Source organism: Sphingomonas cannabina, assembly GCF_021391395.1.
In the GTDB taxonomy this organism is placed as follows: domain Bacteria; phylum Pseudomonadota; class Alphaproteobacteria; order Sphingomonadales; family Sphingomonadaceae; genus Sphingomonas; species Sphingomonas cannabina.
Genome location: NZ_CP090059.1, coordinates 3858180 through 3912865, shown reverse-complemented (window position 1 = coordinate 3912865; position 54686 = coordinate 3858180). Strand labels below are relative to the sequence as shown.

Here is a 54686-nt window from a genome sequence, read left to right as displayed (position 1 = left end):
GCGGGAGGCTGGAGGATGCCGAAGGCGACAACACGATCGAGGGTGATGTCGAGAATGATCCCGGACCGCAGGGTCAGGTGAACCCCGATCGGGTCGGCGCACCTACGAGTGATTGAGCAACATTTCGTCACAATCCAGCAAGCAATCGGAACGGCAACACCGTTACGCAAGGCTGCATCGGGTCCGATCGACCACCGTCCCTCCCGAGAAGGTCGACGGGTCCCGATGCAGGCGGGAACCTCACACCAACATCCTTGATAAGGATCGGCGATGAAGTTCCACACCAAGACGGCCGCCATCGTGGCGGCGTTGACGATTGCCACATCCGCTGCCGCCCAGGATACCGATCCGCCCAAGCCGATCACCGTCACCGGCAGCGCGGCGATAGTGTCCGACTATCGCTTCCGCGGCGTCTCCCAGAGTGACGAGGAGATCGCGGTGCAGGCCGGGGTCACCGTCTCCCACGAAAGCGGCCTCTATGCCGGCCTCTGGGGTTCCAACCTCGCCGGCTGGGGCACGTTCGGCGGCTCCAACACGGAGCTCGACCTGATCGGCGGCTTCAAGACCCCGATCGGCGGCGGTGCGACGCTCGACGTCGGCCTCACCTGGTACATGTACCCCGGCGGCGCCAGCAAGACCGACTTCGCCGAGCCTTACGTCAAGGTCAGCGGCACGCTCGGCCCGGTCAACGCGCTGGTCGGCGTCGCCTATGCGCCCAAGCAGCAGGCGCTCGGCCGCTGGTATTACAGCGGCGCCGATGCGTCGGCCGGCGTCTACAACGACCCGGGCGACAAGGAGGACAATCTCTATCTGTGGGGCGACGTCAGCTCGGGCGTGCCGGGGACGCCGTTCACGCTGAAGGGGCACCTCGGCTATTCGGACGGCAACCCCGGGCTCGGCCCCAACGGGACCAGCGTGGCGCCGACGGGGAAGTATCTCGACTGGCTGCTGGGGGTTGACGCCGTGGTCGGCCCGCTGACCTTGGGCGTCGCCTATGTCGACACCGACATCAGCAAGAGCGAGTCGGCCTATCTGCTGCCGAACTTCAGCTCGACCAAGGACGGCAGCTCGATCGCGTCGTCGCAGGTGGTGTTCTCGGTCAGCGCTGCCTTTTGACCGGGCGGATGAGCGGGCGGTCTGCGGTCCCCGGACGCTCGCTCATCCGAAGCGATAGGGGACGACCGCGCGCGCATCGGGATCGATGTCGAGCGCGGTGCCGGCGGGCGGGAAGGCCCGCTGGTCGCAGCCCGGGCGCGGGCAGATGCGACAGGAAATGCCGATCGGGGTCGGCGGCTGGCTTTCCAGGCCGTCGGCGTAGATGAAGTCGGCCGCATCGCTCTCCTCGCAGCCGAGCGCGACGGCGTAGCGGCGCGGCGCGCGCGTGTAGCTGCCCGAGGGCTTCACCAGCCCCTTGGCCATCGAGACGTAGCGGGTGCCGTCGGGCATCTCGGCGCGCTGGACGAGGATGCGGTCGGGGATCGCCACCGCCTCGTGCACCACCCACAAGGGGCAGGCGCCGCCGAAGCGGGCGAACTGGAGCCGCGTCGCCGAGTGGCGCTTGGTGATGTTGCCGGCCATGTCGACGCGCAGGAAGAACATCGGGATGCCCGCCGCGCCCGGCCGTTGCAGTGTCGAGAGCCGGTGACACGCCTGTTCGAAGCTGACCCCGAACGCCTGGCGCAGCCGGTCGACGTCGTGACGGAGCGCGCGGGCGGCGTCGCGGAAGGCGGTATAGGGCATCAGCAGCGCGCCCGCGGCATAGTTGGCGAGCCCGATCGCGAGCAGCTGGCGCGACGCTTCGAAGCGCAGGCCCGAGCCGGCGATGGTCTCCGCGATCGCCTCGCGCATCTCGAGCTGGGCGAGCTGGTGGGCGATCAGAAAGGCAGCGCTTTCCGGCGGCAGCGTGCGGTCGATGGCGAGGCGGCGGTCGGCGGGATCGTAGCGGCGGAGTTCCGTCCCGCCGGTGTCGGTCGTCTCCACCGCGACGCCATGCACGCCCTCAAGCCGTGCGATCAGGTCGCGTCCGCTCTCGTCGGCAAGTGCCTCGGCCTGGCGGTCGAGCGAGTCGATGTAATTGCCCTGGGTATGGAACCAGTCGCGCACCTCCTCCCAGGGAAGGCGGGCAGCGTCGCCCGCACCGGCCTCGACGGTGTCGTCGAGCAGCCGGAGCTGCTCCTGCGAGCGGCGATAGGCGGCGTGGATCGCCACCATCCGCCGCGCGAGCTCGGGCTGCTGCTCGGCGGCACGGCGGAGCATGTCTTCGCCCAGCCGGGCGTCGGCGATGCCGGGATCGTCGGCGGCGGCGGCCGCAGCGACCAGCAGCGCCTCGTCGATGCCCGTAAGCGCGCCCCACTGGTCGGGATAGGCGCGGGCGAGCGCCAGCATCACCGGCGGCGTCAGCGGCCGGTCGTTGGTCTCGATCTGCGAGAGATAGGGCACCGAGATGCCGAGCTCCGTCGCGACCTCGGCCTGGCTGACGCCGAGCCGGGCGCGCAGGCGGCGCACCTCATGTCCGGCGAACAGGCGGCGGCGGGGACCAGGCATCTCACCAGCTTACTTTGCAAATAGAGCTCCGACAACTTTGCAACATTGCATTTGCCAGCCGCTTGCCGCCTTGAAAGAGGGGACAATCGCCCGCGGATTTGGGAGAGGCCATGTCGTCGACCATCGAGGAGCTCGAGCGCCGCCGCGCCGCCGCGCGGCTGGGCGGGGGCGAGAAGCGGATCGCGGCGCAGCACGCCAAGGGCAAGCTCACCGCACGCGAACGGCTCGAGGTGCTGCTCGACGAGGGCAGCTTCGAGGAATACGACATGTTCGTCGAGCACAATGCCGTCGACTTCGGCATGGCGGAGCAGGTGGTGCCCGGCGACGGCGTCGTCACCGGATCGGGCACGATCAACGGCCGCCTGGTGTTCGTGTTCAGCCAGGATTTCACCGTGTTCGGCGGCTCGCTCAGCGAACGCCACGCGCAGAAGATCTGCAAGGTCATGGACATGGCCATGAAGGTCGGCGCGCCCGTGATCGGCCTCAACGATTCCGGCGGCGCCCGTATCCAGGAGGGCGTCGCCTCGCTCGGCGGCTATGCCGAGGTTTTTCAGCGTAACGTGCTGGCATCCGGGGTCGTCCCCCAGGTGTCGCTCATCATGGGGCCCTGTGCCGGCGGTGCCGTGTACAGTCCCGCGATGACGGACTTCATCTTCATGGTGAAAGACAGCAGTTACATGTTCGTCACCGGCCCGGATGTAGTGAAGACCGTTACCAACGAGATCGTCACGCAGGAGGAACTGGGTGGAGCGGTGACGCATACCACGAAGTCGGGGGTCGCCGATGTGGCCTTCGACAACGACATCGAGGCGCTGCTCGCGGCCCGCGACTTCGTGGATTTCTTGCCGGCCTCGAACCGCGAGGCCCCGCCCGAGCGGCCGAGCGCCGATCCGTGGGACCGGATCGACGAGAGCCTCGACACGTTGGTGCCGCCCTCGGCCAATCAGCCCTACGACATGCACGAGCTGATCCGGAAGGTGGTCGACGAGGGCGACTTCTTTGAGCTCCAGCCGGCGCACGCGGGCAATATCATCATCGGCTTCGGCCGGATCGAGGGGCGGACGGTCGGCGTGGTCGCCAACCAGCCGATGGTGCTGGCCGGGGTGCTCGACATCGCCTCGGCGAAGAAGGCGGCGCGGTTCGTGCGCTTCTGCGACGCGTTCGAGATCCCGATCGTGACCTTCGTCGACGTGCCGGGCTTCCTGCCGGGCGTGGCGCAGGAGCTGGGCGGCATCATCAAGCACGGCGCCAAGCTGCTCTACGCTTATGCCGAGGCGACGGTGCCGAAGGTGACGGTGATCACCCGCAAGGCCTATGGTGGAGCGTACGACGTGATGGCGTCGAAGCACCTGCGCGGCGACCTCAACTACGCCTGGCCGACCGCCGAGATCGCGGTGATGGGCGCGAAGGGGGCGGTGGAGATCATCTTCCGCGGGCGCACGTCCGAGGAGATCGCCGAGCGCACCGCCGAATATGAGGCGCGCTTCGCCAACCCGTTCGTGGCGGCATCGAAGGGCTTCATCGACGAGGTGATCATGCCGCACTCGACGCGGCGCCGGATCGCGCTGGGGCTACGGAAGCTCAGGGGCAAGCAGCTCGAGAATCCGTGGAAGAAGCATGATAACATTCCGCTCTGATTTGGTTGACCCAAAGCGACTGAAGTTTCAGTTCGTATCTTCCAACGATCCGGACCTCATTGGAATTGAGGTGACGTTGGACGGAAATGTCTTGATCGACGTCTCGATGGACGAAAAGGGACAAACAAGCGTTTTGTTCGACACGGATGGAGACGCATTCGAGTTTGACTTGGCACAGCTCAAGACCGTGCTGGAGAAATGTGAAACCGAACTCTCGGCTTGGCGCTGGCGGTTAATGACGCCGGGTGGGATTTGGGAGGCGTCTATATGATCCTCGGCCGCCTCAACCATGTCGGCGTCGCCACGCCGTCGATCGTGGGCAGCATCGCCTTCTACCGCGACGTCATGGGCGCGACCCGGATCGGCGAACCCTTCGACCTGCCCGCGCAGGGAGTGAAGGTGTGCTTCGTCGACACGCCCAACACCCAGATCGAGCTGATCGAGCCGTTGGGAGAAACCTCCCCGATCCGCGCGTTCCTGGAGAAGAACCCGGCCGGCGGGCAGCATCACCTGTGCTACGAGGTGCCCGACGTCCACGAGGCCAAGGCATGGTTCGAAGCCAAGGGCGCGAAGGTGCTGGGCGAGCCGCGCATCGGCGCGCACGGGACGCCGATCTTCTTCGTGCATCCTAAGGATATGGGCGGGGTGCTGACCGAGATCATGGAGACGCCGAAGGGAGAGGCGCATTGAGGACTCTTCCCGCCAACGACATTTCCATCGTCATCCCGGGCTTGACCCGGGATCCAGGGTCACAGGGGATATCGCTCTTGGCCCTGGATCCCGGCTTTCGCCGGGATGACGGATGGAGGGTACGCGATGTCTAAACCCACCCCCGCCGACTGGCAGGCGCTCGCCGAGAAGGAGGTGAAGGGCCGCGACCTCGTCTGGCACACGCCGGAGGGGATCGCGGTCAAGCCGCTCTACACCGCCGAGGATACGGCAGAGCTCGACCCCGGCCTTCCCGGCTTCGCGCCCTTCACCCGCGGCGTGCGCGCGTCGATGTACGCCGGCCGTCCCTGGACGATCCGCCAATACGCCGGCTTCTCCACCGCCGAGGAATCCAACGCCTTCTACCGCCGCAACCTCGCCGCCGGGCAGAAGGGGCTGTCGGTCGCCTTCGATCTCGCCACCCACCGCGGCTACGACAGCGATCACCCGCGTGTGGTCGGCGACGTCGGCAAGGCGGGCGTCGCGATCGACACCGTCGAGGACATGAAGATCCTGTTCGACGGCATCCCCTTGGGCGAGATGTCGGTGTCGATGACGATGAACGGCGCGGTGATCCCGATCCTCGCCTTCTTCATCGTCGCCGGCGAGGAGCAGGGCGTGCCGCAGGCGAAGCTGGACGGCACGATCCAGAACGACATCCTCAAGGAGTTCATGGTCCGCAACACCTACATTTATCCGCCGGCGCCGAGCATGCGGATCGTGTCGGACATCATCGCCTACACCTCGGCCCACATGCCGAAGTTCAACTCGATCTCGATCTCCGGCTATCACATGCAGGAGGCAGGGGCGACGCAGGTGCAGGAGCTCGCCTTCACCATCGCCGACGGCAAGGAATATGCGAAGGCCGCGATGGCGGCGGGGCTCGACATCGACGCCTTCGCCGGGCGGCTCAGCTTCTTCTTCGCGATCGGCATGAACTTCTTCATGGAGGTAGCGAAGCTGCGCGCGGCGCGAACGCTGTGGCACCGCGTGATGACCGACCTGGGCGCCAAGGACGAGCGCTCGAAGATGCTGCGGACGCATTGCCAGACGTCGGGCGTGTCGCTGCAGGAGCAGGACCCCTACAACAACGTCATCCGCACCACGATCGAGGCGATGGCGGCGGTGCTCGGCGGCACCCAGAGCCTCCACACCAACGCCCTCGACGAGGCGATCGCGCTGCCGACCGACTTCTCCGCGCGCATCGCCCGCAACACCCAGCTGGTGATCCAGGAGGAGAGCGGGATCACCAAGGTCGTCGATCCGCTGGGCGGCTCCTATTACATCGAGGCGCTGACGAATGAGCTGGTCGAGCGGGCATCGGAGATCATCGCGCGCGTCGACGCCGAGGGCGGCATGGCCCGCGCGGTCGCGGCCGGCTGGCCCAAGGCGATGATCGAGGAAGCCGCCGCCGCCCGCCAGGCGCGGATCGACCGCGGCGAGGAAGTGATCGTCGGCGTCAACAAATACCGCCCGGCCGAGGACGAGGAGATCGAGATCCTCGCGATCGACAACCATGCGGTGCGCGACGCCCAGATCGCGCGCATCGCCAAGGTCCGCGCAGCGCGCGACGAGGCAGCCTGCCAGGCGGCGCTCGGCCGGCTGCGCGAGGGGGCAGGCGGCAGCGACAACCTCCTCGCGCTCGCGGTCGAGGCGGCACGAGCCCGCGCGACGCTGGGCGAGATCAGCGCGGCGATGGAGGCGGGCTTCGGCCGCTACGAGACGGTGCCGACGCCGGTCTCCGGCATCTACCGCGAGGCGTGGCGCGACGACGCGCGCTGGAGCCGCCTCACCGACGGCGTCGGCGCGACCGAGCGCCGGCTTGGCCGCAAGCCCCGGATGCTGGTCGCCAAGATGGGGCAGGACGGGCATGACCGCGGCGCCAACCTCGTGTCGTCGATGTTCGGCGACCTCGGGTTCGAGGTGGTGCCTGGCCCGCTGTTCCAGACGCCTGACGAGGCGGCGAAGCTGGCGATCGAAAAGGAGGTCGACGTGGTCGGCGCCTCCAGCCTTGCCGCCGGGCACCTGACGCTGATCCCGGAGCTGATCGGCCATCTCAAGGACGCCGGCCGCGCCGACATCAAGGTGGTGGCGGGTGGCGTAATCCCGCAGCAGGATTATCAGGCGCTGCGCGACGCGGGCGTGCAGGCGATCTTCGGTCCCGGCACCAACCTGATTGCCGCCGCCGAGGAGGTGCTGCGCCTGCTCGGCCACAACTGGGCACCAGAGAGCGAGGCTGCTGAATGAGTTCCACCGCCAGTGCCCCGGCGAAGGCCGGGGCCCAGTTCCACGACGTCGCAACTGGGCCCCGGCCTGCGCCGGGGCACGTCGAGAATTGGTCCCGCGCCGAGATCGCGGCGCTGTTCGACCTGCCCTTCACCGAGCTGGTGTTCCGCGCCGCCGAGGTCCACCGCGCGCATCACCGGGCGGGCGAGGTGCAGCTCTCGACGCTGCTCTCGATCAAGACCGGCGGCTGCCCGGAGGATTGCGGCTATTGCAGCCAGTCCGCCCATGCCGACACCGGGCTCAAGGCGACCAAGCTGATGGACGTCCAGGCGGTGCTGCAGGCGGCGGCGCAGGCCAAGGACCATGGCTCGACGCGCTTCTGCATGGGCGCGGCGTGGCGCAATCCCAAGGACAAGGACATCCCCAAGCTCGCCGAGATGGTGAAGGGGGTGCGCGCGATGGGGATGGAGACCTGCATGACGCTCGGCATGCTGACGCCGGCGCAGGCGGAGGCGCTCGCCGCGGCGGGGCTCGACTATTACAACCACAATATCGACACCTCGCCCGAGCGCTACGGCGACGTCATCACCACCCGCAGCTTCGCCGACCGGCTCGAAACGTTGGAGAACGTCCGGCAGGCGGGCATCAACGTCTGCTGCGGCGGCATCGTCGGCATGGGCGAGACGCGCGAGGACCGCGTCGGCTTCATCCATGCGCTGGCGACCCTGCCCGAGCCGCCCGAGAGCGTGCCGGTCAACGCGCTGGTGCCGGTCAAGGGCACGGTGCTGGGCGACATGCTCGCCGACACGCTGCTCGCCAAGATCGACGACATCGAGTTCGTCCGCACCGTCGCGGTGGCACGGATCACCATGCCCAGGTCGATGGTCCGCCTGTCCGCCGGCCGCGAGAGCATGTCGGAGGCGACGCAGGCTTTGTGCTTCCTGGCAGGCGCCAACTCGATCTTCACCGGCGACAAGCTGCTTACCGCCGCCAATGCCGGCGACGACAAGGATGCGGCGCTGTTCGCGAAGCTGGGGCTCGAGGCGATGGCAGGCGAGAGCGCGACACATTCGCCTCTCTCGTCATGCCGGGCTTGACCCTGGATCCCGGCTTTCGCCGGGATGACGACGGGTTTCGATCGGGGGCGCGGGCCCTGGATCAAATCCGGGGTGACGGCTGAGGTTGAGGGGATCGATGTTCAAGAAAATCCTGATCGCCAACCGCGGCGAGATCGCGGGCCGGGTGATGCGCACCGCCAGGCGGATGGGGATCGCCACCGTCGCGGTCTATTCCGACGCCGATGCGCGCGCGCCGCATGTGCGGATGGCGGACGAGGCGGTGCGGCTCGGCCCGGCGCCGGCTGCGGAGAGCTACCTCAAGGCCGAGCTGATCCTCGACGCCGCCAGGATCACCGGCGCCGACGCGATCCATCCCGGCTACGGCTTCCTTTCCGAGCGCGAGAGTTTCGCCCGCGCCTGCGCCGAGGCGGGGATCGCGTTCATCGGTCCCCCGCCCGAGGCGATCGCCGCGATGGGCGACAAGATCGAATCGAAGAAGCTCGCCCAGGCGGCTGGGGTGAACGTCGTCCCCGGCTTCGTCGGCGAGATCAGGAATACCGAGCACGCGGTCGAGATCGCCAACGACATCGGCTACCCCGTGATGATGAAGGCCTCGGCCGGCGGCGGCGGCAAGGGGATGCGGCTGGCCTGGTCCGAGAAGGACGTCCGCGAGGAGTTCGAGAGCGTCCGCCGCGAAGGTCTGGCGAGCTTCGGCGACGACCGCGTGTTCATCGAGAAGTTCATCGAGCAGCCGCGCCACATCGAGATTCAGGTGCTCGGCGACCAGCATGGCACGGTCCTCTACTTGGGCGAGCGCGAATGCTCGATCCAGCGCCGCCACCAGAAGGTGGTGGAGGAGGCGCCGTCGCCCTTCGTCACGCCCGAAATGCGCAAGGCGATGGGCGAGCAGGCCGTCGCGCTGGCCCGCGCGGTAGGATACTATAGCGCCGGCACCGTCGAGCTGATCGTCTCCGGCGCCGACCCGACGGGTCAGGGCTTCTACTTCCTCGAGATGAACACCCGGCTCCAGGTCGAGCATCCGGTGACCGAGATGGTGACCGGCCTGGACCTCGTCGAGCAGATGATCCGGGTCGCGGCGGGCGAGAAGCTCGCCTTCGGCCAGGACGACGTGACCCTCACCGGCTGGGCGATCGAGAACCGCGTCTATGCCGAAGACCCGTACCGCGGCTTCCTGCCGAGCACGGGGCGGCTGGTGACCTATCGCCCGCCTGCAACCTCAGGCGCTCCTGCGAAAGCAGGAGCGCTGGCGGCAGGCGGCGCCGCCAGTAACCCAGGGCTCCTGCCTTCGCAGGAGCACGGCAGCGGGACGCCCGCCGCCCTCACCCGTGTCGACGACGGCGTCGCCGAGGGGGGCGAGGTCAGCATGTTCTACGACCCGATGATCGCCAAGCTGATCACCTGGGCGCCGACCCGCGACGCGGCGGCGGACCGCCAGATCGCGGCGCTCGACCAGTTCCGGATCGAGGGCATCGGCCACAACATCGATTTCCTGTCCGCGATCATGCAGCACCCGCGCTTCCGCGAGGGGCGGCTGACTACCGGCTTCATCGCCGAGGAATATCCTGAAGGCTTCCACGGCGCCCCCGCGTCGGACGAGTTGCTCGGCAGGCTGGCGGCGGTGGCGGTGCTGGCCGACCTCGACCGGACCGATCAGGCGAGCCGCATCTCCGGTCAGCTCGACGGCCGTGTCGTCACCGACACCGCGCGGGTGGTGCTGATCGGCGACCGGCGGTTCGACATCACCGTCGACGGCCATGAGGGCGGGCTGCTGGTCAACCTTGATCCGAACGAGCCGCCGCTCGACGTGGTCCATCGCTGGCGGCCCGGGCAGCCGCTGTTCACCTGCACCGTCGACGGCGCGCCCTTCAACGTCGGCATCGCGCGCGAGAGAGCGGCGTGGCGGCTCACGGCCCACGGCGCCAGCCACAAGGTCCGCGTCTATCGCCCGCACGTCGCCGCGCTCGCGACGCACATGATCGAGAAGGTCCCGCCCGACACCTCCAAACTCCTGCTCGCGCCGATGCCCGGCCTGCTCACCCGGCTCGATGTGGCTGTGGGTGACAAGGTCGAGGCCGGTCAGCCGCTGGCGGTGGTCGAGGCGATGAAGATGGAGAACATCCTGCGCGCCGAGAAGGCGGGCACGGTCAAGGCAGTCAACTTCGCTCCCGGCGATAGCCTGGTGGTCGACGCGGCGATCATCGAGTTCGAGTAACGCACTCCCTCTCCCCGATGGGGAGAGGGCTAATAGGTTAAGCGGCGCGCACCTCGGCGAGGAACAGCTCGACCTCGCCCGACATCGCGCGTGCGGTATCCTGCAGCCGGCCGGCGAAGCCCGCCATCTCGCGCGCCGAGTCCGCTGCGGCGCGGGCGCTGCCGCCGATCGCCTCGACGTCGTCGCGGATGCCGTGCGACGCTTCGACCGCCTCGTCGACGTTGCGCGCGATCGTGCGCGTCGCCGCCTCTTGCGCGCCGACCGCCGATTCGATGTCGGTCGACAGCGCCGCGATCGCGCCGATCGCATCCTCGATTCCCGCGTGGCCGCCCACCACCTCGGCGATCGCCTGGCGGATGCTGTCGACATGCGCGGTGATCGTGCGCGCGGCGTTGCCGGTCTGCGTCGAGAGCTGCTTGATCTCGTTGGCGACGATGGTGAAGCCGCGCCCCGCCTCGCCGGCACGCGCCGCCTCGATCGTCGCGTTGAGCGCGAGCAGGTTCACCTTGGCGGCGATCTCGGTGATCAGCGCGATCGCCGAATCGATCGATGCCGCGGCCCCGCTGAGGCCGGCGGCACGGCGGCTGCCGGCGGCGACCAGCTCGACCGCGCGCGTTGCGGAGCCCCGTGCCTCGACCGTGCCCGTGCCGATCAAAGTCAGCATCCTAGCGAGCTCGCGCCCGCGCGCGGCGATCTCGCCCATGTTGCTGCCGGTCTGGACCGCGGCGGCGGCGACCGCGGCGGCGCGTTCCTCGGTCAGCCCGGCGCGGTCGGCGGTGTCCTCGGAATTGGCCTCGACCTGTCGCGCGAGGGTGCCGAGGTCGGCGGCGAGGTTGGCGACCTGGCGCTCGAAGCCGGCGATCGCCGCCTCGATCCGCTGCGCCCGCTCGATCCGTGCACGGTTGGCGGCCATCCGGCGCTCGCCGTCGAGCTGCACCAGCCGCCGGTTGGCGAGCGTCGCGTAGAGCCGCCCGTTCCGCGTCAGGATCATCCCGTCGACCGCGCCCGAGGCGTGATAGCGTTCGAGCAGCGCCTCGAGCCCCAGGCCGATCTCCCCGATCGGACAGGGGCGGACGTGCGCGGCGAGGCGCTGGCCATAGGCAGGATTGCGCATCAGCGCGTGGCCATAGGGATTGAGCAGCAGCTGGCGCACGTCGCGCTCGTGCACCGCGCCGATCGGCCGCTCGTCGTCGTCGAGCACCGGCAGCAGCCTGAGGTCGAGACGGGTGCGGAACGCCTCGACCGCCTCCATCAGCGTGGCGTCGTGGCGGATCGCGAGCGGGCGCGTCTCGGCTTCGGCGAGCCAGCTCGGGCGAGGGGCGGTGGCGGGCGACATCGGTCGTTGCGCTAGCGGTCCGGTGGTAAATCGCGCGTTAGGATTTGGTGACGGTTCGATGACAGCTGCGGATTTTTTCGGGATCCTTCTCAAGCCCCTCCCCTTCAGGGGAGGGGTTGGGGGTGGGGATGTCTCACCGAGGCGGCCGCTCGGGGAGGGGCTTAGCTCAACTTTTTTCACATCCCGCTGACAGCCGGGTTCGGCTGTGCCAAGAGCAATAAAATTACGCGAACGAGTCGGCGCCAAGCCGCGCCGCAAGAGAGGACAGGATGCGGATCATCGACCATCACATCGTCGGCCACGCGGGCGGCGCGGGCGCTGCACGCGAAGGCGACGTGTTCGACCCCAACACGGGCCAGGTGCAGGCGAAGGTGCGCCTCGGTACGGCGGCCGAGCTCGACACGGCGGTCGCCGCGGCGCTGGCGGCGCAGCCCGGCTGGGCCGCGACCAATCCGCAGCGCCGCGCGCGCGTCATGTTCCGCTTCAAGGAGCTGGTCGAGGCGAACATGGACGCGCTCGCCCACACGCTCTCGTCCGAGCACGGCAAGGTGATCGCCGATGCGAAGGGCGACATCCAGCGCGGGCTCGAGGTGATCGAGTTCGCCTGCGGCATCCCCCATGCGCTGAAGGGCGAGTACACCCAGGGCGCCGGCCCCGGCATCGACGTCTATTCGATGCGTTTGCCCGTAGGGATCGGCGCGGGGATCACGCCGTTCAACTTCCCGGCGATGATCCCGATGTGGATGTTCGGGGTGGCGATCGCCTGCGGTAACGCCTTCATCCTGAAGCCCTCGGAGCGCGATCCTTCGGTGCCCGTCCGCCTCGCCGAGCTGATGCGCGAGGCCGGGCTGCCGGAGGGCATCCTCCAGGTCGTCCATGGCGACAAGGAGATGGTCGACGCGATCCTCGATCATCCCGCGATCGGCGCGGTGAGCTTCGTCGGCTCGTCCGACATCGCGCATTACGTCTACCAGCGCGGCGTCGCGGCGGGGAAGCGCGTGCAGGCGATGGGCGGCGCCAAGAACCACGGCATCGTCATGCCCGACGCCGACCTCGACCAGGTGGTGTCGGACCTCTCGGGCGCCGCGTTCGGCTCGGCCGGCGAGCGCTGCATGGCGCTGCCGGTGGTGGTGCCGGTCGGCGACAAGACTGCCGATGCGCTGCGCGACAAGCTGATCCCTGCGATCGAGAAGCTGCGCGTCGGCGTCTCGACCGATGCCGAGGCGCATTACGGCCCGGTGGTCAACGCCGCGCACAGGAAGCGGGTCGAGGACTGGATCCAGACCGGCGTCGACGAAGGCGCCGAGCTGGTGGTCGACGGCCGCGGCTTCACGCTGCAGGGGCATGAAGAGGGCTTCTTCATCGGTCCGTCGCTGTTCGACCGGGTGACGCCCGCGATGCGCTCCTACCAGGAGGAGATTTTCGGCCCCGTCCTCCAGATCGTCCGCGCGCCCGACTTCGAGACCGCGCTGCGCCTCCCGAGCGAGCACCAGTACGGCAATGGCGTCGCCATTTTCACCCGCAACGGCCACGCCGCGCGCGAGTTCGCGGCGCGGGTCAATGTCGGCATGGTCGGCATCAATGTGCCGATCCCGGTGCCGGTCGCCTATCACACGTTCGGCGGCTGGAAGCGCTCGGCGTTCGGCGACGTCAACCAGCATGGGATGGAGGGCGTGCGCTTCTGGACCAAGGTCAAGACCGTCACCCAGCGCTGGCCTGACGGCTCCGTCACCGGCGAGAACGCCTTCGTCATCCCGACGATGGGGTGAGTCAGCCATGAATGAGAGACCGCGCGTGTCGTCCGGATCGCCTTATGAGGCGACGATCGGCTTCAGTCGTGCGATCCGTGCCGGCAACCGCATCCTCGTCTCCGGCACCGCGCCGGTCGAGGACGACGGCAGCTCGACACCGGGCGACGCCGAGGCGCAGGCCGAGCGCTGCCTTGCGATCATCGTGCGTGCGATCGAGCAGCTCGGCGGATCGGCTGAGGACGTGGTGCGGACCCGGATGCTGCTGGTCGACGCGGCGGATGCCGATGCGGTCGGCCGCGCGCACGGCCGCTGGTTCGCGGACGTGCGCCCCGCGGCGACGATGGTGGTGGTGGCCGGCCTGCTCCGCCCGGAATGGCGGGTGGAGATTGAGGCGGAGGCCGAGCTGTCGTGATAGGGCGAATGACCCTGACCGCCCTGGCGCTTGCTGCGTCGCCGGCGCATGCTGGGGAGTTGAAAGGGCCAGGGCGTTTTTGCGGCTATTCCCCGATCATCGACCTGCTCGCCGGTGAGCGCATCAAGACGCTGAAAGGCGGTATTCACGGCGGAACCTTCCGCTGGGATGGCGCCTTTGGCAGCCTCGTCGTCGACGGCATCGGTTGGGCATCGCCTCCTGCGGGCTGGATGCTGTCTGGGGCGACCAGCAAGGGTCATGCTCTATACGACCAGCGGCGCGAAGACGGGCGCTATACGGTTGCGATCTGGAACCGACGGCACGGTGCAGCCTATTTCTCCTCCAGGCGCCCGCTGACAAGGCAACAGCTGGCGGCAATCGATCGGGTCGATCTTTTCGAAGAAGGAGAGGCACCCGAGAACTGCAAGCTGCGGACGGTGTTTTCATGGGAATGATGTCTTCAGCGCATCGTCCCGCAAGAATTCGAGTATCGACCTTATGACCGACCAGTTCGACCTCACCGACGACCAGCGCGAGATCCAGGAGCTCGCCCGGCGCTTCACCGCCGACCGCATCACGCCGTTCGCGGCGGAATGGGACGAGAAGCACATCTTCCCACGCGACACGATCAAGGCCGCGGCCGAATTGGGCTTCGCGTCGATCTACGTCAGCGAGGAGAGCGGGGGCATCAACCTCGGCCGGCTCGAAGCTGCGCTGATCATGGAGGCGATGGCCTATGGCTGTCCGTCGACCAGCGCGTTCATCTCGATCCACAACATGGCGTCGTGGATGATCGACCGGTTCGGCAGCCAGGTGGTCAAGGACAAGTATCTGCCCAACCTGGTCACCATGGACCGGCTCGCCAGCTACTGCCTGACCGAGCCGTCGTCCGGCTCCGACGCGGCGGCGCTCAAGACGCGCGCGGTCCGCGACGGCGATCATTATGTCGTCACCGGCTCCAAGCAGTTCATCTCCGGCGGCGGCGAGAACGAGATCTATGTCGTCATGGTCCGCACCGGCGAGGAGGGGCCGAAGGGCATCTCCTGCCTCGTCATCGAGAAGGACATGGCGGGCGTCAGCTTCGGCGCGCAGGAGCGCAAATTGGGCTGGCATTCGCAGCCGACCGCGCAGGTAATGTTCGACGGCGTGCGCGTACCGGTCGAGAATCTGGTCGGCGGCGAGGGCGAGGGCTTCCGCATCGCGATGATGGGGCTGGACGGCGGCCGGCTCAACATCGGCGCCTGCTCGCTGGGCGGCGCGCAGCGCTGCCTCGACGAGGCGATTCGCTACACCAAGGACCGTCAGCAGTTCGGCCGGCCGGTCGCCGATTTCCAGAACACCCAGTTCATGCTCGCCGACATGGATACCGAGCTGCAGGCGGCCCGCTGCCTGCTCTATACTGCGGCGGCGAAGGTGACCGCGAACGCGCCCGACAAGACCCGCTTCGCCGCGATGGCCAAGCGCTTCGCCACCGACACCGGCTCCGCGGTCGTCGACCGCGCGCTCCAGCTCCATGGCGGCTATGGCTATCTCATGGATTACCCGATCGAACGCTTCTGGCGCGACCTGCGCGTCCATTCGATCCTGGAGGGCACCAACCAGGTGATGCGGATGATCGTCGGACGGGAGCTGACGCGGCAATGAAGACGACTCTAAAGCTCCTCCCCGGGACGGGGAGGGGGACCATGCGAAGCATGGTGGAGGGGGCCCGGCCCCGAGCGATTTGTGAGTGGAGGGCCCCCTCCACCACCGGCTGCGCCGGCGGTCCCCCTCCCCGTGCCGGGGAGGAGCAGTGATGACCGATGTCCTGACCTTCACCGAAAACCACGCCGGCCGCATCCGACTCAACCGACCGAAGGCGATTCACGCGCTCAACACCGGCATGTGCGCCGCGATGCTGGAGGCGCTCGATTCGTGGGAGGGGAATCCTGCGGTCGAGGCGGTGCTGATCGACCATGCCGAAGGCCGTGGCTTCTGCGCGGGCGGCGACATCCGCATGGTCGCTGAGAGCGGCAAGGCCGACGGCCGCGCGGCGCGCGAATTCTTCTTCACCGAATACCGCCTCAACCACCGGCTGTTCACCTATGCGAAGCCGGTCGTCGCCTTCATGGACGGCATCACCATGGGCGGGGGGGTCGGCATCTCGCTGCCCGCGAAGTTCCGCGTCGCGACCGAGAACACCAAACTCGCCATGCCCGAGACCGGCATTGGCCTGTTCCCGGATGTAGGCGGCGGTTGGTATCTCTCGCGGTTGCCGGGCCGTGTGGGTCAGTATCTCGCGCTTACCGGATATCGAGCGAATGGGGGCGATTGCCTCGGTCTCGGATTGGCCACCCATGGTGTCGCTTCTGAGAGCCTCGATCTCGTGAAGGAACTCATCGTGAAGTATCCGCGCGATATTGAGACGACATTAGGTGACAAGGGCGGGGGGTTACAGAGGCCGGGACTATTCGATCATCTGGAGAATATCGACCGGCTATTCGCCTCCGACCGGCTGGAGGACATCCTCGCCTCGCTGGCGGAGGACGACGGCGAATGGGCGCGCCAGCAGCTCGAGACCCTGCGCACCAAATCGCCGCAGACGATGAAGGTCTCGCTCCGCCTGCTGCGCGAGGGCGCCGGCATGGCGAGCTTCGCCGACGAGATGCGCCAGGAATATGCCGTCGCCAGCCGCGTCTGCACCCGCCCCGACTTCATCGAGGGCGTCCGCGCGGTGATCGTCGACAAGGACAATGCGCCGAAATGGAACCCGGCGACGCCGGAAGGCGTCACGGACGCGCTGCTGGACGAAATCTTCGCGCCGTTGCCGGAGGGTGAGGTGTGGACGCCGGCCTGAACATTCACCGTCATCCCGGCGAAAGCCGGGGTCCAGGGCCGGCGGCCGCACCGCCTGCGGCTCTGGATCCCGGCTTCCGCCGGGATGACGCAGGGAGAGACTGATGTCGAAATACGAAACCATCCTCGCCGAACAGCGCGGGCCGGTCACGCTGGTCACGCTCAACCGCCCGCAGGCGCTGAACGCGCTCAACAGCCAGGTGCTGGCCGAGCTGCTGGACGCCATGGCCGCGTTCGATGCCGACGCGGGACAGGGCTGCGCCGTCCTCACCGGCAGCGAGAAGGCGTTCGCTGCCGGCGCCGACATCAAGGAAATGGAGCGCCAGGGCTTCGCCGACATGTACGGCAGCAACTTCTTCGCCGGCTGGGAGCGGTTCGCCGCCACCCGCAAGCCGGTGATCGCCGCGGTCGCCGGCTATGCGCTGGGCGGCGGCTGCGAGCTGGCGATGATGTGCGACTTCATCCTGGCGGCGGACACGGCGAAGTTCGGCCAGCCCGAGATCAAGCTCGGCGTCTCCCCCGGCATGGGCGGCTCGCAGCGGCTGACGCGCGCGGTCGGCAAGGCCAAGGCGATGGAGATGTGCCTGACCGGCCGCATGATGGACGCCGAGGAGGCGGAGCGCGCCGGCCTCGTCAGCCGCATCGTGCCGGTGGCCGATCTGGTCGAGGAGGCGGTGAAGACCGCGACGACGATCGCCGGCATGGCGCCGCTCGCGGTGCTCGCCAACAAGGAGATGGTGAACGCCGCGTTCGAGACCACGCTCCACCAGGGCGTGCAGTTCGAGCGCCGGCTGTTCCACGGCCTGTTCGGGACCGCGGACCAGAAGGAAGGCATGGCCGCCTTCGTCGAGAAGCGGCCGGGCAAGTGGACGGGGAAATAGGGATGGCACGCATCGCATTTATCGGGCTCGGCAACATGGGCGGCGGCATGGCCGCGAACCTTGCCAAGGCGGGGCACGACGTCCGCGCTTTCGATTTGTCGGCGGAGGCGCTGGCCCGCGCCAAGTCGGCCGGCTGCCTCCCCGCCGAGAGCGCGGCGGCGACGATCGAGGATGCCGAGGCGGTGATCACGATGCTGCCGGCCGGCCGTCACGTCGAGCAGGTCTATGAGGAGGCCGTGTTCGGCAATGCGGCCAAGACCGCGCTGCTGATCGACTGCTCGACGATCGAGGTCGCCACTGCCCGCCGCCTCGCCGAGGCCGCCGCGGCCAAGGGGCTGACGGCGGTCGACGCGCCGGTCTCCGGCGGGATCGGCGCGGCCAATGCGGGCACGCTCACCTTCATGGTCGGCGGCTCGGCGGCGGCGTTTGAGCGGGCCGAGGTCTTCTTGGCCGATATGGGCAAGGCGGTGATCCACGCCGGCGGCAACGGCGCCGGGCAGGCCGCGAAGATCTGCAACAACATGATCCTCGGCGCGACGATGATCGCGACCTGCGAGGCGTTCGTGCTCGCCCGGAAGCTCGGGCTCGATCCGCAGAAGTTCTTCGACATCGCCTCGGTCAGCTCGGGCCAGAGCTGGTCGATGACGACCTATGCCCCGGTGCCTGGTGTCGGCCCGGAGACACCCGCCGACCACGACTATCAGGGCGGCTTCGCGGCCGCGCTGATGCTCAAGGACCTGCGCCTCGCCATGGACGCCGCCGCGAGCGTCGACGCCGACACGCCGATGGGGGCGAAGGCGGCCGAGCTCTATCAGCGCTTCGTCGACATGGGCGAGGCAGGGCGGGACTTCTCCGGCATCATCAGGATGCTGGAGAAGGGGGAGAAGTGATCCATTCCTCCCCAAGCTTGCTTGGGGAAGGGGACCGCTCGCCGAAGGCGAGTGGTGGAGGGGAAAGGCTACGAACGACTCGTCTGCCGCATTCCCCTCCACCATTCGCTGGCGCGAACGGTCCCCCTCCCCGAGCGAGCTCGGGGAGGATTTGATCAGTTCGGGCAGCTCGTCGCCGGCCCCGCCACCAGATCAAGGCAACGTCCATCGACATCACCCGGCGCGAACCTGACCCCGACCAGGGCCCCCAGAGTCGGGGCGATGTCGACGGTCTCTACCGACAGCGGCTGCTCGAAACCGGTCATCCCCTTGCGCCAGAACAGCATCGGCACGCGGCGGTCATAGTCCCAGAAGCTGCCATGGGTGGCGACATAGCCCTTGGTCGGGTCGGGGATCGGCGTGACCCGTGGCTTGAGCGCCACCACCAGGTCGCCCGACCGTTCCGGATCGTAGGACTCACGCGCCCGCTCGAGCAGCGTCCAGGTCTCGGGCGGCGTGTGTGGGCGCGGCGTGGCGGCGATCTGGGCGGCGGTGAACACAGCCTGCACCTGAGGATAGGCGGCGATCGTCTTCACCGTCTCGGCGAGCACGCGGTCGTGCTGCGCCTTGGGAAGCTTGGGGTCGATCCACACGTCGCCGGCGGGGCCGCCCCACAGCAGCTGGCCGGACAGGCCGAGCCGTGTCGCGACGATCTGGTTCACCGCCTTGGTGCTCAGTGCGGGATCGAGCCGCTGCGCCGTCGGGGCGGCATCCTCGCGGTTGCGCTCGGGCAGGTCGTGCCCGCCATGATCCGCGGACAGGCCGACCACATAGTCGACGCCAGTCGCATCGAGCATCGCGAAGAAATCGCCGAGGTCGCGGTCGAGCGAGGCGAGTTGGAGGCACATCTCCGCCCCCTCGGTGCCATAGGTGTGGCCGACATAGTCGGTCGCCGACGCGCCGATCGAGATGATGTCGGGCGCGCTGCCGCGGCCGAGCTTCATGTCCTGGATCAGCGCCGCCGCCAGCGCCAGCGTCGCGCCGTCGAACTCGGGCGACGCGCGGAAGGCCGAGGCATTGCCCGCGGCCCGGGCGAAATGTCCGGTGCCCACCGTCTTGCCGGCGCCGATCGCGACCGCATGGTCGTGCGGCCGGCAGAAGTCGGGCAGGTCGAGCGGCGGCTGCTCCGTCGCGATCTGCTTCGCGACCGCGGCGTTGGCGCGCGTCACCGCGGCCGGTTCGGTGCGGCCGGCGTAGCTCACATAGGCCTTGCCGTTCCACCACCACAGCTCGTCGACCTTGTGGCCGCCCATCATCACTGCTGCGCGATCCTTGCCAGCGACCGAGACGACGCGGCTCTCGGGATTTACCGCCTTCATCCGCTCGCCCAGCGTCGGCACCCGCAGGTGCTTGTCCGAGACGGTATAGGCGCTCGAATTGCTGCCCGGCACGCTCTCGTCCTCGGCGCAATAGACGGTCTTGTCCTCGCGCGCCGTCTTGAGATCGACCCAGTCATTGGCGATGATGCCGGTGCGCGACGGATGATCGCCGGTCAGCAGCGTCGAATGGCCGGGGCAGGTCTCGGTCGCGGCATGGCTCTGGTAGCCGGAGGGGAACACCGCGCCCTGCAGCAGCCGTGCGAAGCCGCCGGTCCAGTGGTTGCGATACTCGGCGAACAGGTCGGCGGAGAACTGGTCGACCGAGATGAACACGATCAGCTTGGGAGCGGGCGGCGGCGGGGGCGCCTCCTGCGCGGCGAGCGGCGTGGCGAGAAGCGCGGCCAGGGCGGCGAAGGGAGCGAGCTTCAAATCCAGTCTCCGGAAGTGCAAAGGGCGCGGGACGCGCTATGAGGGAGCGGGAGCGGGGCGGCAAGGACGCGGATGCTGATGCGGCTGGTTTCTTTCGTGTTGATGACGCTCGCTGCCTGGCTAGCCATTCCGGCGATCGCGCAGACGCCGGGACAGCGGCATATCGCGATCGATCTGGTGGCGGAGACCGACCGTCCGGCGGCGGGGGGCGAGGTGACGCTGGCCTTTGTCTCGCGACCGGAGGCGGGCTGGCATGGCTATTGGAAGAACCCCGGGGACGCCGGCGTCGAGACCGAGGCGCACTGGACGCTGCCCGCCGGCGTGACGGTTGGGCCGATCCAATATCCGGTGCCGCACCGGCTGCTGATCGCGGGCCTGATGAACTATGTCTACGAGGGGCCGTTCACCCAGTTCGTGACGTTGAAGCTCCCCGCCGGCCTCGCGGCGGGCATGCGGCTGCCGATCGGGGTCAAGCTCGACTATCTCGTCTGCACCGAGGAGATCTGCGTCCCCGAGAGCGCGACGCTGGCGACCGCGCTGACCGTCGGCGACGGCGCGATCCCGCCCAAGCGCCGGGCTGAGTTCGACGGCTGGCGCCGGGCGCTGCCCAAGCCGCTGGGCAGCCCGGCAAGCTTCGCGATCGACGGCGGCACCTTCCGCCTCGGCGTGCCTTTCCCGGCCGGTGCACCAGCGAAGGACGTCTATTTCTTCCCGCTGACCGACGGCGCGATCGACTATGCCGCCCCGCAGAAGGTGTCGCGCGAGGGCGACCTGCTGGTGGTCGAGACCAAGGCCAAGGCTGGCGGACCCCCTGCGGTCGAGGGCGTGCTGGCGACCGGCGAGGGACAAGGCTTCTCGGTTCGCGCAACTCCGGGTGCCGTAGCGGCGCCGCAGCAGGCGATGGCCTGGGGCGCGGCGCTGGCGGCCTTCGCCGGGGCGGTGCTTGGCGGGCTGATCCTCAACGTCATGCCCTGCGTCTTCCCGATCCTCAGCCTCAAGGCGTTGAGCCTCGCCCGCTCGGGCGGCGAGGGCGCGCGGGGCGAGGCGCTCGCCTATACCGCCGGGGTGGTGCTGATGTGCGTGGCGCTCGGCGCGATCCTGCTGGCGTTGAGGGCAGGCGGCGCGACCGTCGGCTGGGCGTTCCAGCTCCAGGACCCGCGCGTGATCTTCGTCCTGCTGCTGCTGGTGACGGCGATCGCCTTCAACCTCGCCGGGCTGTTCGAACTGAGCGCGCCGGGTATGGCCAATCGGCTTGCGGCGAGCGGCAAGGGCGGCGCTTTCGCCACCGGCGCGCTCGCCGCTTTCGTGGCGACGCCGTGCGCCGGCCCGTTCATGGCCACAGCGTTGGCCGCCGCGCTAGTGCTGCCATGGTGGGGCGCGCTCACCGTGTTCGCTGGCCTCGGCCTCGGGCTCGCGCTGCCGTTCCTGGCGATCGGCTTTATCCCGGCACTCCGCCGGCGCCTGCCCAAGCCGGGGCCGTGGATGGAGACGCTGCGGCGTATCCTCGCGGTGCCGATGTTCCTGACCGCGCTCGCGCTCGCCTGGGTGCTGGGGCAAGAGGCCGGCGTCAGTGGCATGACGATCGGCCTTGCCGCCGCGGCGTTGCTGGCGGCGGGGCTGTGGTGGACGGGGCTGAGACAGGCGAAAGGCCGCGCGCTCGCGTGGTTGCCGGGCACGGTGGCCGTGGTCGCAGCGCTCACCGGTGTCGCCATGATCACGCGTGCGCCGGCTCAGGCCGCAGCCGAGGTAGCCGGCACCGAACCCTTCTCCGAGACCCGCCTCGCCCAGCTACGGGCGGAGGGGCGGCCGGTGTTCGCCTATTTCACCGCCGACTGGTGCCTCACCTGCAAGGTCAACGAGAAGGCGGTGATCGAGACCGCCGCCGTCCGCGACGCGCTGGCGAAGGGCAAGGTCGCGGTGCTGGTCGGCGACTGGACCGACGGCGATCCGGCGCTCGGCCGCTTCATCGAGGCGCATAATCGGGCAGGCGTTCCGCTCTATCTATGGTATGGTCGCGGCGGCTCGCAGCCTGAGGTGCTGCCGCAGGTGCTGACCCAGGCGATGCTGATCGAGCGGGCGGGGGGCTGATAGGGAGAGACAGGATGAGACTGGCTTTCGCAACCCTGGCCGTTGCCATGGCGCTGGCAGTGCCCGCCGGCGCCGAGCAGACCGTCGGCGCCCAGGCCGGCAATTTCCGCCTGACCGACATGAACGGCCGCAACGTCGAGCTGTCGCAGTTCCGCGGCAAGACCGTGGTGCTCGAGTGGAACAACCCCGGCTGCCCCTTCGTGCAGAAGCACTACAACAGCGGCAACATGCAGAAGACCCAGGCCGCCGCGCGCGCCGATGGCGTGGTGTGGCTGACGATCAACTCGGGCGCGCCGGGCAAGCAGGGCTACATGACCGGCGCCGAGGCGCAGGCGTTCGTCAAGAAGACGAAGGCGACGCCGACCGACTATCTGCTCGATCCCAAGGGCGTGGTCGGCAAGGGCTATGGCGCCAAGACGACGCCGCACATCTATATCATCGATGGCTCGGGCAAGCTCGTCTACCAGGGCGGTATCGACGACAAGCCGACCTCCGACGTCGGCGACATCGCCGGAGCGCGCAACCATGTGCTGGCGGCGCTGGGAGAGCTCAAGGCGGGCAAGCCGGTGTCGGTGGCGGAGACGCGGCCCTATGGCTGTTCGGTGAAGTACGCCGACTGATCTGGTTCACGCGGAGGCGCGGAGACGCGGAGATGTCTCGCCAGCGGTGCCGTCTCGCGTCAGCGAGACCTCATTGTCCTCATCGACTGGCTAAAGGCCGCTGGCGCGGCTGAAGGTGCAGCAGGCGGTATATCTCCGCGCCTCCGCGCCTCCGCGTGAACAAGATTCTCTTTCTCGGCCTCGCCGCTCAAACCAGCTCGCGCACCCGCGGCGCATGCGGCGGGACCGGGTCGGCGTCGGGGTCAAACGCGGCCCAGCCGTTCGGGCCGAGAACCTCGATCGGGCGGTAGCGCGTCTTGTACGCCATTCGCTCGGACCCCTTCACCCAATAGCCGAGATAGACATAGGGGAGTCCCGCGTCGCGTGCGCGCAGGATGTGATCCATGATGATGTAGTTGCCAAGGCTCGGGCGCTCCGGATCGTCGGCGTCGAAGAAGCTGTAGATCATCGACAGCCCGTCCGCCTGCCGGTCGGTGATGCAAGCGCCGATCAACCGGCCGCGTTTCCCCTCCGTTGCGGGTTCGCGATATTCGACGACGTAGCTGTTGACGGGGCTCTGCTCGACCATGTCGGCATAATCGCCCTCGTCCATCTGGGCCATGCCGCCGCCGGGATGGCGCGTCGCGAGATAGCGCCGCAGCAGCTGGAACTGCTCGTCGGTCGCCCAGGGGCGGCAGGCGTGGGCTTCCAGGTCCTCGTGCCGGCGCAGCAGCTTGCGCTGGGTCGCGTTGGGCTTGAAGCCCTCGGTGACGACGCGGACCGAGACGCAGGCGGCGCAGCCGGCGCAGCTCGGGCGATAGGCGACCGACTGGCTGCGGCGGAAGCCGATCCGGCCGAGCGCGTCGTTGAGCTCACTCGCGTGCTGGCCGTTGAGCTCGGTGAAGACCTTCCGCTCCTGCCGCCCGGGCAGATAGGGGCACGGCGAGGGCGCGGTGACGAAGAAACGCGGAAAACGAAAAGGTGCAGTCACCGATCCAAACCCCGGACCCAACGCCCGATGCGTTGTTCGGAAGCTACTATGATACGGAGGAATCGTGATGAAAAGGCGCTTTACCACGAAAGAGGGTTAACAAGGCGCCGAAGGGAAGGTGGGCGCGCGAAACGGGGGAACTGGCGCGCCCGCCATAATGTGCCGGAATCGCGATTCGGGCGGAAGTGTCGCGGGACTCGTTTCGTCGCGGATATGATTCGGTCCGACTCATATTTCCGACCGTCATCCCGACGAAAGCCGGGATCTCGTGCCATGAGCCGTTCGCCTGCCGATGGAGATCCCGGCTTTCGCCGGGATGACGGCAGGCAATTCTCAGGCGAGCTCGACCAGGCTCACTTCGTAATGCGCCTGCCGGAGCGCCGCGATCAGCCGGTCGAGATGCGTGCGGTCGCGCGTCTCGCATTCGATGTCGGTGATCAGCCCCTTGGCCGGCAGCGAGGTGAAGACGCGCTGGTGATAGACCTCGATGATGTTGACGCCTTCCTGGTCGAAGATGCGTGCGACATGATAGAGCGCGCCCGGCCGGTCCTGCAGCCGGATGCGCAGGCGCGCGAGCCGCCCCGAGCGGGCGAGGTCGCGCAGCAGTACGTTGGCGAGCAGGCGCGTGTCGATGTTGCCCCCGCACAGCACGATGCCGATCGTGCGCCCGCGGAAGCGGCTGCCGAACGCGAGCAGCGCGGCGAGGCCGGCGGCGCCGGCGCCCTCGACCACCGTCTTCTCGATCTGGAGCAGCAGGCTCAGCGCCTCCTCCAGCCGTCGCTCGTTGACGAGCAGCACGTCGTCGACCAGCGCCTCGACGAACTGCGAGGTGATCACCCCAGGCTCCTTGACCGCGATGCCCTCGGCCAGCGTGTCGCCGCCGCACGCCATGCTGGTGCCGTGTAGGCGGTTGTACATCGAGGGGTAGAGCTCGGCCTCGACGCCGATCATCTGGACCTCGCGAGGCGCCGCGCGGGCCGCCACGGCCATGCCGGAGATCAGCCCGCCGCCGCCGATCGGGACGATCAGCGTGTCGATCTCGGGCGCGTCCTCGAGCATCTCGAGCGCGACGGTTCCTTGCCCCGCGATGATGCGCGGGTCGTCGAAGGGATGGACGAAGGTGTAGCCGCGCTCCGCCTCCAGCTTGCGGGCATGGGCATAGGCGTCGTCGAAACTCTCGCCCTCCAGGATCACCGTCGCGCCGTGGCTCTGCGTCTGCATCACCTTCACCGTCGGTGTCGGCTTGGGCATGACGATCGTCACCGGCACGCCGAGCCGGGCGCCGTGATAGGCGAGGCCCTGCGCATGATTGCCGGCCGAGGCGGCGATCACGCCCTTCGCCCGCGCGTCCGCATCGAGCTGGAGCAGCGTGTTGAGGGCACCGCGCTCCTTGTAGGCGGCGGTGAACTGGAGGTTCTCGAACTTGAGGTAGACGGTCGCGCCCGTGAGGTCGCTCAGTGTCTTGCTGTGCAGCGTCGGCGTGCGCACCACCGCGCCCCGAATCCGCATCGCAGCCGCCCGGACATCCTCGATGGTGACGGGAAGCGGTTCGGAGCTGCGGACGGGACGAGTAGCCATCGGAGCCGCCTAGACCATCTGGCGCCGCGGGGGAATGCCGCTTATGCGGCCCATATGGCCGACATCGCATATCTCGGGCTGGGCGTGATGGGCGCTCCGATGGCCCGCCACCTCGCCGCCGCCGGGCACAATGTCACCGTCTACAACCGCACCCGCGCCAGGGCGGAAGCCTGGGTCGCCGAGCATGGCGGTACCCTGGCCGCGACGCCGGCGGAAGCCGCCAGGGGCAAGCAGGTGGTGGTGAGCTGCGTCGGGCGGGACGCGGACCTCGATGAGGTGACGCTCGGCCCCGACGGCGCCTTCGCGGCGATGGCGCCGGGCGCGCTGTTCGTCGATCACACCACCGTCTCGGCGATCATCGCCCGCCGGCTCGCCGAAGAGGGGGCCGCGCGAGGGCTGCTCGTCGTCGACGCGCCAGTGTCGGGCGGCCAGGCGGGGGCGGAGAACGGCGCGCTCTCGATCATGTGCGGCGGCTCGGACGAGGCGATGGCGGCGGCGCGGCCGATCATCGACGCCTATGCTGCGCGCATCGTCCATGTCGGCGGTCCGGGTGCGGGACAGACCACCAAGATGGTCAACCAGATCGCGATCGCCGGAGTGCTGGCGGGCCTCAGCGAGGCGCTCCGCTTCGCCCAGGCGGCCGAGCTCGATCTCGACAAGGTGTTCGAGGCGGTCTCCGGCGGAGCGGCGCAGAGCTGGCAGATGGTCAATCGCTGGAAGACGATGGGCGAGGACAAGTTCGACTTCGGCTTCGCGATCGACTGGATGCGCAAGGACCTGGGGCTGGCACTGGAGGAGGCGCGGGTGAACGGCGCGCTGCTGCCGGTCGCGGCGCTGGTCGACCAGTTCTATGCCGAGGTGCAGCACATGGGCGGCGGCCGCCAGGACACCAGCGCGCTGGTGCGGCGGATTGCGCGGTAAAGCACGGAACCGTCATGCCGGACTTGTTCCGGCATCCACTGTTCCGCAAGGACCAGCGTTGAGGTCCCGGCTGGAACCGAAGCCAGCATCTGACCGCCCAGTGGACCCCGGAACAAGTCCGGGGTGACCCTTACCGCGCCGCGAAGGCGCTCCGATACTCCGGCTTCACCGCACGCAGCAGCGCCGGCGTGACCGGCAGCGTCACGTCGTACGATCCTTCGGCATAGGGCCCTGCGACATAGGGGCCAACCAGCAGGCCGATCCGGTTGACCGTCTGCCGGTTCGTCGATCCCAGGATCAGCGTCGCCTCCTCGACCCTGGGGCATTGGCTGAACGGATCGTCGGAGGAGCGATCCACCGCTTCGCCGCGCCGCTTCGCGCGCTCGGCGTCGATCCGCCTGCAGAAGGCATTCCCGATCGCCGTCTGGATCGCCGCCTTCGAGGTGAACAGCTCCGCCGGGTCGAGGCGGCGGTCGGCGGTCTTGTCCCACACCAACGAGCGGAAGCCCGGATTGCCGTGCGCGCCTCCGGAAAATTCGTAGATCTCCGCCGAAAGGCTCAGCAGGCGCGGCGTTTCGGTCACCACCTTCCATTCGGTGCTCGAATCATAGGGATTGAAACTGAAATCGCCGCTCTTGCTCTGCTCGCGGGCGTCGGCGCTGTCCTTGGCGAGGGTGGTGCGAAGCTCGTCCCGATCCTTGTCGAGCCATAGGCGGAGCGGCACGATCGCCGCCGCGGCGGCGGGATAGCTGTAGGTGAAGCTGTAATCCTCGGTCTTGAGCGTGGTCTCGCTCGCCGCAGCGGTCGGCGTGGGTGTCGGAGCCGGCGTCGCGGCTGTGACGTTGGCGGGCGTGGCGGCCACATTCGCGACACTTTCCGCGCTCGCGGCATTGCCGCCCGCAGGCGCTTTCCCGCCGCACGCCGTCAGTGCCAATCCGGCCAGGATCAGGGTCATCGAATGGGTTGCTCGCATCGCTCTCTCGTCAAACTCTCGCCAAATCGCCGGCTTCACCATATGGCGGAGCCATGCAGGTCTCCAGCCGCTTCGTGCATTCGACCGGATCGCGCAAATGGGGCGCGTCCTTCCTTGCCGCTCTCTCCTTCCTCGCCGCAGCGCCGGTCCATGCCGACGCGCTGGTCGACAATGTCGACGGCGTCACGCTCGACAAGGACGGACATCAGGTCCGCTTCACCGGCATTCTGATGTCGCCCGACGGCAAGGTGGTGCGGCTCCTCCAGAAGTTCGACAAGCGCCCCGACAAGCTCGACTGGCGCGCCGACATGAAGGGCCGCGTCGCCATCCCCGGCATGATCGACGCGCACGGCCATGTCATGGACCTCGGCAAGCGCGCGATGGAGCTCGACCTGTTCAGCTCGACCTCGCTCGCCGACGCGCAGCAGCGCGTCCGCGCCTATGCCGCCGCCAATTCGACGCGCGCCTGGATCGTCGGTGGCGGCTGGAACCAGGAGGTGTGGGGTCTCGGCCGTTTCCCCACTGCCGCCGATCTCGACGCCGCGGTCGCCGACAAGCCGGTGTATCTGGAGCGCGCGGACGGTCACGCCGGGTGGGCGAACGGCGCGGCGATGCGCGAGGCCGGCATCACCGCCAAGACCCCCAATCCGCCCGGCGGAAGGATCGAGCGGCTGCCGAACGGCCAGCCCTCCGGCGTGTTCGTCGACGCTGCCAAGGCGCTGATCGAGGCCAAGCTGCCGCCGCCGACCCCGCTCGACCGCAACATGGCGTTCCTGAAGGCGCAGGAGGCGCTGCTCAGCCTCGGCATCACTGCCACCGCCGACATGGGCACCAGCCTGGACGACTGGCTGGTCTATCGCCGCATGGGCGATGCCGGATATCTGCGCATCCGCATCATGTCCTACGGCAGCGGGGTGGAGACCGCACTCAAGGTCGGCGGCACCGGGCCGACGCCCTGGCTCTACGGCGATCGGCTGCGGATGGGCGGGATCAAGCTCTATGCCGACGGCGCGCTCGGCTCGCGCGGGGCGTGGCTCAAGGCGCCCTATGCCGACGCGCCGGGCAATACCGGCCTCACTTTCCTCAAGGACGACCAACTGCTCAACATGATGAGCCGCGGCGCGATGGACGGCCTCCAGATTGCGGTCCATGCGATCGGCGACCGCGCCAACCAACAGGTTCTCGACGCGATCGAGGAGCTGTCGAACACTTACAAGGGCGACCGCCGCTGGCGCATCGAGCATGCCCAGATCGTCGACCCGCTCGACCTCCCCAAGTTCGGCAAGCACGGCACCATCGCCTCGATGCAGCCGGTGCACGAGGCGAGCGACTGGCGGATGGCCGAGACGCGGCTGGGGCCGCAGCGGCTCGGCGGGGCCTATGCCTGGGCTTCGATCCAGAAGACGGGCGCGCGGCTGGCGTTCGGTTCGGACTATCCGGTCGAGAGCCCCAATCCCTTCGTCGGCTGGGCGGTCGCGATCACGCGGGAGGATGCCAAGGGCGAGCCGGCCGGCGGCTGGCGTCCGGAGGAGAAGCTGAGCCGGGAGGCGGCGTGGAAGGCGTTCACCTCCGACGCGGCCTATGCCGGCTTCGCCGAGGACCGCTTCGGTACGCTCGCACCGGGAATGCGCGCCGACTTCATCATCGTCGACCGCGATCCGACGCTCGCCGGCCCCGCCGAGCTGCGCGCGATCAAGGTGCTCGAAACCTGGGTCGGCGGGGAGAAGGTGTGGGAGCGGAAATGATTCCACTTCCGGGGGCGATTCGCCTGAAATTTACTTTTCGTTAACCTTTCACCGACAAAATTTGTTTGCGGTAATCGCGTCCGAACCGGAGCCAATGGTGGCCCCCGGGGTACGCGGTCACCACGTGGATCGGCCGTGTTCGAGAATCTGAGGAACAGCGCGCCCGGCGGCATTGCTGTCGATGGTCATGGTGCGTCCGCCCCGGAACGGCGCGGCGATCGCCGGCACGTCACCGTGCTGCGCGTGGCGAAGGTGGTGCGCACGCACGGCGACGAGCTGTGCGTGATCCGCAACATCTCCTCGGGCGGCGTCATGGCCCATTTCTACTCGCCGGCGCGTGTCGGCGAGGAAGTGGTCATCGAGTTCAAGTCGGGCCGCAAGCTCAGCGGCATCGTCCGCTGGACGCGCGGCGAGGTCGCCGGCGTCGAGTTCGACGAGAAGCTGGAGATCGTGCGCTTCCTGGCCGGTGAGGACGACGTCGCCGGCCAGTTCGAGCCGCGCGCACCCCGGCTCGGCGTGGGCCTGCCGGCGATGATGCGCAGCGGCGTCCGCGTCTATCCGGTGCAGGTCTGCGACATCTCGCAGGGCGGTCTCAAGTTCCGCGCGCTGCCGACCACCGAACAGGGTCAGAAGCTGGTGTTCCGCGTCGCTGGCCTGCCGCCGCTCACGGGCATCGTCCGCTGGCGCGACGAGGAGCACGCCGGCGTCGCCTTCGAGATGCCGCTTCCGCTCGAGACGCTCGCGAAATGGGCGGCGGAGACCGAACGCTCGCAATAGCGGCCGTCGGCGGATCGCGCGATTTCGGAGCCTTGCTTAAGGTTCCGGCAGGATACGAAACCGAGTTTTGCGAGCCAGGCTCCGGCTGACCGCCGGCAGCGCGGAGCCACGGGAAAGGCTTCGCGGATGGACGAGCTACGCCAGGACCGTCGAGTGGCGCTGTTCAGCGGCCCCGGACGCGTGCCTGCGCTGTGCGATCGTCGCACCGACCAGCGCTATGCCACCATATTCCGCGCCGCCCGCATCGTCTGCGGCGGCCGCGAGGGGCTCTGCCTGATCCGCAACATCTCGGCCGGTGGCGCAATGGCACGCCTCTATGCGCCGATCGCGGTGGGAGAGGAGGTGGCGATCGAGCTCAAGGCGGGACCGACGATCCCCGGCCACATTCGCTGGGTCCGGGGCGGGGATGCCGGCATTCAATTCACTGAGCATATCGACGTCGAGCGGCTGCTCGCGGGCGCGGCCCAGCCGCCGGACGGCCCGGTGCCGCGCCAGCCACGCCTGGCGGTCGGCGCACCGGCATTGATCCGCTGCGGAATCGTCTATCGGCCGGTGCTGGTGCACGACATCTCGCAAGGCGGCGCCAAGGTGGATGCCGCCGAATGGGCCGCGGTCGACGACCCGGTGGTGCTCCGTATCGCCGGCCTGCCGATCCTCGAAGGCGTCGTCCGCTGGTGCGACGGCCGCCGCGCGGGCGTGCGCTTCGACCGCCCGCTCGCGCTGGAGACGCTCGCGCGCTGGGCGGCCGAGTACCCATGGACGGACCGAGGCTAGCGCCGTGGCAACAGCGACTTGTCGAGCTTCGCCGCAACGCCCACGCTGCGTCCGGCGAGATTGGCGATCGAGAACTTCGCCGCACTGCCCATCACCTGCGCCGCCTGCGACAGCGTCATGCCATAGTCCGCGCGCAGCCATGCGATCATGCCGGTGTTCGCCGCTTTGAGCGCGTCGTCGAGTGAACCGGCCTGGCCCAGCACCATGATCTCCGTCGGCGATTCGACCCGCGGCATCGCGATCCGCTTGCCCTTGACGAGATCGACCGAGAATTCGACGTCCATCGAGGTCTCGAGCGCGTATTGCGTGGTCTCGCCGTCGCCCTGCAGCGCGTGGGCATCGCCGAGATAGAGTAGCGCGCCCGGTTGCTGTACCGGCAGGTAGACACGGTTGCCCTCGACCACCTCGTTGAAGTCCATGTTGCCGCCGAAATTGCCGGTATCGCCGGTCGAGACCGGCTGGAATCCGAAGCCGGGCGCCACGGCGAGGCCGCCGAGCATCGGGCGCAGCGGCACGGCATAGTCTTTGAGCGCCCCTTCCGCGCCTTCCGGCGAGGCGGTGCCGCGCGTGCGATCGAGCCGCCAGCGGACCGGCTTGCCGAGACCGTCGAGCTGCTTCGCCAGAGCAAGGCCGGCGGCGCGGCCGACCACCGCGTCGAGACTGTCGGCCCAGTCGCGGTTGGGCGCCAGCCGCTTGATCGTGACGACGAGCGTGTCGCCGGGCGCCGCGCCGGCAACGAAGAACGGGCCGGTCTGCGGGTTGCCGAACAGCGCGCGGGTGACGCCAGCCGCGTCGACGCCGCCCGAGTCGATGGTCGAGGTGCGGACGGTGTCGCCGGGCCAGATCGTCGTCACCGGCGCGCGATGCGGGTCGAAAGCGTTGGAAAAGTCGGTCGGCCGGAAATCGATCACGCGCGGTCCGCCGGCGGGGCGATCGGGGATACGGCGTGCGATGAAGGCGTGGCGGACGCGGCGGGCGGCGTCGTTGGTGTCGGGCATCTCGGCCTCACCGCTCGCCCGGTCGCCGGAAAGCGTGGCCGTGAAGCGCGAGGGGGCGCCTTTGGCGTCGGCGGCCGTGAACTCCAGCTTACGCTTCGATACGGCCCCTTCGACGCGATCGCCATCAAGGTTGCCCGAGATACGCTCGCCGTCGCGATCGATGGTCAGCGTCGAATAGGCGGTGTTTCCCCACAGGTCGACGGCGACGATCCATTGCTCGCTCTCGGCCAGCGCCGGTGACGGGACGAGAAGCGCCGCCAGCATTGCGATGATCGTATTGCGCATCGTTATTCTACCCATTTGACTACAGTCGTAATCAAATGACGGACAGAGGTGAAGCGGCCATGAACGGGAAAGGGCCGCCGCTTCGGTGAAGAAGCGACGACCCTTTTGAAGCTTCCTTGCGGAGAATGCGATCAGGCGACCTGCGTTTCCGGCATCGCCACCACCTGATCCTCCGGATCGCGCAGCACATAGCCGCGGCCCCAGACGGTCTCGATGTAGTTCTCGCCGTCGGTCGCCATGCTGAGCTTCTTGCGCAGCTTGCAGATGAAGACGTCGATGATCTTGAGCTCCGGCTCGTCCATGCCGCCGTAGAGATGGTTGAGGAACATCTCCTTGGTCAGCGTGGTACCCTTGCGGAGCGACAGCAGCTCCAGCATCGCATATTCCTTGCCGGTCAGGTGCACGCGGGCGCCGTCGACCTCGACGGTCTTGGCGTCCAGGTTCACCGCCAGCTTGCCGGTGCGGATCACCGACTGCGAATGGCCCTTCGACCGGCGCACCACGGCATGGATGCGCGCGATCAGCTCCTCGCGGTGGAACGGCTTGGTGACATAGTCGTCGGCGCCGAAGCCGAACGAGCGCACCTTGCTGTCCATCTCGCTGACGCCCGACAGGATCAGCACCGGCGTCTGCACGCGCGCGACGCGCAGCTTCTTGAGCACGTCATAGCCGTGCATGTCCGGCAGGTTGAGGTCGAGCAGGATGATGTCGTAGTCGTAGAGCTTGCCGAGATCCAAGCCTTCCTCGCCCAGATCGGTCGTGTAGACGTTGAAGCCCTCGGTGTTGAGCATGAGCTCGATCGCCTTCGCGGTCGTCGGCTCGTCTTCGATCAGCAGCACGCGCATCCGTTGGTCCCCTTGCCCGGACGACAACGGCCCCCCTCGGCCGCTGCGCATTGAGGCGAAGCATTAACCTAAGCGTGTCTGAAGGCAAAAGGTTAATTTCCCCCTAACCGGAGTTAACCGGCGAGTCGCGGGGTGCTGAGCGGGGCGGCGCACAATGTCCTGAACACCGTCGCGAAATGCTCGATCAGCGCCTCGACGCGCGCCGGGCGAAGCGCGCTCGGCGGCGTCAGCAGGTGGAGCGCGATGCCCATCGTCGCCCAGTCCGGCAGGATCTCGACCAGCGTCCCGCGCGCAAGGTCCTCGTCGACGATGAAATCCGGTAGCCGCGCGATGCCGAGGCCCGCGCGCAGGGTCGGCAGCATCGCGTCGCCGCTGTCGGTGAGAAGGGGGCCGTGCGGGCGCACCGCCGCTTCCTCGCCGTCGGCCTTGCGGAAATGCCACAGGTTCGGCTGGGCGAGATTGGCATAGCGCAGGCACAGATGTTCGCCGAGCTCAGCCGGGTGGCGCGGCGTGCCGTGCTTCTCGAGATAGGAGGGCGCCACCACCGTCCGTCCGGCGATCGGCGCCAGCCGGCGGGCGCGTAGCGAACTGTCCGGCAGGTCGGCGATGCGCAGCGCGATGTCGAATCCCTCGGCGACGATATCGACCTTGGCGTCGGACAGGCGAAGATCGATCTCCACCGCCGGATAGGCCGCGAGGAAATCGGCGACCGCCTTGGCCACATAGCGGATGCCGAACGCCAGCGGCGCCGCCACGCGGATCAGCCCGGCCGGTGCGGTGGCGGCATCGTGCGCCGCCTCCTCGGCCGCCTGCGCCTCGGCGAGGATGCGCTGGGCGCGTTCGGCGAGCGCCCTGCCGCTCTCGGTCAGCGACAGCCGGCGCGAGGTGCGGTGGAACAAGGTCGTGCCGAGCGACGCCTCCAGCCGCGCCACCGCCTTGGAGACGGTCGCCTTGCTGACGCCGATCGCCTCGGCCGCGGCGCTGAACGAGCGGTGCTCGACGACACAGGCGAACACCGCCCAGGCTTCGAAATCGGGAAGGCGCATCGCCAGGCTCCTTTCGTCATGCTGACGAAAGTCAGCATCCAGGGTCAAACGCCGGGTCGCCTGTGACTCTGGATCCCGGATCAAGTCCGGGATGACGTTTCACTACCTTCTGCCCAGGGCGGAAACAATCCGTTTCCAACGTTTCCATTTACGCGATCCAGGCCTCGCCTATCTTGCCGGCAACCAAGGGAGATTTGCGATGACCACCACCACCGCGGCCAGGATCGAACGGCGTCCGTTCGACAGCCTGGGTCATGCCGACCATGGTTGGCTCAACGCCCGCCATCACTTCAGCTTCGCCAATTATTACGATCCCAAGCGCGAGAGCTGGGGCGCGATCCGCGTATGGAACGACGACGAGATCGCCCCGAACTCCGGCTTCCCGCCGCATCCGCATCGCGACATGGAGATCATCACCTATGTCCGCAAAGGCGCGATCACCCATCAGGATTCGATGGGCAACCAGGGCCGCACGGGCGCGGGCGACGTCCAGGTGATGAGCGCGGGCACGGGCGTGCGCCATGCCGAATATAATCTGGAAGGCGAGACGACGACGCTGTTCCAGATCTGGATCGAGCCGAAGCGCGCGGGCGGCCAGCCCTCCTGGGGCGCCAAGCCTTTCCCCAAGGGCGATCGCTCCGGCCGGTTCGTGACGCTTGCTTCGGGCTTCGCCGACGATGAGGGCGCGCTGCCGATCCGGGCCGATGCCCGCGTGCTCGGCGCGACGCTCAAGGCTGGCGAGAGCGTGACCCACAACGTCGGCGAGGGGCGCCATGCCTATCTCGTCCCCGCCGTGGGCGCGATCGAGATCGAGGGAACCCGCTTCGAGGCCCGCGACGGCGCGGCGCTGTCGGGCGGCCAGACCGTCACCATCACCGCGATCGAGGACGCCGAGATCGTCCTGGTCGACGCCGAATAATCCGCAATGCCGTCGTGCCCGGCCGGTGCCGGCACGGCGGCTTCTTTCAAGGGAGCACGTCACATGCCCAAGGTCCTGGTTCTCTATTATTCCTCCTACGGCCACATCGAGCAGATGGCCGAAGCGGTCGCCGAGGGCGCACGCGGCGCCGGCGCCGAGGTCGACATCAAGCGCGTGCCGGAAACGGCGCCGCAGGCGGTGGTCGAGGCGGCGCATTTCAAGACTAATAGCCCTCATCCGGTGATCGAGGGTCCCGACGCGCTCAAGGCCTATGACGCGATCATCGTCGGCGCGCCGACCCGCTTCGGCCGCATGGCGAGCCAGATGGCGGCGTTCTGGGACACCGCCGGTGGCCTGTGGGCGACTGGCGCGCTGCACGGCAAGGTCGCCGGCGCCTTCACCTCGACCGCGACCCAGCATGGTGGGCAGGAGACGACGCTGTTCTCGATCATCACCAACCTGCTGCACTTCGGGCTCACCATCGTCGGCCTCGACTATGGTCACGCCGGGCAGATGGACATCAGCGAGATCGTTGGCGGCGCCCCCTATGGCGCGACCACCGTCGCCGGCGGCGACGGCAGCCGCCAGCCGAGTGCCAAGGACCTCGACGGCGCCCGCTACCAGGGCCGTCGCATCGCCGAGGTCGCGGCCAAGCTGACCGCGTAACCTGCTCCCGCCCGGTCCCGTACCCTCGCGGGACCGGGAATCGGGGAGGGTCCGGCTCCCCCCTCCGCAAGCCCTCCCCGAACCCCTCCCGCTTGCGGGAGGGGATATGTATAGCGGGCCGATGCTAGCGGACCGCATCCTCTTCCTCGATGGCGAGGCGATCGTGCTCGACAAGCCTGCGGGCCTGCCGGTCGACCGCCCGCGCGATCGCTCGCCCAGCGTCGAATCGATGGCGGACGAGCTGACCTTCGGCTTCCGCCGCCTGCCGGTCGCGGTGCATCGGCTCGACCGCGACACCTCCGGCTGCCTGCTGCTCGCGCGCAATCCGGGCGCGGTGAAACGCTTCGGCCAGGCGTTCGAGGCTGGACAGGTGACGAAGCGCTATCTCGCGGTGCTGGAGGGCGTGCCGGAACGTGGGGAGGGTGTGATCGACCTGCCGCTCGCCAAGGTGAGTACGCGCGAGGCCGGCTGGCGAATGACGGGCAGTCCCAACGGCAAGAAGGCCGTGACGCGCTGGCGCACGGTCACCGTCCGCGATGATCGCGCGCTGGTCGAGTTCCTGCCCGAGACGGGCCGCACCCACCAGCTCCGCGTCCATGCCGCGGAGGGGCTGGGGCTGCCGATCGTCGGGGACCGCGTCTACGGCCGCGACGGTCCCTACTTGCTGCTCCACGCCGCGGAGATTCGTCTACCCCGACCGGGCAAGCCCGACGTCCATGCCGAGGCGCCCTTGCCGGCCCGTTTCGAGGGCTTCGCCGATGGTGGCTGAGGAGCGAATCGCCGACGCGATCGTCGAGGAGAAGTTCCTCGCCGCTTCCGGTCCCGGCGGGCAGAACGTCAACAAGGTCGCGACCGCGGTGCAGCTGCGCGTCGACGTGTTCCGCCTCGGCCTGCCGCCCCACGCCTATCAGCGCCTGAAGCAGCTCGCCGGCACCCGCATGACCGCGGGCGGCGAGCTGGTCATCACCGCGCGCCGCTTCCGTACCCAGGACGCCAACCGCGAGGACGCCCGCGCCCGCCTCGCCGAGCTGATCGCCGAAGCGCACGTCCGCCAGGCCAAGCGGGTGAAGACCAAGCCCAGCAAGGCCGCGAAGGCGCGCCGCGTCGACGAGAAGAAGGGGCGCAGCGCGGTGAAGGCGGGACGGGGGAAGGTGCGGCTGGATTAGCCCTAAAATTCGTCATGCCGGACTTGTTCCGGCATCCACGGCGCCGCACATGCAACGCTCGATCCGTGAGCAGTGCGCCTGCGGTAGATGGACCCCGGCACAACGCCGGGTGACGGGGAAGAACAAGCAATGTACGAATTCGCCATTGCCGCCGGCAGCAAGACCGAGCTCTACCGCGATCTCGAAACCGCGCTCGACGCGCTCACCGCGGACGAGCCGGATGCGATCGCCAACATGGCCAATGCCGCCGCGCTGATCTGGCAGTATCTGCCCGACCTCAACTGGGCCGGCTTCTATCGCGCGGTCGACGGCGAGCTGGTGCTGGGCCCGTTCCAGGGCAAGCCAGCCTGCATCCGCATTCCCATGGGCAAGGGCGTATGTGGCACCGCCGCCCAAACCCGCGAGACGCAACTGGTGGAGGACGTCCACGCCTTCCCCGGCCATATCGCCTGCGATGCCGCCAGCCGTTCCGAGCTGGTGGTGCCGATCGTCCACCAGGGCGAGCTGCTGGGTGTCCTGGATCTGGACAGCCCGTCGCCCGCGCGCTTCGATGCCGGCGACGCGGCCGGCTGCGAGGCGCTGGTGCGCCTGCTCGCACCCCGGATGGTCTGACCCTAAACGGGACAGTCGTTAACCATCCATCGCCGTCGCCCCTGCGGCGGCGATGGCTTACACTCCGGCCAGGGATTAACCGTGGCTGCCGGGTGGGGAGGCTGGCGCCAGCAGGGGAGACGCTTTGACGATGCGTGCCTATTGGATCGCAGCCGCCGCAGTCGCCGCAATCGCCGTCGCCGCGCCCGCCGAGGCGCAGCGGGCGCCGCGCGGCCAGTGGAGCGGTCCGCCGCGGACGACGCCGATGCCGGCGCGGCCGCAGGGCTGGCACGGCGGCAACTGGAACCGGCCGCGCCCGATGCCGGGGCACCACCGCTGGGGCGGTCGCGTCAACGGCCGCTGGTATGCCGGCGTCTATGCGCCCGGCGGCTGGGGGGCCTATCGCCGGCCGGTGCGCGGCTGGGTGCTGCCGCGCTACTGGTTCGCGCCGACCTTCTACGTCACCGACTTCGCGACCTATGGCCTCGGCGCGCCGCCCTATGGCTACAACTGGGTGCGCTATTACGACGATGCCGTGCTCGTCGACGGCTATGGCCGCGTCCAGGACAGCGTCGGCGGGATCGACTGGGACCGCTACGACGGCGACCAGGCCTATCCCGACGAGGGCTATGCCTATGACGAGGGTTATGAACCCGGTGCACCCTATCCGCCACCTCCGCCTCCCGAGCGTCGCGACGATGGCGTCGGCGGTGCGGTGATCGGCGGCGTGGTGGGCGGCGTCGCCGGCAATGTGATCGCAGGACATGGCGACAAGCTCGGCGGCACGCTGCTGGGGGCCGGGGTCGGCGCGCTCGCGGGTGGCCTGATCGACAAGGCCGAGGACGATCATCGTCGGCGCCGCGACCTGCCACCGCCACCGCCACCGCCTTATGGCGCACCTTATCCCGAGCCAGGCTATCCCGGGGGGGCGTATCCGCCTCCGCCGGTGGTGTACGCACCGCCGGCGGAGGTGGTGCAGCCGGCGCCCTATTACGGCGGACATCACGTCTACGCCGGCGGCGCCCAGCCCTACACGACGGTGGTGCCCGGCCCCTATGGCAGCGTCACCACGGTGACGGTGATCCCGGCGGTGACGACCACCACGACCACCACCGAATATGTCTATGAGGCCGCGCCGGTGCGCACCTACCGCAAGGTCGTGCGCAGAGCCGCTTGCAAGTGCAAGTACCTGCGACGTTGATCCGTTAGAGGGCGGGCCGTTTTCTCCTTTCCGGCCCAGCCCCACCGCCGGGCGCGCTCAGGGGGCAGCGCGCCCGGCGAACGTCACCAGGCTCTCGGCCCCACCCTCCGCCACCGCCGACACGCCGACGAACACGTCGTCGACGATCACGTCCTTGAGCTTGGTTCCCGTCTCGCCGCCCGCGACGTCGACGGCACGTTGCCAGTCCTGCGCATCGTTGCGGCGGACATGGACGCGGTAGCGCGCGGCGCCCGCGACCGGCTTCCACCGGACGTCGGTATCGCTCGACAGCGCGCCGCCGATCACCACCTCCTCCGGTGCCGAAGGGGCTCCCGCCAGTCGCGCGATCGTCGCGACGTTGATCGCCGTCACCTTGGCCAGATAGGGGAAGTCCATCTTGTCGACGGTATCGCCGTACGCGATGCCGTTCTCGGTGCGCAGGTTCTGGTGCTGCTGGGTGTAGTTCTCGATCCCCACCGAAAAGCGCACCGCCGGATAGCCGAGCTTCAGGAACGGCTCATGATCGCCGCCGCGCCCGAAGCGATCGGGCCGGCGGACCAGGAACGCGTCGAGCCCGCCCGGCAAGGTCGCCGCGACTCCGTCGATCGCCTTGGCCAGCGCGCGGCTGGGACCGTCGTCCTCGCCGCCGTTGCCGCGCCGGGCGCGCTGGGCGGGCAGGTCCTCCGCCGTCCTGATGCCTTCGGAGAAGACGCGCACCCGGTCCGCGACTCGCTGGCCGTTCTGGCCGATGGTGTTGCCGACGATGTCGTTGTTGAGCACCGCGTCGACCTTCCATCCGCGCGCCTTGGTGGTCTCGGCGAGCAATTGCCCACCGAACAGCCCCTGCTCCTCGCCGGATAGGGCGGCGTAGATGATCGTTGCCCGAAACTTCTCCTTGGAGAGGATGCGCGCCGCCTCCAGCACCAGCGCGACGCCCGAGGCATCGTCGTTGGCGCCGGGCGCGTCGCTGGTGGCATCCATCACGTCGCTGACGCGGCTGTCGATATGGCCCTGGACGATGACGACGCGCCCGGGCTCGCTGCCCTGCTGCACGCCGAGCACGTCGACGATGTTGACCCCGTCCGGCGCGCGGGGGCCGGTGAAGACCTTCTCGATAGTCTCCACATGCAGGCAGCCGCCGCAGCCCTTGCCGATCCGCTCGAACTCTCCTGCCGCCCAGCGCCGCGCGGCGCCGATCCCGCGCCTGGGATCGGTGGAGGATGAGAGCGTGTGGCGCGTGCCGAAGCTCACCAGCTTCTCGACGGAGGCCTTGAGCCGTTCCGGACTCGGCGCCTCGCGCGCGGCGGCGGGGAAGGGAAGGAGCGCGGCGGCGATGAGGACGATCCGCATCGCCTCAGCTCACCCGGTCGATGGCTTCGCGGTCCAGTGAGCCGGGGATGATCATCACCGGCACCGGCAGCTTGCCGGCATCCGCACCGGCGAAATGGGTGACGAGCGGCCCCGGCGCCCCGCTCGCGGCGGCGCCCAGCACCAGTGCGGCGATGTCGGGCGTGCTGGCGATCATCTCGCGCACGATCTTGGGCCCGTCGCCCTGCTTGACCACGATCGAAGGCACCACCCCCGATTCGTCGAGCAATGTCCCCGCGGCGCCGGCGACCAGCGCCTCGGCATGAAGTCGCGCCTCTTCCTCGATCGTTGCCTGGACGCCGCCCCATTGCACGAACTCGGCCGGCGGGATCAGCGCCAGGATCAGCACGTTGCCTCCGGTCTTGACCGCGCGCCGCGCCGCGAACCGCAACGCCGCCTCGGCTTCCGGGCTGTCGTCGACCACCACCAGATAGGTGCGCATGATCCTTCTCCCCCGTCTCAGGCGTTACGTGGCGCGGGTCGACTGTTCGCGCAAGTCTTGACCCGGAGCGGGTCGGGCGCAAAGGAGGCCCCGCCCCCAGGAGAAAGAAGAGTCACTCATGGCGATCGAACTCAAGATGCCCGCTTTGTCCCCGACCATGGAGGAGGGCACGCTTGCCAAGTGGCTCGTCAAGGAAGGCGACACGGTCAAGTCCGGCGACATCATGGCCGAGATCGAGACCGACAAGGCGACGATGGAGTTCGAGGCGGTCGACGAGGGTACGATCGCCAAGATCGTCGTCCCCGAGGGGACCGATGGCGTCAAGGTCGGCGCGGTGATCGCGATCCTGGCCGAGGAAGGCGAGGATGCCTCCGCCGCGGCATCGGCCTCGCCCGCGCCGGCGGCTGCTCCCGCCAAGGAGGAGGCCAAGGCGCCCGAACCCAAGGCCGAGGAGGCTCCGAAGCCGGCTCCTGCCGCAACCGAATCGAAACCGGCACCCGCTCCCGCCGCATCGGGCGATCGCGTGAAGGCCAGCCCGCTCGCCCGCCGTATCGCCGCGGACAAGGGCATCGATCTCGCCACCGTCGCCGGCTCCGGCCCCAACGGCCGCATCGTCAAGGCCGACGTCGAGGGCGCCAAGCCCGGCGCCGCTACCGCCGCCAAGCCCGCCGAGGCGCCGGCCGCTGCCGCCGCGACTCCCGCCGCCGCGCCTGCCGAGCACAAGCCGGTCTGGTATGACGAGACCATCCCGCACGAGGTCGAGAAGCTCTCCAACATCCGCAAGACGATCGCGCGCCGCCTGACCGAGGCCAAGCAGACGATCCCGCACATCTACCTGACGGTGGACATCCGCCTCGATGCGCTGCTCAAGCTGCGCGGCGAGCTCAACAAGGCACTCGAGCCGCGCGGGGTGAAGCTGTCGGTCAACGACCTGCTGATCAAGGCGCTCGGCGTCGCGCTGGTTCAGGTGCCGAAGTGCAACGTCACCTTCCTCGGCAACGAGATGGTCAGCTACCAGCGCGCCGACGTCTCGGTCGCGGTGTCGACGCCGTCGGGCCTCATCACCCCGATCATCCGCGACGCCGCCAATGCCGGCCTTGCCTCCATCTCGACGCAGATGAAGGAGCTCGCCGGCCGCGCGAAGGAAGGCAAGCTCAAGCCCGAGGAATATCAGGGCGGCACCGCCAGCCTGTCGAACATGGGCATGTACGGCATCAAGCAGTTCGAGGCGGTGATCAATCCGCCGCAGGGCATGATCATGGCGATCGGCGCCGGCGAGAAGCGGCCGTACATCGTCGACGACGCGCTCGGCGTCGCCACCGTCATGTCGGCGACCGGCAGCTTCGACCATCGCGCGATCGACGGCGCCGACGGGGCCGAACTGATGAAGGTGTTCAAGGAGCTGGTCGAGGCTCCGCTGGCGTTCGTCGCCTGAGACGGCGTCCGGTGCCGGTCCTCCGTACCCTCATCGAGCTTCTCCACATCGCCGCGGGGCTGATGGCGACCGCGCTGATCACCGCGGTCGGCGCCTGGGCCTATCCGCTCGGGGGCGACACTATCCGTCTGGTCGGCTGGTGCGCCGGCGTCGCGGTGGTGTTGATGGGCATCGGCCCGCTGCGCCGTGCCTGGACGATCGACCGCGGAGGCCGCGACGATGACCGCAAGTGACTCCGCCGCGCCGCCGTTGGACGAGCCGACGATTCGCGTGGTCGCGATGCCGGCCGACGCCAACCCCTACGGCGACATCTTCGGCGGCTGGCTGCTGAGCCAGATGGACCTTGCCGCCGGATCGGTCGCCAGCCGCCATTGCGGCGGCCGCGCGGTCACGATCGCGCTCGACGGCATGGAGTTCCTCAATCCGGTGTTCGTCGGCGATGAGGTGTCGGTGTTCGCCCGGCTGGTGAAGACCGGCCGCACCTCGATGACGATCGACGTCGAAGCCTGGCGCCGCCACCGCCACGAGCGCAACCATCACAAGGTGACGCAGGCGCACTTCACCTTCGTCGCCATCGACGCCGATCGCCGCCCCCGCGAGGTGCCGCCCTTGGCGGACGCCGGCGCGTAACCACATTCCTCCCGAAAGGACCTCCCCAGTGGCTGATACCTACGATCTCATCGTCCTCGGCTCCGGCCCCGGCGGCTATGTCGCGGCGATCCGCGCGGCGCAGCTCGGGCTCAAGACGGCGATCGTCGAGCGCGAGCTGCTGGGCGGCATCTGCCTCAACTGGGGCTGTATCCCGACCAAGGCGCTGCTGCGCTCGGCCGAGATCTTCCACTATATGCAGCACGCCAAGGATTACGGCTTGGTCGCTGACAAGATCAGTGCCGACCTGGAGGCGGTGGTGAAGCGCTCGCGCGGGGTCGCCAAGCAGCTCAATCAGGGCGTCACGCACCTGATGAAGAAGAACAAGATCGACGTCCACATGGGCGAGGGCAAGCTGACCGGAAAGGGCAAGCTCTCCGTCACCAAGGACGGCAAGACCACCGAGCTCACCGCTAAGAACATCATCGTCGCCACCGGCGCCCGCGCGCGCGACCTGCCGTTCGCCAAGGCCGACGGCAAACGCATCTGGACCTACCGCCATGCGCTGACGCCCGCCGAGATGCCGTCCAAGCTGCTGGTGATCGGCTCCGGCGCGATCGGGATCGAGTTCGCGAGCTTCTACAAGGACCTTGGTGCCGACGTGACCGTGGTCGAGATGCTCGACCGCCTGGTCCCGGTCGAGGACGCTGACGTCTCCGCCTTCCTCGAGAAGCAGCTCAAGAAGCAGGGCATGACGATCATGACCGGCGCCGGCGTCGAGAAGCTCGACGTGACCGACAAGGGCGTGAAGGCATCGATCAAGGGCAAGGACGGTAAGGTAACCGAGGGCGAGTTCAGCCATGTCATCGTCGCGATCGGCATCGTCCCCAACACCGAGAACATCGGCCTGGAGGCGCTCGGCGTGAAGACCGAGCGCGGCCACATCGTCACCGACGGCGCCTGCAAGACCAATGTCGACGGCCTCTACGCGATCGGCGACGTGACCGCGCCGCCATGGCTCGCGCACAAGGCCAGCCACGAGGGCGTGATCGCCGTCGAGTCGATCGCCGGCAAGCACCCGCACGCGATGGACCCGAAGAACATCCCCGGCTGCACCTATTGCCGCCCGCAGATCGCGTCGGTCGGCCTCACCGAGGCCAAGGCCAGGGAAGCGGGCTACGAGGTCAAGGTCGGCCAGTTCCCCTTCATCGGCAACGGCAAGGCGATCGCGCTCGGCGAGGCGGAGGGCTTCGTGAAGACGGTGTTCGACGCCAAGACCGGCGAGCTGCTGGGCGCGCACATGATCGGCGCCGAGGTCACCGAGCTGATCCAGGGCTACACCATCGGCAAGACCGGCGAGCTGACCGAGGCCGAGCTGATCGAGACGGTGTTCCCGCACCCGACGCTCAGCGAGATGATGCACGAGGGCGTGCTCGCGGCCTACGGACGCGTGCTGCATATCTGAGCGAGCATATGCGAGTGCGGCGCGGATTGGTCTTGTGGTTCAATCCCGGGAATGCCGTTCTTGGACTATTGTTTTTCGCGGCCTTTACGGCGGGATCTGCATGGATTGCGTTCGACCTCTATCGTCATCCTGATCAGATCCTGCCGGACCGCGCGGCGTGGATGGCACTCGGACATGGCCTAGCCGGCATGGTCGCCGGCTCGACCCTGGCCTTGCTCTGCCTTCGTTATACCATCGCGATGGTGCGCCGGCTTACGACCGATAAGCCGGCGATTCGGCAAACCGAGGAAGGCGTTCAAATACACGGTCTTTTCGGTGTCGGTCGGAATGTGCCTTTGAACGAGATAGTTTCCGTTAAGGTACGTCGCATCGACCTCGGCGTCTGGTCGATCCTTCTATGGGGGAGCAAATCATATGAACTATCGCTCGTTCTGAGCGGAACGACGTGGCTGGGAACGAAGCGTAAGCTCACGTTGCCCTCAGGTGCGGTTTTCGGTGGTCTGCCGGAGCTCTGCCGCTTTGCCGAAAGCTTGGATCGCAGGGTTTCACCGGAGTATTATCGGCAAGTGGACGCAAACTCCGCCAGCAGTGGCTGATATTGCTCCATCGGCGGGAACTTCTCGAAGCTGTGCGGCGCATCCACCCGCGCCCAGGGCAGCGCCTCGCTTGTATAGTTCTCGATGAACGGCGTGAACCAGCTCGGATCGTCGAGCATGGTCGCGCGGACGTTGACGAAGCCGGTCGCCGGCTCGAAGGTCGTGAACAGCCAGCTCTTGCAGCGGTCGCAATGCTGGTGGTGCAGCCGTTCGCCGTGGAGGCCGCCGATCACCGTCTCGCCCTCGGTCACGGCGAACCCGTCCTGGGGCACCGCCAGCGTGGTCGAATAGGCGCTCGCCGTCATCCGCTGGCAGCCGGTGCAGTGGCAGACGGCGGTGAACAGCGGCGGCATGCTCACGCGGAAGCGGACCGCGCCGCAGCGGCAGCCGCCGTCCCAGGGGAGAGCAGGGAGTGGCATCGCGAACTCCTTCGGTTGCCGATTTGGACTAGCAGCCCGCGCGCCGCTCGGCCAAGCTGATTGCGTGACAAGGAGGATGTCGATGAAATCACCGTTCGCTGCCGTTGCCGCGCTCGTCCTCGTCGCCGGCTGCACGCCCGGGACCGAGAACGCGACCGAAGCCGCCAACGACAGCCCGATCGCCAACATCATCGCGCCCAGGCCCGAGCCGTCCAAGTCGCCCGACCAGACGTTCGTCGACAGCGTGGCGTCGCTCAACGCCTATATCGCGGGCGCGGGCTCGCTCGCCGAGCAGAAGGGGACGAGCGCCAGGGTCAAAGCGTTCGGCAAGAAGCTGATGCTCGATCGCACCCAGTCGACGATGAAGCTCAAGCTCGCCGCTGCCACACAGCCGGACCTGCTGATCGACGCGTCGCTCGACGACGAGCAGAACGACAACATCGCGACGCTGCAGAAGGCGAACGGCGCCGCGTTCGACACGGCGCTCAAGGCGCAGATGGTCGTCGCGCTGACCAAGCTCGAGGCCCTGCTCAAGGAACGCTACCTCGCGAACGAAGGCGATCCCGAGCTCAAGAGCTTCGCGAGCTACGGCGCGCCGCCCGTCCGGGCCAATCTCGCTGCCGCCAAGGCGCTCTGATCCGTCAGGCGACGAGCTGCGTCTCTTCGATCTCTGCCTTGGCCGTGCTCGCCAGCAGCGCCGGCGCGGCGGGCGTCAGCGTGAGCGAGGTCACGCGGCGCAGCGCGCCGTCGATCTGGCCGCCGCTCTCGATGGTGATCATCTCATATTCGATGTCGCCGGCGATTCGCGCCGTGCGCTCGACGAGGAGCTGGCGGACACGCACCGCACCTTCGATGCTGCCGCCGATGCGTGCGGTTTCGGCAGTGACGCCGCCGTGGATCGCGCTATCGGTGCCCTGGGTCAGCGCGCCGCACACGACGTCGCCTTCGACTCGCCCGTCGACATGCAGGTCGGCCGCCGCGACGATGTTGCCGGTGACCGTCACGTCCGGGCCGATCACGGAGAACAGGCCGCTGCCCGCCGCGGCGCGCTTGCCGTTCCCGTTTGCAGGCTGCGAGGAAGACGGCGCAGACTCGCGGCCGCGGTTCGACGAATTGAACATGTGGCTCACCCCCGTTCGGCAATCGATGCCGAGTCTCGTTCTAGCAGGCGGCGGGGTTCGGCGGCAGTCGGGAATCGACGAAGCGAGCAGGGCGGTACGTGGCTCTCGCGCGCCCATTGACCGCTCACCGCGCCATCGCTATAGGCCCGCTCCGTTCCGCGTGGGGAATGCCGGCTTTCGGCTGCGCTTTCGTTCATCCGCGGGGCAAGCAATGAACGTTGTCGGACGTTGGGCCCGGGGGGCTGCTTTGGCTTCCCCTGGCCTTTGCCGTTTGCGGCACCGACAAAGTAACCGCCGGACTGTTCCGGCAAGATAAGGTGAAGGGCTTCATGCCGACGATCAACCAGCTGGTCCGCAAGGGCCGCGACCCGCAGAAGGCCAAGTCGAAGGTCCCTGCGATGGAACAGAACCCGCAGAAGCGCGGTGTCTGCACCCGCGTCTATACCACGACCCCGAAGAAGCCGAACTCGGCGCTGCGTAAGGTGGCCAAGGTCCGCCTGACCAACCAGCGCGAGGTCATCAGCTACATTCCGGGCGAGGGCCACAACCTGCAGGAGCACTCGGTGGTGCTCATCCGCGGCGGCCGTGTGCGCGACCTTCCGGGCGTGCGCTACCACGTGCTGCGCGGTGTGCTCGACACGCAGGGCGTCAAGGACCGCCGGCAGTCGCGCTCGAAGTACGGCGCCAAGCGTCCGAAGTAATCACAGCCAGAGTAAGCGCCGGACGGGTTCCGGGTTCGCTGAAGATCAAGAAGGAAATCTGAGATGGCTCGTCGTCGTCGTCCCGAGAAGCGGGAAATCCTGCCTGATCCCAAGTTCGGGGATGAGGTGCTTTCGAAGTTCATGAACAGCGTGATGCTCGACGGCAAGAAGTCCGTCGCGGAGAACATCGTCTATGGCGCGCTCGACACCGTCGAGGCGCGCGCCAAGAAGGATCCGCTGGGCGTGTTCCATGATGCGCTCAACAATGTGAAGCCGGGCATCGAGGTCCGCAGCCGCCGCGTCGGCGGTGCGACCTACCAGGTGCCGGTCGAGGTCCGTCCGGAGCGCGCGCAGGCGCTAGCGATCCGCTGGCTGATCGCCGCGGCGCGCAACCGCAGCGAGCACACCATGGCGGCGCGCCTGTCGGGCGAGCTGCTCGACGCCTCGAACAACCGCGGCAACGCGGTGAAGAAGCGCGAGGACACGCACCGCATGGCCGAGGCGAACCGCGCCTTCAGCCACTACCGCTGGTAATCTCTGCCACCCGTCGGCTCCGGCCGGCGGGTAGCGCTGGTAATTTTCTTACCTACATATGGGGAGCCCGGATCGTCCGGCTCCCCACATCGCTAAGGAACTCAGGTCATGGCCCGCAGCCATCCGCTCGAACGCTATCGTAACATCGGCATCATGGCGCACATCGATGCCGGCAAGACGACGACGACCGAGCGCATCCTCTACTACACCGGCAAGTCCTACAAGATCGGCGAGGTCCATGAGGGCACCGCGACGATGGACTGGATGGAGCAGGAGCAGGAGCGCGGGATCACGATCACGTCGGCGGCGACCACCTGCAAGTGGCGCGCCGAAGAGGGCAAGGGCGAAGAGCACCTGATCAACATCATCGACACGCCGGGTCACGTCGACTTCACCATCGAGGTCGAGCGTTCGCTGCGCGTGCTCGACGGTGCGGTCGCCTGCTTCGACGGCGTCGCAGGCGTGGAGCCGCAGTCGGAGACGGTGTGGCGCCAGGCCGAGAAGTATCACGTGCCGCGCATGTGCTTCGTCAACAAGCTCGACCGCACCGGTGCGAGCTTCGAGCGTTGCGTCGAGATGATCAAGGACCGCCTCGGCGCGCGTCCGGCGGTGCTGTATCTCCCGATCGGCATCGAGGGCGGTTTCAAGGGTCTGGTCGACCTGGTCGAGAACCGCGCGATCATCTGGCTCGAGGAGAGCCTGGGCGCGAAGTTCGAATATCAGGACATCCCGGACGACATGAAGGATGCCGCCGCGGCTGCGCGCAACGAGCTCATCGAGCTCGCCGTCGAGCAGGACGATGCGGTGATGGAGAAGTTCTTCGAGGGCGAGGAGCCCGACGCGAAGACGCTCAAGAAGCTGATCCGCAAGGGTACGCTCAACTTCTCGTTCGTGCCGGTGCTGTGCGGCTCGGCGTTCAAGAACAAGGGCGTTCAGCCCCTGCTCGACGCGGTGGTCGACTTCCTGCCGAGCCCGCTCGACATTCCCGACGTGCAGGGCGTGAAGCTCGACGGCGAGACCCCGGATTCGCGTCCGGCCGCCGACAATGCGCCGTTGTCGCTGCTCGCGTTCAAGATCATGAACGATCCGTTCGTCGGCTCGCTCACCTTCGCCCGCATCTATTCGGGCACCCTCACCAAGGGTCAGTATCTGAACTCGGTGAAGGACAAGAAGGAGAAGATCGGCCGTATGCTCCTCATGCACGCGAACTCGCGTGAGGACATCGAGGAAGCGCGCGCCGGCGACATCGTCGCGATCGCGGGCCTCAAGGAGACCACGACCGGCGACACGCTGTGCGATCCGGCCAACCCGATCATCCTCGAGCGGATGGAATTCCCCGAGCCGGTGATCGAGCTGTCGGTGGAGCCGAAGACCAAGGCCGACCAGGAGAAGATGGGCATCGCGCTCAACCGCCTGGCCGCCGAGGACCCGTCGTTCCGCGTCTCGACCGACCACGAATCGGGCCAGACCATCATCAAGGGGATGGGCGAGCTCCACCTCGAGATCCTGGTCGACCGCATGAAGCGCGAGTTCAAGGTCGAGGCCAACGTCGGCGCGCCGCAGGTCGCCTATCGCGAGTATCTCGCGAAGCAGGTCGACATCGACTACACCCACAAGAAGCAGTCGGGCGGCTCGGGCCAGTTCGGCCGCGTCAAGGTGACGGTGATCCCCGGCGAGCGTGGCTCGGGCTTCCAGTTCTTCGACGAGATCAAGGGCGGCAACATCCCGCGCGAGTATATCCCGTCGGTGGAGAAGGGCTTCCGCGAGACCGCCGAGACCGGTCACCTGATCGGCTTCCCGATCATCGACTTCGAGGTGCACCTGACCGACGGTGCCTACCACGACGTCGACTCGTCGGCGCTGGCGTTCGAGATCTGCGCCCGCGGCGCGATGCGCGAGGCGGCGGCGAAGGCAGGCATCAAGCTGCTCGAGCCGATCATGAAGGTCGAGGTGGTGACGCCGGAGGATTACCTCGGCGACGTCATCGGCGACATGAACTCGCGCCGTGGCCAGATCCAGGGCACCGACACGCGCGGCAACGCGCAGGCGGTGACCGCGATGGTGCCGCTCGCGAACATGTTCGGCTATGTGAACCAGCTCCGTTCTTTCACCCAGGGGCGCGCGAACTACTCGATGCAGTTCTCGCACTATGACGAAGTGCCGCAGAATGTTGCGGACGAGGTCAAGGCGAAGCTGGCGTAACAGCAAACATGCCGCTATGGGGCCGCGTTCTCGCGAGTCCCATCAGCGGTCCGGGAAATTTGATCAGAAGGTAGGGAAACAATGGCGAAGGCAAAGTTTGAGCGGACCAAGCCGCACCTCAACATCGGCACCATCGGCCACGTCGATCACGGCAAGACGTCGCTGACCGCCGCGATCACGAAGGTCCTGGCCGAGACGGGCGGCGCGACGTTCGTCGACTACGCCAACATCGACAAGGCGCCGGAAGAGCGTGAGCGCGGCATCACCATCTCGACCGCGCACGTCGAGTATGAGACCGACAAGCGCCACTATGCGCACGTCGACTGCCCGGGCCACGCCGACTACGTCAAGAACATGATCACCGGTGCCGCCCAGATGGACGGCGCGATCCTGGTCGTGTCGGCGACCGACGGCCCGATGCCGCAGACCCGCGAGCACATCCTGCTCGCCCGTCAGGTCGGCGTGCCGGCGATGGTCGTGTTCATGAACAAGGTCGACCTGGTCGACGATCCCGAGATCCTCGAGCTCGTCGAGCTCGAGATCCGCGAGCTGCTCAGCTCGTACGAGTTCCCGGGCGACGACATTCCGATCATCAAGGGTTCGGCGGTCAAGGCGCTCGACGGCAGCAACGACGAGATCGGCAAGAAGGCCGTGCTCGAGCTGATGGCGCAGGTTGACGAGTACATCCCGCAGCCGGAGCGTCCGCTCGACAAGCCGTTCATGATGCCGATCGAGGACGTGTTCTCGATCTCGGGCCGCGGCACCGTGGTGACCGGCCGCGTCGAGACCGGCATCGTCAAGGTCGGCGAGGAAGTCGAGATCGTCGGCATCACCGACACCCGCAAGACCACCGTCACCGGCGTCGAGATGTTCCGCAAGCTGCTCGATTCGGGCGAGGCCGGCGACAACATCGGCGCGCTGCTGCGCGGCATCGGCCGTGACGAGGTCGAGCGTGGCCAGGTTCTGGCCAAGCCGGGCTCGATCACCCCGCACACCGACTTCCAGTCGGAGGTGTACGTGCTGTCGAAGGAGGAGGGTGGCCGTCACACGCCGTTCTTCGCCAACTATCGTCCGCAGTTCTACTTCCGTACCACGGACGTCACCGGCACCGTCGAGCTGCCGGCCGGCACCGAGATGGTCATGCCGGGCGACAACGTCGCGCTGGGCGTCAAGCTGATCGCCCCGATCGCGATGGACGTCGGCCAGCGCTTCACCATCCGCGAGGGTGGCCGCACCGTCGGTGCGGGTGTCGTCAGCGGCATCTCGAAGTAAGCTGAAAATAAAAGCGCCGCCCGGCACTCCGAAAGAGTGTCGGGCGGTTGCTTTTTTACGGGGGCACCTGTAAGGGCCCGCCTCCAGTTTGAGTTTGAACCAGCAAGAGCCCCGGCAGCGGGGCCCGCTCTTTCGCATCGGTAGGGACATGGAAACGCAGAATATCCGCATTCGCCTGAAGGCGTTCGATCACCGCGTGCTCGATCAGGCGACCGGCGAGATCGCCGACACCGCCCGCCGCACCGGCGCGCTCATCCGTGGCCCCATCCCGCTTCCGACGAAGATCGAGAAGTTCACGGTCAACCGTGGTCCCCACATCGACAAGAAGTCGCGCGAGCAGTTCGAGGTGCGCACCTACAAGCGCATGCTCGACATCGTGCAGCCGACCGCCAACACGGTCGATGCGCTGATGAAGCTCGACCTCGCGGCCGGCGTTGACGTCGAGATCAAGCTCGCGTAAGGCGCCGCCTCACACGAGATTCGTGTCGCGGCCATGAGTCGCTGACGCTCCCTTCCTCGACTGGCCCTGGGCCGACGTAAGGAAGGGTCGAGGGACCAAACCCCTCACAGACATAGAGATACCGCCGGAGTTCGCTCCGGGCCGCGTCTCCCGTCGCGTTCCTTGTCATGAGGAACATTCAGCCCGGACGGGGGCGCGCATCATTTTTGGGCTGAGGTTGGGTCCCATCGAAGTAATACTTCGATGGGTGCCCGTCACGCACCCGCGGAATCATCCGTCGGGTGCCTCTGTATGGGAGCAATGGATCATGCGCACTGGCGTGATCGCGAAGAAGATGGGGATGACCCGCCTGTTCCAGGACGATGGCCGCCATGTGCCGGTCACCGTCCTGCAGCTCGAGGCGTTGCAGGTCGTCGCCCGCCGCGAAACCGATCGTGACGGCTATACCGCCGTCCAGCTTGGCGCGGGCAGCGCCAAGGCCAAGAACGTCGCCAAGCCGCAGCGCGGCCACTTCGGCAAGGCCGAGGTCGAGCCCAAGGCGAAGGTCGTCGAATTCCGCGTGACCGAGGACAACCTCCTCGACGTCGGCGCCGAGATTTCGGCCGATCACTTCGTCGCCGGCCAGCTGGTCGACGTCCAGGGCGTGACCCAGGGCAAGGGCTTCGCCGGCGCGATGAAGCGCTGGGGCTTCGGCGGTCTGCGCGCGACCCACGGCGTGTCGGTCTCGCACCGTTCGCATGGTTCGACCGGCAACCGTCAGGATCCGGGCCGCGTCTTCAAGAACAAGAAGATGGCCGGCCACATGGGCGCGCGCAATCGCACCCAGCAGAACCTCGAGATCGTCTCGACCGACGTCGAGCGCGGCCTGATCTTCGTCAAGGGCTCGGTGCCCGGCTCGAAGGGCGGCTGGCTGCTCGTCAAGGACGCGGTCAAGGTCCCGGCCCACAAGGACGCGCCGTATCCGGCGGGCCTGAAGGCCGTCGCCAACAACAACCAGGCTCCGGCCGAGACGCCCGCGGAAGCGCCGGCGGCTCCCGAGGCCACCGAAGGCCAGGAGGGCTGAACGTGAAGGTCAAGGTTCAATCCTTCGACGCCAAGGCGAAGGCGGTGGACGTCGAGCTCTCGGACGAGATTTTCGGTCTCGATCCGCGCGCCGACATCCTGCACCGCGTCGTCACCTGGCAGCTCGAGAAGCGCCGCGGCACCGCCCGCGGCACCCGCGAGCGTTCGGATGTCGCGCGTTCGGGCAAGAAGTACGGCCGCCAGAAGGGCGGCGGCACCGCCCGTCACGGCGATCGCCGCGCGCCGGTGTTCATCGGCGGCGGTAAGGCGCACGGCGCCCGCGTCCGCGACTTCAATCCGTCGCTGAACAAGAAGATCCGCGCGCTGGGCCTCAAGATGGCGCTGTCGAGCCACGCCAAGGCGGGTTCGCTGATCGTCCTCGACAGCCTGACCGTGAAGGACAGCAAGGCTAAGACGCTGAAGGGCGATCTCGCCAAGCTCGGCTTCGGCAAGACCGCGCTGGTGATCGACGGCGACGCCGTCGAGACCAGCTTCGCGCAGGCCGCTGGCAACCTGTCGCAGATCAACGTGCTGCCGGCGATCGGCGCCAACGTCTACGACATCCTGAAGCACGACACGCTGGTCCTGACCCGCGCTGCCGTCGAGAAGCTGGAGGCGCGCTTCAATGGCTAAGGCATCGAAGAAGGCGGCGGTCGACAACCGCCACTACGACGTGATCGTCGCGCCGCACATCACCGAAAAGGCGACTCTGGTCTCGGAGGCGAACGCGGTGGTGTTCAAGGTCGCGAACGATGCGACCAAGCCCGAGATCAAGGCGGCCGTCGAGGCGCTGTTCAACGTCAAGGTGACCGGCGTCAACACGATCGTCCAGAAGGGCAAGACCAAGAAGTGGAAGGGCGCGCCCTACCGCCGCTCGGACATCAAGAAAGCGATCGTGACGCTCGCCGAAGGCGATCAAATCGACGTGACGACGGGAATCTGAGGCGATGGCACTCAAGCATTACAATCCGACGAGCCCCGCACGTCGCGGCCTGATCCTCGTCGACCGTTCGGGCCTCTACAAGGGCCGTCCGGTCAAGGCGCTGACCGAAGGCAAGACCAAGACGGGCGGCCGCAACAACAAGGGCCATGTGACCTCGCGCGGCATCGCGGGCGGCCACAAGCAGCGCTATCGCATCGTCGATTTCAAGCGCCGCCTGTGGGACGTCGTCGGCACGGTCGAGCGGATCGAGTACGACCCGAACCGCACCGCGTTCATCGCGCTGGTCAACTATGGCGCCGACGAGAACGGCAAGGACCGTCTGGCCTATATCCTCGCGCCGCAGCGCCTGGGCGTCGGCGACAAGGTGATCGCCGGCCGCAAGACCGACGTGAAGCCGGGCAATGCCATGGAACTCGGCCAGATGCCGGTCGGCACCATCGTCCACAATGTGGAGATGAAGCCGGGCAAGGGCGGCCAGATCGCGCGTTCGGCGGGCACCTATGTGCAGGTCGTCGGCCGTGACCGCGGCATGGTGATCGTCCGCCTGAACTCGGGCGAGCAGCGCTATATCCATGCGAACTGCATGGCGACGGTCGGTGCGGTGTCGAACCCCGACAACCAGAACCAGAACCTTGGCAAGGCCGGCCGCAACCGCTGGCTCGGCAAGCGTCCGCTGACCCGCGGCGTCGCCAAGAACCCGGTCGACCACCCGCACGGCGGTGGTGAGGGCCGGACCTCGGGCGGCCGTCATCCGGTCACCCCGTGGGGCAAGCCGACCAAGGGTGCGCGCACCCGTCACAACAAGGCGACGGACAAGATGATCATCCGTTCGCGTCACGCGAGGAAGAAGTAATGGCTCGCTCCGTCTGGAAGGGTCCGTTCGTGGACCTCAGCCTTCTCAAGAAGGCGGAAGCCGCTCAGGACGCCGGCACCCGCGCTGGCCCGATCAAGACCTGGTCGCGCCGCTCGACGATCCTGCCGCAGTTCGTCGGCCTGACGTTCAACGTCTACAACGGCCGCAAGCACGTGCCGGTGTCGGTCAACGAGGACATGGTGGGCATGAAGCTCGGCGAGTTCGCGCCGACCCGCTTCTTCCCCGGCCACGCCGCCGACAAGAAGGGTAAGCGCTGATGTCGAAGGATAAGGCTCCCCGCCGCGTTGCCGACAACGAGGCGCTCTCGGTCGGCACGCAGATCCGCGGCTCGGCGCAGAAGCTCAACCTGGTCGCGGGCCTGATCCGCGGCAAGAAGGCGGGCGACGCGATGAACATCCTCGCCTTCTCGAAGAAGGCGATGGCCGAGGACGCGCGCAAGGTGCTCGCCTCCGCGATCGCCAATGCCGAGAACAACCACAACCTCGACGTCGACGCGCTCGTCGTCGCCGAGGCGTCGGTCGGCAAGTCGATCACGATGAAGCGCTTCGCGACCCGCGGCCGTGGCAAGTCCACCCGCATCCTGAAGCCGTTCAGCCGTCTGCGCATCGTCGTGCGCGAGCAGGAAGAAGCATAATGGGTCACAAGAGCAACCCGATCGGTCTGCGTCTCCAGATCAACCGCACCTGGGACAGCCGCTGGTTCGCGGAAGGCCATGACTATGGCCGTCTGCTGCTGGAGGACCT

57 protein-coding genes (1 of these 57 only partly in view) are annotated in these 54686 nt (G+C 68.0%); 44 read left to right on the top strand and 13 right to left on the bottom strand.

Features of this window, described 5'->3' with window-relative positions; translation table 11 throughout:
• Window positions 1-270: 270 nt before the first annotated feature.
• Window positions 271-1116, top strand: a complete 846-nt coding sequence (locus tag LZK98_RS18430) for a TorF family putative porin (protein ID WP_233783972.1) — start codon at window positions 271-273, stop codon at window positions 1114-1116.
• A gap of 42 nt (window positions 1117-1158) precedes the next feature.
• Here the strand turns inward: LZK98_RS18430 and LZK98_RS18425 are convergent, their stop codons facing one another.
• On the bottom strand, window positions 1159-2544 hold the full coding sequence (locus LZK98_RS18425; RefSeq protein WP_233783971.1) for a helix-turn-helix domain-containing protein: 1386 nt from the start codon (window positions 2542-2544) through the stop codon (window positions 1159-1161).
• A gap of 110 nt (window positions 2545-2654) precedes the next feature.
• Between LZK98_RS18425 and LZK98_RS18420 the strand changes: the two genes are divergently transcribed.
• The 6 genes from LZK98_RS18420 (at window position 2655) to LZK98_RS18395 (ending at window position 10406) form a co-directional block, all read left to right on the top strand.
• Window positions 2655-4181 (top strand): acyl-CoA carboxylase subunit beta, encoded by a 1527-nt coding sequence (locus LZK98_RS18420; RefSeq protein ID WP_233783970.1) that lies wholly within the window; start codon window positions 2655-2657, stop codon window positions 4179-4181.
• Window positions 4162-4452: a hypothetical protein gene (locus LZK98_RS18415; protein ID WP_233783969.1), complete on the top strand. Its 291-nt coding sequence runs from the start codon at window positions 4162-4164 to the stop codon at window positions 4450-4452. Before LZK98_RS18420 ends, LZK98_RS18415 begins: the two co-directional genes overlap by 20 nt.
• On the top strand, window positions 4449-4871 hold the full coding sequence (mce, locus tag LZK98_RS18410; protein ID WP_233783968.1) for a methylmalonyl-CoA epimerase: 423 nt from the start codon (window positions 4449-4451) through the stop codon (window positions 4869-4871). The genes LZK98_RS18415 and mce overlap by 4 nt, the downstream gene beginning before the upstream one ends.
• A gap of 126 nt (window positions 4872-4997) precedes the next feature.
• On the top strand, window positions 4998-7136 hold the full coding sequence (gene scpA / locus LZK98_RS18405; RefSeq protein ID WP_233783967.1) for a methylmalonyl-CoA mutase: 2139 nt from the start codon (window positions 4998-5000) through the stop codon (window positions 7134-7136).
• A complete protein-coding gene (gene bioB / locus LZK98_RS18400; protein WP_233783966.1) occupies window positions 7133-8212 on the top strand; it encodes a biotin synthase BioB in 1080 nt (359 codons plus the stop codon). The genes scpA and bioB overlap by 4 nt, the downstream gene beginning before the upstream one ends.
• Window positions 8213-8309: 97 nt before the next feature.
• Window positions 8310-10406, top strand: a complete 2097-nt coding sequence (locus LZK98_RS18395; protein ID WP_233783965.1) for an acetyl-CoA carboxylase biotin carboxylase subunit — start codon at window positions 8310-8312, stop codon at window positions 10404-10406.
• Window positions 10407-10443: 37 nt separating this feature from the next.
• On the opposite strand, the gene LZK98_RS18390 is transcribed toward LZK98_RS18395, so the two are convergent.
• Complete coding sequence (locus tag LZK98_RS18390; RefSeq protein WP_233783964.1) at window positions 10444-11742, bottom strand: methyl-accepting chemotaxis protein; 1299 nt, start codon at window positions 11740-11742, stop codon at window positions 10444-10446.
• 269 nt (window positions 11743-12011) lie between these two features.
• Between LZK98_RS18390 and LZK98_RS18385 the strand changes: the two genes are divergently transcribed.
• From LZK98_RS18385 to mmsB, 7 genes are all read left to right on the top strand, one after another.
• Window positions 12012-13511: a CoA-acylating methylmalonate-semialdehyde dehydrogenase gene (locus LZK98_RS18385; RefSeq protein ID WP_233783963.1), complete on the top strand. Its 1500-nt coding sequence runs from the start codon at window positions 12012-12014 to the stop codon at window positions 13509-13511.
• Window positions 13512-13518: 7 nt separating this feature from the next.
• Complete coding sequence (locus tag LZK98_RS18380; protein WP_233783962.1) at window positions 13519-13905, top strand: RidA family protein; 387 nt, start codon at window positions 13519-13521, stop codon at window positions 13903-13905.
• An 8-nt stretch (window positions 13906-13913) separates the two neighbouring features.
• Window positions 13914-14360, top strand: coding sequence for a hypothetical protein (locus LZK98_RS18375; RefSeq protein WP_233783961.1), 447 nt, complete (start codon window positions 13914-13916; stop codon window positions 14358-14360).
• A 43-nt stretch (window positions 14361-14403) separates the two neighbouring features.
• Window positions 14404-15549 carry an acyl-CoA dehydrogenase family protein gene (locus LZK98_RS18370; protein ID WP_233783960.1) on the top strand — a complete coding sequence of 382 codons (1146 nt, stop codon included), beginning with the start codon at window positions 14404-14406 and terminating at the stop codon, window positions 15547-15549.
• Window positions 15550-15700: 151 nt separating this feature from the next.
• Window positions 15701-16741, top strand: a complete 1041-nt coding sequence (locus tag LZK98_RS18365; protein WP_233783959.1) for an enoyl-CoA hydratase/isomerase family protein — start codon at window positions 15701-15703, stop codon at window positions 16739-16741.
• A gap of 103 nt (window positions 16742-16844) precedes the next feature.
• Complete coding sequence (locus tag LZK98_RS18360; protein WP_233783958.1) at window positions 16845-17621, top strand: enoyl-CoA hydratase; 777 nt, start codon at window positions 16845-16847, stop codon at window positions 17619-17621.
• A 2-nt stretch (window positions 17622-17623) separates the two neighbouring features.
• Window positions 17624-18511 (top strand): 3-hydroxyisobutyrate dehydrogenase, encoded by an 888-nt coding sequence (gene mmsB / locus LZK98_RS18355; RefSeq protein WP_233783957.1) that lies wholly within the window; start codon window positions 17624-17626, stop codon window positions 18509-18511.
• A gap of 155 nt (window positions 18512-18666) precedes the next feature.
• Here mmsB and LZK98_RS18350 read toward each other — a convergent pair whose 3' ends face one another.
• Window positions 18667-20298 (bottom strand): alkaline phosphatase family protein, encoded by a 1632-nt coding sequence (locus tag LZK98_RS18350; protein WP_233783956.1) that lies wholly within the window; start codon window positions 20296-20298, stop codon window positions 18667-18669.
• A 78-nt stretch (window positions 20299-20376) separates the two neighbouring features.
• Here LZK98_RS18350 and LZK98_RS18345 point away from each other — a divergent pair, with 78 nt between their 5' ends.
• Both LZK98_RS18345 and LZK98_RS18340 read left to right on the top strand, forming a co-directional pair.
• Window positions 20377-22386, top strand: coding sequence for a protein-disulfide reductase DsbD family protein (locus LZK98_RS18345; protein WP_233783955.1), 2010 nt, complete (start codon window positions 20377-20379; stop codon window positions 22384-22386).
• Between the two features lie 14 nt (window positions 22387-22400).
• A complete protein-coding gene (locus tag LZK98_RS18340) occupies window positions 22401-23006 on the top strand; it encodes a thioredoxin family protein (RefSeq protein ID WP_233783954.1) in 606 nt (201 codons plus the stop codon).
• 187 nt (window positions 23007-23193) lie between these two features.
• Here the strand turns inward: LZK98_RS18340 and LZK98_RS18335 are convergent, their stop codons facing one another.
• Together LZK98_RS18335 and LZK98_RS18330 are read right to left on the bottom strand one after the other, a co-directional pair.
• A complete protein-coding gene (locus tag LZK98_RS18335) occupies window positions 23194-23976 on the bottom strand; it encodes an arginyltransferase (RefSeq protein ID WP_233783953.1) in 783 nt (260 codons plus the stop codon).
• 333 nt (window positions 23977-24309) lie between these two features.
• Entirely contained in the window at window positions 24310-25554 is a 1245-nt protein-coding gene (locus tag LZK98_RS18330; RefSeq protein ID WP_233783952.1) for a threonine ammonia-lyase, read from the bottom strand.
• Between the two features lie 54 nt (window positions 25555-25608).
• Between LZK98_RS18330 and LZK98_RS18325 the strand changes: the two genes are divergently transcribed.
• A complete protein-coding gene (locus LZK98_RS18325; RefSeq protein ID WP_233783951.1) occupies window positions 25609-26475 on the top strand; it encodes an NAD(P)-dependent oxidoreductase in 867 nt (288 codons plus the stop codon).
• A 130-nt stretch (window positions 26476-26605) separates the two neighbouring features.
• Here the strand turns inward: LZK98_RS18325 and LZK98_RS18320 are convergent, their stop codons facing one another.
• On the bottom strand, window positions 26606-27430 hold the full coding sequence (locus LZK98_RS18320) for a DUF4163 domain-containing protein (protein WP_233783950.1): 825 nt from the start codon (window positions 27428-27430) through the stop codon (window positions 26606-26608).
• A gap of 71 nt (window positions 27431-27501) precedes the next feature.
• On the opposite strand from LZK98_RS18320, the gene LZK98_RS18315 reads away from it, so the two are divergent.
• The 3 genes from LZK98_RS18315 to LZK98_RS18305 all read left to right on the top strand — a co-directional run bounded on the left by LZK98_RS18315 (window position 27502) and on the right by LZK98_RS18305 (window position 30744).
• Window positions 27502-29193: an amidohydrolase gene (locus tag LZK98_RS18315; RefSeq protein ID WP_233783949.1), complete on the top strand. Its 1692-nt coding sequence runs from the start codon at window positions 27502-27504 to the stop codon at window positions 29191-29193.
• 135 nt (window positions 29194-29328) lie between these two features.
• Entirely contained in the window at window positions 29329-29970 is a 642-nt protein-coding gene (locus LZK98_RS18310) for a PilZ domain-containing protein (RefSeq protein ID WP_233783948.1), read from the top strand.
• Between the two features lie 126 nt (window positions 29971-30096).
• Window positions 30097-30744, top strand: coding sequence for a PilZ domain-containing protein (locus LZK98_RS18305; RefSeq protein WP_233783947.1), 648 nt, complete (start codon window positions 30097-30099; stop codon window positions 30742-30744).
• On the opposite strand, the gene LZK98_RS18300 is transcribed toward LZK98_RS18305, so the two are convergent.
• The 3 genes from LZK98_RS18300 to LZK98_RS18290 form a co-directional block, all read right to left on the bottom strand.
• Window positions 30741-32027, bottom strand: a complete 1287-nt coding sequence (locus tag LZK98_RS18300; protein WP_233783946.1) for an acetamidase/formamidase family protein — start codon at window positions 32025-32027, stop codon at window positions 30741-30743. The genes LZK98_RS18305 and LZK98_RS18300 overlap by 4 nt on opposite strands.
• Before the next feature lie 131 nt (window positions 32028-32158).
• Window positions 32159-32872, bottom strand: coding sequence for a response regulator transcription factor CtrA (ctrA, locus tag LZK98_RS18295; protein ID WP_233783945.1), 714 nt, complete (start codon window positions 32870-32872; stop codon window positions 32159-32161).
• Window positions 32873-32985: 113 nt separating this feature from the next.
• Window positions 32986-33918 (bottom strand): LysR family transcriptional regulator, encoded by a 933-nt coding sequence (locus LZK98_RS18290; RefSeq protein WP_233783944.1) that lies wholly within the window; start codon window positions 33916-33918, stop codon window positions 32986-32988.
• A 199-nt stretch (window positions 33919-34117) separates the two neighbouring features.
• Between LZK98_RS18290 and LZK98_RS18285 the strand changes: the two genes are divergently transcribed.
• The 6 genes from LZK98_RS18285 (at window position 34118) to LZK98_RS18260 (ending at window position 38461) form a co-directional block, all read left to right on the top strand.
• Window positions 34118-34837, top strand: a complete 720-nt coding sequence (locus LZK98_RS18285) for a pirin family protein (RefSeq protein WP_233783943.1) — start codon at window positions 34118-34120, stop codon at window positions 34835-34837.
• A 63-nt stretch (window positions 34838-34900) separates the two neighbouring features.
• Window positions 34901-35503, top strand: a complete 603-nt coding sequence (gene wrbA / locus LZK98_RS18280) for an NAD(P)H:quinone oxidoreductase (RefSeq protein ID WP_233783942.1) — start codon at window positions 34901-34903, stop codon at window positions 35501-35503.
• A gap of 121 nt (window positions 35504-35624) precedes the next feature.
• A complete protein-coding gene (locus LZK98_RS18275) occupies window positions 35625-36272 on the top strand; it encodes an RluA family pseudouridine synthase (protein WP_233783941.1) in 648 nt (215 codons plus the stop codon).
• Window positions 36265-36669 (top strand): alternative ribosome rescue aminoacyl-tRNA hydrolase ArfB, encoded by a 405-nt coding sequence (gene arfB / locus LZK98_RS18270; protein ID WP_406693485.1) that lies wholly within the window; start codon window positions 36265-36267, stop codon window positions 36667-36669. Before LZK98_RS18275 ends, arfB begins: the two co-directional genes overlap by 8 nt.
• 129 nt (window positions 36670-36798) lie before the next feature.
• Window positions 36799-37281, top strand: coding sequence for a GAF domain-containing protein (locus tag LZK98_RS18265; RefSeq protein ID WP_233783939.1), 483 nt, complete (start codon window positions 36799-36801; stop codon window positions 37279-37281).
• Window positions 37282-37411: 130 nt separating this feature from the next.
• Entirely contained in the window at window positions 37412-38461 is a 1050-nt protein-coding gene (locus LZK98_RS18260) for an RcnB family protein (protein ID WP_233783938.1), read from the top strand.
• Window positions 38462-38518: 57 nt separating this feature from the next.
• Here the strand turns inward: LZK98_RS18260 and LZK98_RS18255 are convergent, their stop codons facing one another.
• Both LZK98_RS18255 and LZK98_RS18250 read right to left on the bottom strand, forming a co-directional pair.
• The gene (locus LZK98_RS18255) at window positions 38519-39811 is read right to left on the bottom strand and encodes a M28 family metallopeptidase (protein ID WP_233783937.1); all 1293 of its coding nucleotides are present in this window, start codon (window positions 39809-39811) and stop codon (window positions 38519-38521) included.
• 4 nt (window positions 39812-39815) lie between these two features.
• Window positions 39816-40271 (bottom strand): universal stress protein, encoded by a 456-nt coding sequence (locus tag LZK98_RS18250; RefSeq protein WP_233783936.1) that lies wholly within the window; start codon window positions 40269-40271, stop codon window positions 39816-39818.
• Between the two features lie 118 nt (window positions 40272-40389).
• On the opposite strand from LZK98_RS18250, the gene LZK98_RS18245 reads away from it, so the two are divergent.
• From LZK98_RS18245 to LZK98_RS18225, 5 genes are read left to right on the top strand one after another with little or no spacing between them, the layout of a single operon-like run.
• A complete protein-coding gene (locus LZK98_RS18245; RefSeq protein WP_233783935.1) occupies window positions 40390-41706 on the top strand; it encodes a pyruvate dehydrogenase complex dihydrolipoamide acetyltransferase in 1317 nt (438 codons plus the stop codon).
• 11 nt (window positions 41707-41717) lie between these two features.
• Entirely contained in the window at window positions 41718-41939 is a 222-nt protein-coding gene (locus LZK98_RS18240) for a hypothetical protein (protein WP_233783934.1), read from the top strand.
• The gene (locus LZK98_RS18235) at window positions 41926-42336 is read left to right on the top strand and encodes an acyl-CoA thioesterase (protein ID WP_233783933.1); all 411 of its coding nucleotides are present in this window, start codon (window positions 41926-41928) and stop codon (window positions 42334-42336) included. The genes LZK98_RS18240 and LZK98_RS18235 overlap by 14 nt, the downstream gene beginning before the upstream one ends.
• Before the next feature lie 28 nt (window positions 42337-42364).
• On the top strand, window positions 42365-43759 hold the full coding sequence (gene lpdA, locus LZK98_RS18230; RefSeq protein WP_233783932.1) for a dihydrolipoyl dehydrogenase: 1395 nt from the start codon (window positions 42365-42367) through the stop codon (window positions 43757-43759).
• A 32-nt stretch (window positions 43760-43791) separates the two neighbouring features.
• Window positions 43792-44355, top strand: a complete 564-nt coding sequence (locus LZK98_RS18225) for a hypothetical protein (protein WP_233783931.1) — start codon at window positions 43792-43794, stop codon at window positions 44353-44355.
• Here the strand turns inward: LZK98_RS18225 and LZK98_RS18220 are convergent.
• Entirely contained in the window at window positions 44316-44774 is a 459-nt protein-coding gene (locus LZK98_RS18220) for a GFA family protein (RefSeq protein ID WP_233783930.1), read from the bottom strand. The two genes, LZK98_RS18225 and LZK98_RS18220, sit on opposite strands and share 40 nt — an antisense overlap.
• A gap of 82 nt (window positions 44775-44856) precedes the next feature.
• Here LZK98_RS18220 and LZK98_RS18215 point away from each other — a divergent pair, with 82 nt between their 5' ends.
• A complete protein-coding gene (locus tag LZK98_RS18215) occupies window positions 44857-45411 on the top strand; it encodes a DUF4142 domain-containing protein (RefSeq protein WP_233783929.1) in 555 nt (184 codons plus the stop codon).
• A 4-nt stretch (window positions 45412-45415) separates the two neighbouring features.
• On the opposite strand, the gene LZK98_RS18210 is transcribed toward LZK98_RS18215, so the two are convergent.
• Window positions 45416-45895 carry a bactofilin family protein gene (locus tag LZK98_RS18210; protein WP_233783928.1) on the bottom strand — a complete coding sequence of 160 codons (480 nt, stop codon included), beginning with the start codon at window positions 45893-45895 and terminating at the stop codon, window positions 45416-45418.
• A 329-nt stretch (window positions 45896-46224) separates the two neighbouring features.
• On the opposite strand from LZK98_RS18210, the gene rpsL reads away from it, so the two are divergent.
• The 12 genes from rpsL to rpsC form a co-directional block, all read left to right on the top strand.
• Window positions 46225-46596, top strand: a complete 372-nt coding sequence (gene rpsL, locus LZK98_RS18205) for a 30S ribosomal protein S12 (protein WP_019516007.1) — start codon at window positions 46225-46227, stop codon at window positions 46594-46596.
• A gap of 63 nt (window positions 46597-46659) precedes the next feature.
• Window positions 46660-47130 carry a 30S ribosomal protein S7 gene (rpsG, locus tag LZK98_RS18200; RefSeq protein ID WP_233783927.1) on the top strand — a complete coding sequence of 157 codons (471 nt, stop codon included), beginning with the start codon at window positions 46660-46662 and terminating at the stop codon, window positions 47128-47130.
• Window positions 47131-47238: 108 nt separating this feature from the next.
• On the top strand, window positions 47239-49332 hold the full coding sequence (gene fusA / locus LZK98_RS18195) for an elongation factor G (RefSeq protein ID WP_233783926.1): 2094 nt from the start codon (window positions 47239-47241) through the stop codon (window positions 49330-49332).
• Window positions 49333-49413: 81 nt separating this feature from the next.
• Complete coding sequence (gene tuf / locus LZK98_RS18190; RefSeq protein WP_233783925.1) at window positions 49414-50604, top strand: elongation factor Tu; 1191 nt, start codon at window positions 49414-49416, stop codon at window positions 50602-50604.
• A gap of 148 nt (window positions 50605-50752) precedes the next feature.
• Window positions 50753-51064, top strand: a complete 312-nt coding sequence (gene rpsJ / locus LZK98_RS18185) for a 30S ribosomal protein S10 (RefSeq protein WP_233783924.1) — start codon at window positions 50753-50755, stop codon at window positions 51062-51064.
• Between the two features lie 307 nt (window positions 51065-51371).
• Window positions 51372-52127, top strand: a complete 756-nt coding sequence (gene rplC, locus LZK98_RS18180) for a 50S ribosomal protein L3 (RefSeq protein WP_233783923.1) — start codon at window positions 51372-51374, stop codon at window positions 52125-52127.
• Window positions 52128-52129: 2 nt separating this feature from the next.
• The gene (rplD, locus tag LZK98_RS18175) at window positions 52130-52759 is read left to right on the top strand and encodes a 50S ribosomal protein L4 (protein ID WP_233783922.1); all 630 of its coding nucleotides are present in this window, start codon (window positions 52130-52132) and stop codon (window positions 52757-52759) included.
• Window positions 52752-53069 (top strand): 50S ribosomal protein L23, encoded by a 318-nt coding sequence (locus LZK98_RS18170; protein WP_233783921.1) that lies wholly within the window; start codon window positions 52752-52754, stop codon window positions 53067-53069. The genes rplD and LZK98_RS18170 overlap by 8 nt, the downstream gene beginning before the upstream one ends.
• Before the next feature lie 4 nt (window positions 53070-53073).
• The gene (gene rplB / locus LZK98_RS18165; protein WP_233783920.1) at window positions 53074-53922 is read left to right on the top strand and encodes a 50S ribosomal protein L2; all 849 of its coding nucleotides are present in this window, start codon (window positions 53074-53076) and stop codon (window positions 53920-53922) included.
• Complete coding sequence (gene rpsS / locus LZK98_RS18160; protein ID WP_233783919.1) at window positions 53922-54200, top strand: 30S ribosomal protein S19; 279 nt, start codon at window positions 53922-53924, stop codon at window positions 54198-54200. The genes rplB and rpsS overlap by 1 nt, the downstream gene beginning before the upstream one ends.
• The gene (gene rplV, locus LZK98_RS18155) at window positions 54200-54577 is read left to right on the top strand and encodes a 50S ribosomal protein L22 (RefSeq protein WP_233783918.1); all 378 of its coding nucleotides are present in this window, start codon (window positions 54200-54202) and stop codon (window positions 54575-54577) included. The genes rpsS and rplV overlap by 1 nt, the downstream gene beginning before the upstream one ends.
• Window positions 54577-54686: the 5' end (the start) of a 30S ribosomal protein S3 gene (gene rpsC / locus LZK98_RS18150; RefSeq protein ID WP_233783917.1), read on the top strand. The gene runs 607 nt beyond the window's last position; only the first 110 of its 717 coding nucleotides appear in the window; it begins with the start codon at window positions 54577-54579; its stop codon lies off the right edge, out of view. The genes rplV and rpsC overlap by 1 nt, the downstream gene beginning before the upstream one ends.

Excerpts from the sequence above, each read along its gene's own strand:
- LZK98_RS18430 (WP_233783972.1), top strand. The coding sequence starts at position 271 with ATGAAGTTCCACACCAAGACGGCCGCCATCGTGGCGGCGTTGACGATT.
- LZK98_RS18425 (WP_233783971.1), bottom strand. The coding sequence starts at position 2,544 with ATGCCTGGTCCCCGCCGCCGCCTGTTCGCCGGACATGAGGTGCGCCGC.
- LZK98_RS18420 (WP_233783970.1), top strand. The coding sequence starts at position 2,655 with ATGTCGTCGACCATCGAGGAGCTCGAGCGCCGCCGCGCCGCCGCGCGG.
- LZK98_RS18415 (WP_233783969.1), top strand. The coding sequence starts at position 4,162 with ATGATAACATTCCGCTCTGATTTGGTTGACCCAAAGCGACTGAAGTTT.
- mce (WP_233783968.1), top strand. The coding sequence starts at position 4,449 with ATGATCCTCGGCCGCCTCAACCATGTCGGCGTCGCCACGCCGTCGATC.
- scpA (WP_233783967.1), top strand. The coding sequence starts at position 4,998 with ATGTCTAAACCCACCCCCGCCGACTGGCAGGCGCTCGCCGAGAAGGAG.
- bioB (WP_233783966.1), top strand. The coding sequence starts at position 7,133 with ATGAGTTCCACCGCCAGTGCCCCGGCGAAGGCCGGGGCCCAGTTCCAC.
- LZK98_RS18395 (WP_233783965.1), top strand. The coding sequence starts at position 8,310 with ATGTTCAAGAAAATCCTGATCGCCAACCGCGGCGAGATCGCGGGCCGG.
- LZK98_RS18390 (WP_233783964.1), bottom strand. The coding sequence starts at position 11,742 with ATGTCGCCCGCCACCGCCCCTCGCCCGAGCTGGCTCGCCGAAGCCGAG.
- LZK98_RS18385 (WP_233783963.1), top strand. The coding sequence starts at position 12,012 with ATGCGGATCATCGACCATCACATCGTCGGCCACGCGGGCGGCGCGGGC.
- LZK98_RS18380 (WP_233783962.1), top strand. The coding sequence starts at position 13,519 with ATGAATGAGAGACCGCGCGTGTCGTCCGGATCGCCTTATGAGGCGACG.
- LZK98_RS18375 (WP_233783961.1), top strand. The coding sequence starts at position 13,914 with ATGACCCTGACCGCCCTGGCGCTTGCTGCGTCGCCGGCGCATGCTGGG.
- LZK98_RS18370 (WP_233783960.1), top strand. The coding sequence starts at position 14,404 with ATGACCGACCAGTTCGACCTCACCGACGACCAGCGCGAGATCCAGGAG.
- LZK98_RS18365 (WP_233783959.1), top strand. The coding sequence starts at position 15,701 with ATGACCGATGTCCTGACCTTCACCGAAAACCACGCCGGCCGCATCCGA.
- LZK98_RS18360 (WP_233783958.1), top strand. The coding sequence starts at position 16,845 with ATGTCGAAATACGAAACCATCCTCGCCGAACAGCGCGGGCCGGTCACG.
- mmsB (WP_233783957.1), top strand. The coding sequence starts at position 17,624 with ATGGCACGCATCGCATTTATCGGGCTCGGCAACATGGGCGGCGGCATG.
- LZK98_RS18345 (WP_233783955.1), top strand. The coding sequence starts at position 20,377 with ATGCGGCTGGTTTCTTTCGTGTTGATGACGCTCGCTGCCTGGCTAGCC.
- LZK98_RS18340 (WP_233783954.1), top strand. The coding sequence starts at position 22,401 with ATGAGACTGGCTTTCGCAACCCTGGCCGTTGCCATGGCGCTGGCAGTG.
- LZK98_RS18330 (WP_233783952.1), bottom strand. The coding sequence starts at position 25,554 with ATGGCTACTCGTCCCGTCCGCAGCTCCGAACCGCTTCCCGTCACCATC.
- LZK98_RS18325 (WP_233783951.1), top strand. The coding sequence starts at position 25,609 with ATGGCCGACATCGCATATCTCGGGCTGGGCGTGATGGGCGCTCCGATG.
- LZK98_RS18320 (WP_233783950.1), bottom strand. The coding sequence starts at position 27,430 with ATGACCCTGATCCTGGCCGGATTGGCACTGACGGCGTGCGGCGGGAAA.
- LZK98_RS18315 (WP_233783949.1), top strand. The coding sequence starts at position 27,502 with ATGCAGGTCTCCAGCCGCTTCGTGCATTCGACCGGATCGCGCAAATGG.
- LZK98_RS18305 (WP_233783947.1), top strand. The coding sequence starts at position 30,097 with ATGGACGAGCTACGCCAGGACCGTCGAGTGGCGCTGTTCAGCGGCCCC.
- LZK98_RS18300 (WP_233783946.1), bottom strand. The coding sequence starts at position 32,027 with ATGCGCAATACGATCATCGCAATGCTGGCGGCGCTTCTCGTCCCGTCA.
- ctrA (WP_233783945.1), bottom strand. The coding sequence starts at position 32,872 with ATGCGCGTGCTGCTGATCGAAGACGAGCCGACGACCGCGAAGGCGATC.
- LZK98_RS18290 (WP_233783944.1), bottom strand. The coding sequence starts at position 33,918 with ATGCGCCTTCCCGATTTCGAAGCCTGGGCGGTGTTCGCCTGTGTCGTC.
- LZK98_RS18285 (WP_233783943.1), top strand. The coding sequence starts at position 34,118 with ATGACCACCACCACCGCGGCCAGGATCGAACGGCGTCCGTTCGACAGC.
- wrbA (WP_233783942.1), top strand. The coding sequence starts at position 34,901 with ATGCCCAAGGTCCTGGTTCTCTATTATTCCTCCTACGGCCACATCGAG.
- LZK98_RS18275 (WP_233783941.1), top strand. The coding sequence starts at position 35,625 with ATGCTAGCGGACCGCATCCTCTTCCTCGATGGCGAGGCGATCGTGCTC.
- LZK98_RS18265 (WP_233783939.1), top strand. The coding sequence starts at position 36,799 with ATGTACGAATTCGCCATTGCCGCCGGCAGCAAGACCGAGCTCTACCGC.
- LZK98_RS18260 (WP_233783938.1), top strand. The coding sequence starts at position 37,412 with ATGCGTGCCTATTGGATCGCAGCCGCCGCAGTCGCCGCAATCGCCGTC.
- LZK98_RS18255 (WP_233783937.1), bottom strand. The coding sequence starts at position 39,811 with ATGCGGATCGTCCTCATCGCCGCCGCGCTCCTTCCCTTCCCCGCCGCC.
- LZK98_RS18250 (WP_233783936.1), bottom strand. The coding sequence starts at position 40,271 with ATGCGCACCTATCTGGTGGTGGTCGACGACAGCCCGGAAGCCGAGGCG.
- LZK98_RS18245 (WP_233783935.1), top strand. The coding sequence starts at position 40,390 with ATGGCGATCGAACTCAAGATGCCCGCTTTGTCCCCGACCATGGAGGAG.
- LZK98_RS18235 (WP_233783933.1), top strand. The coding sequence starts at position 41,926 with ATGACCGCAAGTGACTCCGCCGCGCCGCCGTTGGACGAGCCGACGATT.
- LZK98_RS18220 (WP_233783930.1), bottom strand. The coding sequence starts at position 44,774 with ATGCCACTCCCTGCTCTCCCCTGGGACGGCGGCTGCCGCTGCGGCGCG.
- LZK98_RS18215 (WP_233783929.1), top strand. The coding sequence starts at position 44,857 with ATGAAATCACCGTTCGCTGCCGTTGCCGCGCTCGTCCTCGTCGCCGGC.
- LZK98_RS18210 (WP_233783928.1), bottom strand. The coding sequence starts at position 45,895 with ATGTTCAATTCGTCGAACCGCGGCCGCGAGTCTGCGCCGTCTTCCTCG.
- rpsL (WP_019516007.1), top strand. The coding sequence starts at position 46,225 with ATGCCGACGATCAACCAGCTGGTCCGCAAGGGCCGCGACCCGCAGAAG.
- rpsG (WP_233783927.1), top strand. The coding sequence starts at position 46,660 with ATGGCTCGTCGTCGTCGTCCCGAGAAGCGGGAAATCCTGCCTGATCCC.
- fusA (WP_233783926.1), top strand. The coding sequence starts at position 47,239 with ATGGCCCGCAGCCATCCGCTCGAACGCTATCGTAACATCGGCATCATG.
- tuf (WP_233783925.1), top strand. The coding sequence starts at position 49,414 with ATGGCGAAGGCAAAGTTTGAGCGGACCAAGCCGCACCTCAACATCGGC.
- rpsJ (WP_233783924.1), top strand. The coding sequence starts at position 50,753 with ATGGAAACGCAGAATATCCGCATTCGCCTGAAGGCGTTCGATCACCGC.
- rplC (WP_233783923.1), top strand. The coding sequence starts at position 51,372 with ATGCGCACTGGCGTGATCGCGAAGAAGATGGGGATGACCCGCCTGTTC.
- LZK98_RS18170 (WP_233783921.1), top strand. The coding sequence starts at position 52,752 with ATGGCTAAGGCATCGAAGAAGGCGGCGGTCGACAACCGCCACTACGAC.
- rplB (WP_233783920.1), top strand. The coding sequence starts at position 53,074 with ATGGCACTCAAGCATTACAATCCGACGAGCCCCGCACGTCGCGGCCTG.
- rpsS (WP_233783919.1), top strand. The coding sequence starts at position 53,922 with ATGGCTCGCTCCGTCTGGAAGGGTCCGTTCGTGGACCTCAGCCTTCTC.
- rplV (WP_233783918.1), top strand. The coding sequence starts at position 54,200 with ATGTCGAAGGATAAGGCTCCCCGCCGCGTTGCCGACAACGAGGCGCTC.